This window comes from Streptomyces sp. NPDC007917, from assembly GCF_042959105.1.
GTDB lineage: Bacteria > Actinomycetota > Actinomycetes > Streptomycetales > Streptomycetaceae > Streptomyces.
The window spans coordinates 57,504-111,687 of sequence record NZ_JBIBKK010000013.1 but is presented as its reverse complement, the minus strand read 5'-3'; the positions used below and the strand labels follow the sequence as shown (position 1 = coordinate 111,687).

General features: G+C 71.7%; 58 protein-coding genes, 2 pseudogenes and 1 riboswitch (2 of these 61 only partly in view). Of the genes and pseudogenes, 33 read left to right on the top strand and 27 right to left on the bottom strand.

Going from position 1 to position 54,184, the window contains the following annotated elements:
• Window positions 1–527, bottom strand: the 5' portion of a protein-coding gene (locus tag ACFZDL_RS25815; protein ID WP_353592520.1) for a class I SAM-dependent methyltransferase. The gene continues 262 nt to the left of window position 1, outside the view; only the first 527 of its 789 coding nucleotides appear in the window; it begins with the start codon at window positions 525–527; its stop codon lies beyond the left edge, outside the window.
• Between the two features lie 88 nt (window positions 528–615).
• Between ACFZDL_RS25815 and ACFZDL_RS25810 the strand changes: the two genes are divergently transcribed.
• Window positions 616–1,290: a CGNR zinc finger domain-containing protein gene (locus ACFZDL_RS25810; RefSeq protein WP_353592519.1), complete on the top strand. Its 675-nt coding sequence runs from the start codon at window positions 616–618 to the stop codon at window positions 1,288–1,290.
• A gap of 50 nt (window positions 1,291–1,340) precedes the next feature.
• Here the strand turns inward: ACFZDL_RS25810 and sodX are convergent.
• A pseudogene (gene sodX, locus ACFZDL_RS25805) lies at window positions 1,341–1,652 on the bottom strand (nickel-type superoxide dismutase maturation protease); the annotation flags it as partial.
• A gap of 155 nt (window positions 1,653–1,807) precedes the next feature.
• Between sodX and sodN the strand changes: the two are divergent.
• A complete protein-coding gene (gene sodN, locus ACFZDL_RS25800) occupies window positions 1,808–2,203 on the top strand; it encodes a superoxide dismutase, Ni (protein WP_319687053.1) in 396 nt (131 codons plus the stop codon).
• 131 nt (window positions 2,204–2,334) lie between these two features.
• Here sodN and ACFZDL_RS25795 read toward each other — a convergent pair whose 3' ends face one another.
• Window positions 2,335–3,720, bottom strand: a complete 1,386-nt coding sequence (locus ACFZDL_RS25795; protein WP_353592518.1) for a pyridoxal-dependent decarboxylase — start codon at window positions 3,718–3,720, stop codon at window positions 2,335–2,337.
• A gap of 145 nt (window positions 3,721–3,865) precedes the next feature.
• Here ACFZDL_RS25795 and ACFZDL_RS25790 point away from each other — a divergent pair, with 145 nt between their 5' ends.
• Together ACFZDL_RS25790 and ACFZDL_RS25785 are read left to right on the top strand one after the other, a co-directional pair.
• Window positions 3,866–5,260 (top strand): PLP-dependent aminotransferase family protein, encoded by a 1,395-nt coding sequence (locus ACFZDL_RS25790; protein WP_353592517.1) that lies wholly within the window; start codon window positions 3,866–3,868, stop codon window positions 5,258–5,260.
• A 161-nt stretch (window positions 5,261–5,421) separates the two neighbouring features.
• On the top strand, window positions 5,422–7,941 hold the full coding sequence (locus tag ACFZDL_RS25785) for a SpoIIE family protein phosphatase (protein WP_353592516.1): 2,520 nt from the start codon (window positions 5,422–5,424) through the stop codon (window positions 7,939–7,941).
• A gap of 85 nt (window positions 7,942–8,026) precedes the next feature.
• Here the strand turns inward: ACFZDL_RS25785 and ACFZDL_RS25780 are convergent, their stop codons facing one another.
• Window positions 8,027–8,500, bottom strand: coding sequence for a MarR family transcriptional regulator (locus tag ACFZDL_RS25780; RefSeq protein WP_353592515.1), 474 nt, complete (start codon window positions 8,498–8,500; stop codon window positions 8,027–8,029).
• 102 nt (window positions 8,501–8,602) lie between these two features.
• Between ACFZDL_RS25780 and ACFZDL_RS25775 the strand changes: the two genes are divergently transcribed.
• A complete protein-coding gene (locus tag ACFZDL_RS25775; protein ID WP_353592514.1) occupies window positions 8,603–9,583 on the top strand; it encodes a zinc-binding dehydrogenase in 981 nt (326 codons plus the stop codon).
• A gap of 30 nt (window positions 9,584–9,613) precedes the next feature.
• On the opposite strand, the gene ACFZDL_RS25770 is transcribed toward ACFZDL_RS25775, so the two are convergent.
• Window positions 9,614–10,612 carry a LysR family transcriptional regulator gene (locus ACFZDL_RS25770; protein ID WP_353592513.1) on the bottom strand — a complete coding sequence of 333 codons (999 nt, stop codon included), beginning with the start codon at window positions 10,610–10,612 and terminating at the stop codon, window positions 9,614–9,616.
• A 274-nt stretch (window positions 10,613–10,886) separates the two neighbouring features.
• Here ACFZDL_RS25770 and snpA point away from each other — a divergent pair, with 274 nt between their 5' ends.
• Both snpA and ACFZDL_RS25760 read left to right on the top strand, forming a co-directional pair.
• Window positions 10,887–11,549, top strand: a complete 663-nt coding sequence (gene snpA / locus ACFZDL_RS25765; protein ID WP_353592512.1) for a snapalysin — start codon at window positions 10,887–10,889, stop codon at window positions 11,547–11,549.
• 155 nt (window positions 11,550–11,704) lie between these two features.
• Window positions 11,705–11,920: a hypothetical protein gene (locus tag ACFZDL_RS25760; RefSeq protein ID WP_353592511.1), complete on the top strand. Its 216-nt coding sequence runs from the start codon at window positions 11,705–11,707 to the stop codon at window positions 11,918–11,920.
• 123 nt (window positions 11,921–12,043) lie between these two features.
• Here ACFZDL_RS25760 and ACFZDL_RS25755 read toward each other — a convergent pair whose 3' ends face one another.
• From ACFZDL_RS25755 to ACFZDL_RS25745, 3 genes and pseudogenes are all read right to left on the bottom strand, one after another.
• Window positions 12,044–12,463, bottom strand: a complete 420-nt coding sequence (locus tag ACFZDL_RS25755; protein ID WP_353592510.1) for an anti-sigma factor antagonist — start codon at window positions 12,461–12,463, stop codon at window positions 12,044–12,046.
• 239 nt (window positions 12,464–12,702) lie between these two features.
• A complete protein-coding gene (locus tag ACFZDL_RS25750; RefSeq protein ID WP_353592509.1) occupies window positions 12,703–13,095 on the bottom strand; it encodes an STAS domain-containing protein in 393 nt (130 codons plus the stop codon).
• Window positions 13,096–13,159: 64 nt separating this feature from the next.
• Window positions 13,160–13,989, bottom strand: a pseudogene (locus ACFZDL_RS25745) (DUF2330 domain-containing protein); the annotation flags it as partial.
• 319 nt (window positions 13,990–14,308) lie between these two features.
• On the opposite strand from ACFZDL_RS25745, the gene ACFZDL_RS25740 reads away from it, so the two are divergent.
• Both ACFZDL_RS25740 and ACFZDL_RS25735 read left to right on the top strand, forming a co-directional pair.
• Complete coding sequence (locus ACFZDL_RS25740; RefSeq protein WP_353592670.1) at window positions 14,309–15,295, top strand: beta-ketoacyl-ACP synthase III; 987 nt, start codon at window positions 14,309–14,311, stop codon at window positions 15,293–15,295.
• A 65-nt stretch (window positions 15,296–15,360) separates the two neighbouring features.
• Window positions 15,361–15,762 (top strand): VOC family protein, encoded by a 402-nt coding sequence (locus tag ACFZDL_RS25735; protein WP_353592508.1) that lies wholly within the window; start codon window positions 15,361–15,363, stop codon window positions 15,760–15,762.
• 10 nt (window positions 15,763–15,772) lie between these two features.
• On the opposite strand, the gene ACFZDL_RS25730 is transcribed toward ACFZDL_RS25735, so the two are convergent.
• From ACFZDL_RS25730 to ACFZDL_RS25720, 3 genes are all read right to left on the bottom strand, one after another.
• Complete coding sequence (locus ACFZDL_RS25730; protein ID WP_391192441.1) at window positions 15,773–16,525, bottom strand: DUF6597 domain-containing transcriptional factor; 753 nt, start codon at window positions 16,523–16,525, stop codon at window positions 15,773–15,775.
• Between the two features lie 4 nt (window positions 16,526–16,529).
• A complete protein-coding gene (locus ACFZDL_RS25725) occupies window positions 16,530–16,754 on the bottom strand; it encodes a hypothetical protein (RefSeq protein WP_353592507.1) in 225 nt (74 codons plus the stop codon).
• A 74-nt stretch (window positions 16,755–16,828) separates the two neighbouring features.
• Window positions 16,829–17,740, bottom strand: coding sequence for a glutaminase (locus ACFZDL_RS25720; RefSeq protein WP_353592668.1), 912 nt, complete (start codon window positions 17,738–17,740; stop codon window positions 16,829–16,831).
• A gap of 167 nt (window positions 17,741–17,907) precedes the next feature.
• Here ACFZDL_RS25720 and ACFZDL_RS25715 point away from each other — a divergent pair, with 167 nt between their 5' ends.
• A complete protein-coding gene (locus ACFZDL_RS25715; protein ID WP_353592506.1) occupies window positions 17,908–18,498 on the top strand; it encodes an N-acetylmuramoyl-L-alanine amidase in 591 nt (196 codons plus the stop codon).
• Between the two features lie 40 nt (window positions 18,499–18,538).
• Here ACFZDL_RS25715 and ACFZDL_RS25710 read toward each other — a convergent pair whose 3' ends face one another.
• Complete coding sequence (locus ACFZDL_RS25710; protein WP_353592505.1) at window positions 18,539–20,143, bottom strand: Na+/H+ antiporter; 1,605 nt, start codon at window positions 20,141–20,143, stop codon at window positions 18,539–18,541.
• Between the two features lie 45 nt (window positions 20,144–20,188).
• Between ACFZDL_RS25710 and ACFZDL_RS25705 the strand changes: the two genes are divergently transcribed.
• From ACFZDL_RS25705 to ACFZDL_RS25695, 3 genes are all read left to right on the top strand, one after another.
• The gene (locus ACFZDL_RS25705) at window positions 20,189–20,449 is read left to right on the top strand and encodes a UBP-type zinc finger domain-containing protein (protein WP_353592504.1); all 261 of its coding nucleotides are present in this window, start codon (window positions 20,189–20,191) and stop codon (window positions 20,447–20,449) included.
• A gap of 381 nt (window positions 20,450–20,830) precedes the next feature.
• The gene (locus ACFZDL_RS25700; RefSeq protein WP_014176550.1) at window positions 20,831–21,244 is read left to right on the top strand and encodes an anti-sigma regulatory factor; all 414 of its coding nucleotides are present in this window, start codon (window positions 20,831–20,833) and stop codon (window positions 21,242–21,244) included.
• 40 nt (window positions 21,245–21,284) lie between these two features.
• Window positions 21,285–22,169 carry a SigB/SigF/SigG family RNA polymerase sigma factor gene (locus ACFZDL_RS25695; RefSeq protein WP_391192547.1) on the top strand — a complete coding sequence of 295 codons (885 nt, stop codon included), beginning with the start codon at window positions 21,285–21,287 and terminating at the stop codon, window positions 22,167–22,169.
• Window positions 22,170–22,241: 72 nt separating this feature from the next.
• On the opposite strand, the gene ACFZDL_RS25690 is transcribed toward ACFZDL_RS25695, so the two are convergent.
• Window positions 22,242–22,802 carry a hypothetical protein gene (locus ACFZDL_RS25690; protein ID WP_353592503.1) on the bottom strand — a complete coding sequence of 187 codons (561 nt, stop codon included), beginning with the start codon at window positions 22,800–22,802 and terminating at the stop codon, window positions 22,242–22,244.
• Window positions 22,803–22,886: 84 nt separating this feature from the next.
• Here ACFZDL_RS25690 and ACFZDL_RS25685 point away from each other — a divergent pair, with 84 nt between their 5' ends.
• Both ACFZDL_RS25685 and ACFZDL_RS25680 read left to right on the top strand, forming a co-directional pair.
• Window positions 22,887–23,855 (top strand): diacylglycerol kinase family protein, encoded by a 969-nt coding sequence (locus tag ACFZDL_RS25685; protein WP_353592502.1) that lies wholly within the window; start codon window positions 22,887–22,889, stop codon window positions 23,853–23,855.
• 314 nt (window positions 23,856–24,169) lie between these two features.
• Complete coding sequence (locus tag ACFZDL_RS25680; RefSeq protein ID WP_003953983.1) at window positions 24,170–24,427, top strand: WhiB family transcriptional regulator; 258 nt, start codon at window positions 24,170–24,172, stop codon at window positions 24,425–24,427.
• Window positions 24,428–24,676: 249 nt separating this feature from the next.
• Here the strand turns inward: ACFZDL_RS25680 and ACFZDL_RS25675 are convergent, their stop codons facing one another.
• The 6 genes from ACFZDL_RS25675 to ACFZDL_RS25650 all read right to left on the bottom strand — a co-directional run bounded on the left by ACFZDL_RS25675 (window position 24,677) and on the right by ACFZDL_RS25650 (window position 32,486).
• The gene (locus tag ACFZDL_RS25675) at window positions 24,677–26,146 is read right to left on the bottom strand and encodes a PAS domain-containing sensor histidine kinase (RefSeq protein WP_353592501.1); all 1,470 of its coding nucleotides are present in this window, start codon (window positions 26,144–26,146) and stop codon (window positions 24,677–24,679) included.
• A 511-nt stretch (window positions 26,147–26,657) separates the two neighbouring features.
• Entirely contained in the window at window positions 26,658–27,728 is a 1,071-nt protein-coding gene (locus ACFZDL_RS25670; protein ID WP_353592500.1) for an SIS domain-containing protein, read from the bottom strand.
• Between the two features lie 65 nt (window positions 27,729–27,793).
• Entirely contained in the window at window positions 27,794–29,359 is a 1,566-nt protein-coding gene (locus tag ACFZDL_RS25665) for a glycoside hydrolase family 3 protein (RefSeq protein ID WP_353592499.1), read from the bottom strand.
• A 9-nt stretch (window positions 29,360–29,368) separates the two neighbouring features.
• The gene (locus ACFZDL_RS25660; protein ID WP_353592498.1) at window positions 29,369–30,199 is read right to left on the bottom strand and encodes a carbohydrate ABC transporter permease; all 831 of its coding nucleotides are present in this window, start codon (window positions 30,197–30,199) and stop codon (window positions 29,369–29,371) included.
• Entirely contained in the window at window positions 30,196–31,209 is a 1,014-nt protein-coding gene (locus ACFZDL_RS25655; RefSeq protein ID WP_353592497.1) for a sugar ABC transporter permease, read from the bottom strand. The genes ACFZDL_RS25660 and ACFZDL_RS25655 overlap by 4 nt, the downstream gene beginning before the upstream one ends.
• Window positions 31,210–31,214: 5 nt before the next feature.
• Entirely contained in the window at window positions 31,215–32,486 is a 1,272-nt protein-coding gene (locus ACFZDL_RS25650; protein ID WP_353592496.1) for an extracellular solute-binding protein, read from the bottom strand.
• Window positions 32,487–32,726: 240 nt separating this feature from the next.
• On the opposite strand from ACFZDL_RS25650, the gene ACFZDL_RS25645 reads away from it, so the two are divergent.
• From ACFZDL_RS25645 to ACFZDL_RS25625, 5 genes are all read left to right on the top strand, one after another.
• Window positions 32,727–33,590, top strand: coding sequence for a GntR family transcriptional regulator (locus tag ACFZDL_RS25645; RefSeq protein WP_353592666.1), 864 nt, complete (start codon window positions 32,727–32,729; stop codon window positions 33,588–33,590).
• Between the two features lie 159 nt (window positions 33,591–33,749).
• Window positions 33,750–34,031: a DUF3311 domain-containing protein gene (locus ACFZDL_RS25640; protein WP_353592495.1), complete on the top strand. Its 282-nt coding sequence runs from the start codon at window positions 33,750–33,752 to the stop codon at window positions 34,029–34,031.
• Window positions 34,028–35,656 (top strand): monocarboxylate uptake permease MctP, encoded by a 1,629-nt coding sequence (gene mctP, locus ACFZDL_RS25635; RefSeq protein WP_353592494.1) that lies wholly within the window; start codon window positions 34,028–34,030, stop codon window positions 35,654–35,656. The genes ACFZDL_RS25640 and mctP overlap by 4 nt, the downstream gene beginning before the upstream one ends.
• A gap of 115 nt (window positions 35,657–35,771) precedes the next feature.
• Window positions 35,772–36,086: a hypothetical protein gene (locus tag ACFZDL_RS25630; RefSeq protein ID WP_353592493.1), complete on the top strand. Its 315-nt coding sequence runs from the start codon at window positions 35,772–35,774 to the stop codon at window positions 36,084–36,086.
• 135 nt (window positions 36,087–36,221) lie between these two features.
• Window positions 36,222–36,908 (top strand): VOC family protein, encoded by a 687-nt coding sequence (locus ACFZDL_RS25625; protein WP_353592492.1) that lies wholly within the window; start codon window positions 36,222–36,224, stop codon window positions 36,906–36,908.
• Between the two features lie 75 nt (window positions 36,909–36,983).
• On the opposite strand, the gene ACFZDL_RS25620 is transcribed toward ACFZDL_RS25625, so the two are convergent.
• Entirely contained in the window at window positions 36,984–37,799 is an 816-nt protein-coding gene (locus ACFZDL_RS25620) for an NAD(P)H-binding protein (RefSeq protein WP_353592491.1), read from the bottom strand.
• Between the two features lie 86 nt (window positions 37,800–37,885).
• On the opposite strand from ACFZDL_RS25620, the gene ACFZDL_RS25615 reads away from it, so the two are divergent.
• Window positions 37,886–38,308 carry a helix-turn-helix domain-containing protein gene (locus tag ACFZDL_RS25615; protein ID WP_353592490.1) on the top strand — a complete coding sequence of 141 codons (423 nt, stop codon included), beginning with the start codon at window positions 37,886–37,888 and terminating at the stop codon, window positions 38,306–38,308.
• A gap of 750 nt (window positions 38,309–39,058) precedes the next feature.
• Here ACFZDL_RS25615 and ACFZDL_RS25610 read toward each other — a convergent pair.
• Window positions 39,059–39,559 carry an ATP-binding protein gene (locus ACFZDL_RS25610; RefSeq protein WP_353592489.1) on the bottom strand — a complete coding sequence of 167 codons (501 nt, stop codon included), beginning with the start codon at window positions 39,557–39,559 and terminating at the stop codon, window positions 39,059–39,061.
• Window positions 39,560–39,711: 152 nt separating this feature from the next.
• On the opposite strand from ACFZDL_RS25610, the gene ACFZDL_RS25605 reads away from it, so the two are divergent.
• From ACFZDL_RS25605 to ACFZDL_RS25580, 6 genes are all read left to right on the top strand, one after another.
• Window positions 39,712–40,572 (top strand): helix-turn-helix transcriptional regulator, encoded by an 861-nt coding sequence (locus ACFZDL_RS25605; RefSeq protein WP_353592488.1) that lies wholly within the window; start codon window positions 39,712–39,714, stop codon window positions 40,570–40,572.
• 1 nt (window position 40,573) lies between these two features.
• Entirely contained in the window at window positions 40,574–40,774 is a 201-nt protein-coding gene (locus tag ACFZDL_RS25600) for a DUF397 domain-containing protein (RefSeq protein ID WP_353592487.1), read from the top strand.
• Between the two features lie 88 nt (window positions 40,775–40,862).
• Window positions 40,863–41,252, top strand: coding sequence for a sortase-dependent protein (locus ACFZDL_RS25595; protein WP_353592486.1), 390 nt, complete (start codon window positions 40,863–40,865; stop codon window positions 41,250–41,252).
• Window positions 41,249–41,878: a class F sortase gene (locus ACFZDL_RS25590; RefSeq protein WP_353592485.1), complete on the top strand. Its 630-nt coding sequence runs from the start codon at window positions 41,249–41,251 to the stop codon at window positions 41,876–41,878. Before ACFZDL_RS25595 ends, ACFZDL_RS25590 begins: the two co-directional genes overlap by 4 nt.
• A 103-nt stretch (window positions 41,879–41,981) precedes the next feature.
• On the top strand, window positions 41,982–42,473 hold the full coding sequence (locus tag ACFZDL_RS25585) for an RNA polymerase sigma factor (protein ID WP_353592484.1): 492 nt from the start codon (window positions 41,982–41,984) through the stop codon (window positions 42,471–42,473).
• Window positions 42,457–42,951, top strand: a complete 495-nt coding sequence (locus ACFZDL_RS25580; protein ID WP_353592483.1) for a hypothetical protein — start codon at window positions 42,457–42,459, stop codon at window positions 42,949–42,951. Before ACFZDL_RS25585 ends, ACFZDL_RS25580 begins: the two co-directional genes overlap by 17 nt.
• On the opposite strand, the gene ACFZDL_RS25575 is transcribed toward ACFZDL_RS25580, so the two are convergent.
• Complete coding sequence (locus tag ACFZDL_RS25575) at window positions 42,945–43,382, bottom strand: DUF6010 family protein (RefSeq protein ID WP_353592482.1); 438 nt, start codon at window positions 43,380–43,382, stop codon at window positions 42,945–42,947. The genes ACFZDL_RS25580 and ACFZDL_RS25575 overlap by 7 nt on opposite strands.
• A 90-nt stretch (window positions 43,383–43,472) precedes the next feature.
• Here ACFZDL_RS25575 and ACFZDL_RS25570 point away from each other — a divergent pair, with 90 nt between their 5' ends.
• Together ACFZDL_RS25570 and ACFZDL_RS25565 are read left to right on the top strand one after the other, a co-directional pair.
• On the top strand, window positions 43,473–44,411 hold the full coding sequence (locus ACFZDL_RS25570) for a helix-turn-helix domain-containing protein (RefSeq protein WP_353592481.1): 939 nt from the start codon (window positions 43,473–43,475) through the stop codon (window positions 44,409–44,411).
• Window positions 44,412–44,430: 19 nt separating this feature from the next.
• Window positions 44,431–44,952 (top strand): GNAT family N-acetyltransferase, encoded by a 522-nt coding sequence (locus ACFZDL_RS25565; protein WP_353592480.1) that lies wholly within the window; start codon window positions 44,431–44,433, stop codon window positions 44,950–44,952.
• Here the strand turns inward: ACFZDL_RS25565 and ACFZDL_RS25560 are convergent.
• A complete protein-coding gene (locus ACFZDL_RS25560) occupies window positions 44,949–45,344 on the bottom strand; it encodes a hypothetical protein (protein WP_353592479.1) in 396 nt (131 codons plus the stop codon). The genes ACFZDL_RS25565 and ACFZDL_RS25560 overlap by 4 nt on opposite strands.
• Window positions 45,345–45,453: 109 nt before the next feature.
• A complete protein-coding gene (locus tag ACFZDL_RS25555; protein ID WP_353592478.1) occupies window positions 45,454–46,689 on the bottom strand; it encodes an alginate lyase family protein in 1,236 nt (411 codons plus the stop codon).
• Window positions 46,690–46,785: 96 nt separating this feature from the next.
• On the opposite strand from ACFZDL_RS25555, the gene ACFZDL_RS25550 reads away from it, so the two are divergent.
• A complete protein-coding gene (locus ACFZDL_RS25550) occupies window positions 46,786–47,100 on the top strand; it encodes a hypothetical protein (protein WP_353592477.1) in 315 nt (104 codons plus the stop codon).
• Here ACFZDL_RS25550 and ACFZDL_RS25545 read toward each other — a convergent pair.
• The 3 genes from ACFZDL_RS25545 to ACFZDL_RS25535 all read right to left on the bottom strand — a co-directional run bounded on the left by ACFZDL_RS25545 (window position 47,048) and on the right by ACFZDL_RS25535 (window position 50,100).
• Window positions 47,048–48,526: an FGGY family carbohydrate kinase gene (locus tag ACFZDL_RS25545; RefSeq protein WP_353592476.1), complete on the bottom strand. Its 1,479-nt coding sequence runs from the start codon at window positions 48,524–48,526 to the stop codon at window positions 47,048–47,050. The genes ACFZDL_RS25550 and ACFZDL_RS25545 overlap by 53 nt on opposite strands.
• Window positions 48,527–48,640: 114 nt before the next feature.
• Window positions 48,641–49,459, bottom strand: a complete 819-nt coding sequence (locus ACFZDL_RS25540) for a DeoR/GlpR family DNA-binding transcription regulator (RefSeq protein WP_353592475.1) — start codon at window positions 49,457–49,459, stop codon at window positions 48,641–48,643.
• Complete coding sequence (locus ACFZDL_RS25535) at window positions 49,456–50,100, bottom strand: histidine phosphatase family protein (protein WP_353592474.1); 645 nt, start codon at window positions 50,098–50,100, stop codon at window positions 49,456–49,458. The genes ACFZDL_RS25540 and ACFZDL_RS25535 overlap by 4 nt, the downstream gene beginning before the upstream one ends.
• 111 nt (window positions 50,101–50,211) lie before the next feature.
• Here ACFZDL_RS25535 and ACFZDL_RS25530 point away from each other — a divergent pair, with 111 nt between their 5' ends.
• The 3 genes from ACFZDL_RS25530 to ACFZDL_RS25520 all read left to right on the top strand — a co-directional run.
• Window positions 50,212–51,243, top strand: a complete 1,032-nt coding sequence (locus tag ACFZDL_RS25530; RefSeq protein ID WP_353592473.1) for a 2-hydroxyacid dehydrogenase — start codon at window positions 50,212–50,214, stop codon at window positions 51,241–51,243.
• Between the two features lie 85 nt (window positions 51,244–51,328).
• Window positions 51,329–52,807 carry an FGGY-family carbohydrate kinase gene (locus tag ACFZDL_RS25525; RefSeq protein WP_353592472.1) on the top strand — a complete coding sequence of 493 codons (1,479 nt, stop codon included), beginning with the start codon at window positions 51,329–51,331 and terminating at the stop codon, window positions 52,805–52,807.
• Between the two features lie 317 nt (window positions 52,808–53,124).
• A riboswitch (cobalamin riboswitch) is annotated at window positions 53,125–53,256 on the top strand.
• Between the two features lie 131 nt (window positions 53,257–53,387).
• On the top strand, window positions 53,388–54,184 hold the beginning of the coding sequence (locus tag ACFZDL_RS25520) for a ribonucleoside-diphosphate reductase subunit alpha (protein ID WP_353592471.1). Its footprint extends 1,597 nt past the window's final position; 797 of the gene's 2,394 nt are visible here — the first part of the coding sequence; it begins with the start codon at window positions 53,388–53,390; its stop codon lies beyond the right edge, outside the window.

Genomic DNA, 54,184 nt, shown 5'->3' with positions numbered 1-54,184 from the left:
CGCCGGCCGTGCTCGAACGCGCGCACCGCGGCGTCGATCCGCGGCGTGTCCTGCCCCGGCATGTGGTCGGCGTTGAGGAACACCCCGCCGTCCCGCACCACCCCGGCCAGCCGCCCGTACAGCGCGCGCAGCGCGTCGCCGTCCAGCCAGTGCAGCGCGGTGGCGGTGAGCACCGCGTCGTACGAGCGGTGCGGCAGCTTCGCCGTCCACTCGGGGTCGCGCAGATCCGCCGTGATGAACCGGACCCGGTGGTCCGCCGCGAAGTGGCCGCGCGCGATGGTCAGCAGCGCCGGGTCCAGGTCCACGCCCGTACTGGTCGCGCCGGGGAACCGGCGCAGCGCCCGGTCCGTGATGCTGCCGGTGCCGCAGGCCAGGTCCAGGATTCGCGGCTCCGGGCCGACCAGCGCCTCCACCGCGTCCAGCATCACCCGGAACCGCTCCTCGCGGTCGGGGAGATACCACTCCTGCTGTCGGTCCCAGCTCTGCTGCCATGCGCGCCAGTTCGGCGCGGCGACGGTGTCCACCATCGAACGCTCTCCCCGCCTCTCGGTCGTAATACCCTCGTACCCAGATCAGCCATTACCGACCTTAGACCCGCCCTCGTAAGGACCACAAGTGGAACTGGCTTATTACTCGGATCTCGCCGTGCGCCTGGTCAACAGCGAGGAGCCCGCGCGCGGCACCGACACCCTCACCTCGGTCGAAGCCGTGCGCGAGCTCTTCGGGGCCGGCCAGCAGGCGGCGCGGCGCGCCACGGACGCCGATGTCACCCGGCTGAGGTCGGTGCGCGCCCGGCTGCGCGCCGTCTTCGAGGCGGCGGCGGGCGGGGACGAGGTGCTGGCCGTGGACCTGCTGAACGCGCTGCTGATCGAGTTCCCGGTCAGCCCGCAGATCTCCGGGCACGAGCAGCGGGACGAGGACGGCCGCCCCGCCTGGCACATGCACATCGCCGACTACGCGGCCAACGCGGGCGCCGGCTATGCCGCGACCGCCTCCATGGGGCTCGCCTTCCACCTCACCGAGCTGGGCGTCGACCGCCTCGGCATCTGCGAGGCGCCGCCCTGTCGCAACGCCTATCTCGACACATCGACAAATCGATCCCGGCGCTACTGCTCCGACCGCTGCGCCACCCGCGCCAACGTCGCCGCCTACCGCGCCCGCAAACGCCTGGACGCCGAGCGCTCCGACAGCGCCCCGCGCCAGCCGAACAGCGACCGCGCGGACCGCAGCGGCCTCACCGGCCGCACCGCGGACACCGCCCACGAGACCATCCCGGTCAGCGACCGCTGACCCGACCCCGCGGCCGGCAGCGGCCGCAGCCGCATCCAGACCCGGGCCACCAGCAGGTCGTCCGGCACCACGCCGAACTCCCGGCTGTCGTTCTCCACATACGGGTTGTCCCCCATGACCCACCAGCCGCCGTCACGCCGCTCCACCGCGCGCTTGACGATCAGCAGGTCCTGCCGGAACGGATGCCGCAGCACCACCACATCGCCCGCGCGGACGGCCGCGCCGTACCGGACGACCAACTGGTCACCGGGGTTCAGCGTCGGCACCATCGACGGGTTGTACACCTCGGCGAGCCCGATCCGCAGCAGCCCACCGCGCTCGCGGTCCTGCTCCTGCCCGCGATCGTGCAGCTGCTCTCGCATCACGGCTCCTCCGGTCACTCTCCACATTCAGCATCGCAGGCATCTCAGGCTGCCACCGGACTTTTGACCTAAGCCCCCCGGGGCACCCGAGAAAAGCCTTCCCCCACGGAGTAATCTCGCACCTGAGAAGACGATCACTAAGGAAGGACAGCTCTATGCTCTCCCGCCTGTTCGCCCCGAAGGTCAAGGTCAGCGCGCACTGCGACCTGCCCTGCGGCGTGTACGACCCGGCCCAGGCCCGTATCGAGGCCGAGTCCGTCAAGGCCATCCAGGAGAAGTACCAGGCCAACGAGGACCCGCACTTCCGGGCTCGCGCCACCGTCATCAAGGAGCAGCGCGCGGAGCTCGCCAAGCACCACATCTCGGTGCTGTGGAGCGACTACTTCAAGCCGCCGCACTTCGAGAAGTACCCGGACCTGCACCAGCTGGTCAACGACGCCCTCAAGGCCCTCAGCGCCGCCAAGGGCTCCACTGACCCGGCGACGGGCCAGAAGGCCCTGGACTACATCGCCCAGATCGACAAGATCTTCTGGGAGACCAAGAAGGCCTGATCCCGCATCGCGCCCTTCCTGGCCGCACTCGGTCCGCAGGCCGCCGAACCCGGCGACCGTCACGGGCCGGGTGCGGTTTTGGTTTGCGCCGGCCCGTCCCGTTCCAGCTGGGATCAGGACCGTCTTTGGGCCTACGACCCGGTCCGGGCCGCCTCCGCGAGGCGCCGGGCGACGCGGCGCACATCGGCCCCGCTGGTGCGCCAGTTGCTGAAGGCCGCGCGCAGCGCGGGGACGCCCGCGTAGACGGTCGGGGTGAGGAAGACCTCGTCGGTCAGCGACTCGGCGAAGGCGGCGAGCCGTTCGGCCGTCGGGGCCTCGGCCAGGGTGAAGCAGACGACGTTCAGCCGGACGGGCGCGAGGAGCCGCAGCCCCGGGGTGGCGTCGACGGCCTCGCCCAAGGCGTGGGCGCAGTCCGTGCAGCGCTCGACGATGTCGCGGTGCCCCTCCCGGCCGTAGGCCCGTAGCGCGAACCAGGCGGCGAGGGCGCGCAGGCGGCGGGAGTTCTCGGGGGTGAGGTGGACCAGGTCGGGGGTCGCGCCGAGCGGGCCGAGGTAGGCGGCCGCGTTCTGGAAGACGCGGGCCTGCAGGTCGCGGCGGCGGGTGAACTGGACGGCGCTGTCGTACGGCACGTTCAGCCACTTGTGCAGGTCCACGCAGACCGAGTCGGCCGCGTCCAGGCCGGCCACGAGGTGGGCGTGGCGCGGGGAGAGCGCGGCGAAGGCGCCGAAGGCGGCGTCCACGTGGAGCCAGAAGTCGTGGCGCTCCTTCAGGGCGGCGACGGCCCGCAGGTCGTCGAAGTCGACGGTGTTGACGGTGCCCGCGTTCGCGACGACCACGCACGGGCCGTCGGCCCGCTCCAGCGCCTCCTCCAGCGCGGCCGGGTCGACCGCCTCCCGCCCGGGCAGGGTCGCCACCGGGACCAGCGCGCCACGGCCGAGGCCGAGCATGGACAGGGCCTTGGCGACGCTGGAGTGCGGGCTGCCGGACAGCACGCGCACCGGCCCCAGCGCCGCCGCCCCGTCCTCGGCGGCCGAGACGCCCCGGCGCTCCCCCAGCCACTCGCGGGCGATCGCCAGACCGACCGTGTTGGACATCGTGGCGCCGCTGACGAACGCGCCCTCGTGGGCCGGGCCGAGGCCGAACAGCTCACGCAGCCAGCCGACCGTCTGACGCTCCAGGTGCTGCCCGGTGCCGTCCAGTGAGTGGGTGGCGTTCTGGTCCAGGGCCGCGGTCAGCCAGTCCCCGGCCAGCGCGGCCGGGGTGGTGCCACCGGTGACGTACCCGAGGTAGCGCGGCCCGGGGCTCGCTCCGAAGGCCGGCTCCCAGCGTTCGGCGAACTCCGCCAGCGCGGCCCGCAGTCCGGCCCCCTCGGCGGGCAGCGGTACGGGCTCGGGCGGCTGTACGGAGGAGACGGCCGGCCGCTCCTCCAGTCCGTCGAGCACACCCGTGGCGAGCAGCCGGGTGGCTTCCAGGGCGTCGGGCAGATCGGCCAGGTCCTGGGCGAGTCGAGGGTGCATATCGGCTCCGTTCTCCGTCTCGATGGAAGTTCGAAGGGGCTTGATGGGGGGCTCGATGGGGCTGGTGGGGGCTCGATGGGGCTCGGGCCGACCCTAGGCGGGCGGGAGATCGGGAAGCCTGGTCCAATCATGGAAAACTGGACCAGTGAGCGACGTCCGTATGACCGATCCGCGTATCAGCGCCGAGCAGCTGGTCAGGGTGGTGGGCGAGTGGCGCAGGCCCGGCACCCCGCTGGTCGCCGCGCTGGCCGAGGCCGTACGGGAGGCCGTGCTCGACGGCCGGCTGCGCACCGGCGGCAGGCTGCCCGCCGAGCGCCGCCTGGCCGCCGCGCTCGGCGTCAGCCGCGGCACCCTGACCGCGGCGCTGACGACGCTGCGGGACGGCGGGTGGGTCCACACCCGGCACGGCAGCGCCAGCACCGTACGGCTGCCTCCCGCGGCCGCCGCGCGCATCGCGCCCCTCTCCGCGACCGGGGAGGCCGGCGCCATGGACCTGCGCCAGGCCGTGCCCGCCGCGCCCCGAGCGGCCTTTCAGGCGGCCATGCTCCGGGCCGCCGAACGGGCGGAGCCGGTGCTGGCCCAGGACGGGGAGCCGGGGCCGGGGCTGCCCGAGCTGCGGTCGCTGATCGCCCGGCGTCACACGGACGAGGGGCTGCCCACCCGGCCCGAGCAGATCCTGGTCACCGCGGGCGCCCGCGCCGCCCTGGCGCTGCTCGTCGCGCATCTGCGCCCGCGCGTCGCGGCCGTCGAGATCCCCACCTATGTCGGCGCCCTCCCCTTGCTGCGCGGGGCCGGAGCCCGCCTGGCCGGCTGCCGGGTCACCGGCGACGGCTGGGACCTCGACCAGCTCGACGACGCGTTCCGCGCGGCGCGCGGCGGACTGGCCTACCTGGTGCCCGACTTCCAGAATCCGACCGGCGCGCTCATGGACCCCCGCACCCGGCGGGCCGTCGCCGAGTCCGCCGCACGCCACCGGGTCACGGTCGTGGCGGACGAGACGATGCGCGACCTCGACCTGCGCGAGGGCGCCGAGAGCCGGGCGGCGCCGCCCCGCATCCCCCGTGCCCTGCTGATCGGCTCGGCCGCCAAGACCGTATGGAGCGGTCTGCGCATCGGCTGGATCCGGGGGCCGGCCGGCCTGATCGGCGAGCTGTGCGGCACCCCGCTGTGCCCGCCGCTGGCCGCGTCGCCGATGCAGCAGCTCGTGGCAGCCGAGCTGCTGGGCGACCCGATGCCCGTGCTGCTGCGGCGCCGGACGGAGCTGCGGCGGCAGCGCGACCACCTGGCCGGGCTGCTGGCCGGGGACGAGCGCTGGAGCTTCACCGTCCCGCCCGGAGGGCTGGCCCTGTGGCTGCGGCTGACCGGCGCGCGGGCCGACGCGGTGGCGGAGCGGGCCCGTGCGCTGGGGGTGGAGGTGTCCCCCGGCCCGGGCTTCGCGGCCGACCGCACCCTCACCCACTACCTGCGGCTGCCCTACACGCCGCCGCCCTCCGCCCTCGATCGCGTCGCGGCCGTCCTGGACGCGGCGTGCGGGCCTTGACAAGGCGCGTACGCCGCGACAAAGGCGCGTACGCCGCGTCCTGACGAGCGGGGCCGCCCCGGTTGATGTGGGGGCGGATGTGCACGACGCTGGATCTGCGCGCCCTAGTGACCTCCCCTCGGAGGCCGGGGCCAGGCGTGCTGAAGGTGGACAGATCGACGATGACGGGCCACGAGACCTCCCCTCCCTTTGGCGACGGGCTCGGCGACCGGTGGAACGACCCGTTCGACGGGGCGGCCACGGCCAGGGCCACGATCAGCGCTGACGCCGTCGTGACCAGCTGGAACGAGGGGGCCCGGCGGCTGCTCGGCCACCTTCCCTCGGAGGTGGTGGGGCGGCGGGCCGCCTCGCTGCTCGCCGAGGAGGTCTCCCCCACCGACGTACGGGCCGTCGCGGCCCTCCCCCGCTGGAGCGGAACGCTGACCCTGCGCCACCGCGACGGCCGCCCCGTACGGGTCAGGCTGCTGGCCCACCGCGGGGAGGCGGCCGACGACGGGCCGGGCGACTGGCTGCTGGTCGCCCCGCTCCCGGACGCCGGGGTCGCCGGGGAGGCCGGGGCGCTCGAGGAGGTGGAGGACTACACCCTGCTGGTACTGGCCTCCCAGCAGGCCCCCTGCGCCGTGGCGATCTACGACAGGAAGCTGCGGCTGCGCAAGATCAACGATCAGATGACCCAGGTCATCGGCCTGCCCGAGGACGACATCCGCGGCCTGCGGCTGTCGGAGATCGGCGGGATGCCGGAGAGCGAGGAGCTCGAACGGCACATGGCCGAGGTGCTGCGCACCGGCGAGCGGCACGAGGTGGAGACGCACCGCCGCGTCGGCGCCGAGGCCCACGCACACGCCTGGTCCGCCCGCCTCGCCCCGGTCAGGACACCGGACGGCGAGGTGCGGGGCGTCTGCCTGGCCGCCCATGACATCACCGAGCAGTACCTCGCCCGGCAGCGGCTGCTGCTGCTCAGCGAGTCCAGCGTGCGCATCGGCACCACGCTCGACGTCACCCGGACCGCGCAGGAGCTGGCCGACGTGGGCGTCTTGGGCCTGGCCGACTTCGTCAGCGTCGATCTGCTGGAGCGGCTGGGCCAGGACGAGGGGGCCGAGGAGTTCGCCGAGCCCCCGCCCGGCCCGCTCTCCGGCCCGGTGGTGCTGCGCCGGATCGCCCACCGGTCCGTCCTCCCCGGCGCCCCGGAGTCCGTGGTGAAGCTGGGGCAGGTGGGCACCTATCCGCGGTTCTCCCCGCAGGCCGAGTCCCTGGCGTCGGGCCGTCCCGGCCTCAGCCGCTCGACCGACCCCGCCTTCGGGCGCTGGGTGGCCGAGAGCCCCGCCCTCGCCGCCATGCTGCGCGTCCACCCCCTCCACTCGATGATGTCGGTGCCGATCCGGGCCCGCGGGGTCACCCTCGGAGTGGCCACCTTCTCCCGGCACACCCGGCCCGATCCGTTCACCCAGGACGACGCGCTGCTCGCCGAGGAGATCACCGCCCGGGCCGCCGTCTGCCTGGACAACGCGCGCCGCTTCACCCGGGAGCGCGACACCGCCCTGGCGCTGCAGCGCAGCCTGCTGCCGCAGACGCTGCCCAGGCCCACGGCGCTGGACATCGCCTTCCGCTACCAGCCCGCCGGGCCGTACGCCGGGGTGGGCGGCGACTGGTTCGATGTGATCCCGCTGTCCGGGGCGCGGGTCGCGCTGGTCGTCGGCGACGTGGTCGGCCACGGCATCCAGGCCTCGGCCACGATGGGCCGGCTGCGCACGGCGGTGCGCACCCTGGCCGACGTGGACCTGCCGCCCGACGAACTGCTCACCCACCTCGACGACCTCGTGATCCACCTGTCCGCCGGGGGCGCCGCGCCCAGCCCCGCCGGGGACGTCGCGCCCACCGAGGACTTCACCCCCACCGGGGACGTCGGGGCCACCTGTCTGTACGCGGTGTACGACCCGGTCGCCCGCCGCTGCTCGCTGGCCCGCGCGGGCCATCCGCCACCGGTCCTGGTGGCCCCCGACGGCACGGCGCGCCCCGTCCCGGTGCCGGCCGCGCCGCCGCTGGGCGTCGGCGGGCTGCCCTTCGAAGCGGTCGAGCTCGAGATGCCCGAGGACGCGGTGCTCGCCCTCTACACCGACGGCCTGATCGGCGGCCGGGGCCGTGACCTCGACGAAGGGCTCACCGCCCTCACCGAGGCCCTGACCCGCCCGTCCCCCTCCCTGGACGCCGGGTGCGACAGCGTGCTGCGCACGCTGCTCCCCGAGCACGGCGCCTCCGACGACGTCGCCCTCCTGCTGGCCCGCACCCGCGGCCTGGACGCGTCGCGGGTGGCGACCTGGGACGTGCCCGACGACCCGGCCCTCGTGGCCCGGGCCCGCCGGCACGTGACGGACCAGCTGATGGCCTGGGGCCTGGAGGAGACCGTCTTCACCACCGAACTGGTCGTCAGCGAGCTGGTCACCAACGCCATGCGGCACGCCACCTCGCCCATCCAGCTGCGCCTCATCTACGACCACACCCTGATCTGCGAGGTCTCCGACGGCAGCAACACCGCCCCGCACCTGCGCCGCGCCCGCGTCTTCGACGAGGGCGGGCGCGGGCTGCTGCTGGTCGCCCAGCTCAGCCTGCGCTGGGGCAGCCGGCACTCGGCGACCGGGAAGACGATCTGGGCGGAGCAGGCGCTGCCGTCGCCCGAGTCATGACGGTGGAGCCGCGCCATGGCGGTGGAGCCGTGTCATGGCGGTGGAGCCGTGTCATGGCGGTGGTGCTGCATCGTGCGAAGCCGTATCAGCCGCCCGGGCGCGTGGCGCGGGCTTCGGCCTGAGGGGTCTGCTGGACGAGCACCGTGGTGGCGCGCTCCAGGAGGTCGCACAACATGGCGTGCTCGTCCGGGGTGAAGGCGTCGGTGAGGGCGCGTTCGAGCACGATCACCTCGCCGTAGGCGCCCTCGAGCACTTCATTGCCCTGATCGGTCAAGGAGGCGAGCAGCACCTTGGCGTGCACGGATGACGGCCGGCGGGCGATGAGCTGCTTTCTTTGCAGACCGGTCAGGACGGAGGCCATGGTCTGCTGGGTGACCCCGGCGGCGCGGGCGAGTTGCGCGCCGGACATGTCCTCCTGGCGCGACAGCGCGAGCAGGACCGTGTACTGCGTCATGGTGAGGCCGTAGCCGCGCAGGACCGCCTCATGGTGGGCCATCAGGGCCTGTTCGGTACGGCGGATGCGCGTGCACAGGTACTCCTCGGCCGGGATCTCGGTCACGTCGCCCTCCATCTTTCACAGAACCCTTGGTTGACTCAGGTAGCTGACACTCATTAGCGTCTTCTGTATCAGGATACTGATTCACCTCAGGGAGCAGTGACCATGAAGGCTGTCGTCCTGGACACCGACGACCGATTCCACCTCACCGACATCGACCAGCCCGCCCCTGGCCCCGGCGAGGTCGCGATCCGCGTTCAGTACGCGGGCATCCAGTGGGGCGATGTCCTCCTGCGCGACGGCCACTTTCCCGTGCCGCGACCGTTCGTGCCCGGCTTCGAGGCGGCCGGGCACATCGTCGCCGTCGGCGAGGGCGTCGCCGAAGACCGCCTCGGGCAGCAGGTGGCGGCGCTGACCAGCGGCGGGGCCTACGCCGAGGTGGTGGTGGCGCCCGCCGCGCTCAGCTTCGACACCTTCGGCACGGACCTGCGGACCGCCGCCGGGTGCGGCTGGGCCGCCCTCACCGCCTACGACCTGATCCACAGCGTTGGCCGGGTGCGTCCCGGCGAGAGCGTCCTCATCCATGCGGCGGCCGGCGGCGTCGGCAGCCTCGCCGCCCAGGTCGCCAGAACCGCCGGCGCCGGCCGTATCGTCGGCGTCGTCAAAGACGCCCAACGCGCCGCTTACGCCGCCCGATTCGGCTACGACCAGCTGATCACGCGTGAGGAGTTCACCCAGGAGTTCACCGACGCTCCCGACGCCCCCGACGCTCCCGACCAGGAGCTGTTCGACGTGATCCTGGATCCCGTCGGCGGGCCGGTACGCGAGACCAACCTGCGGCGCCTCGCACCGCACGGCCGACTGGCGATCTACGGCAACCTCGCCACCTTCGAGCCCGTCGCGCTCAGCGCCAACGATCTGCTGATGAGCGGCAAGTCCGCGCTGACGTACAACAGCAACCTGCTCAGCCAGACCCACCCCGACCGCCTGGCCGAAAGCGCCCGGGAGGCACTTCAGTCGGTGGCCGCCGGGCGAATCCGTCCGGATGTCACCGCCGAGTACGAGATGGCCGACCTCGCCGAGGCCGTACAGCGCCTGGCCGATGGAGCCACCCGCGGCAAGAGCGTCCTCCGCATCGCCGCCTGAGCGCCCGAGTCGGACAACGAATTCCATGCCTCACGCCGAGGCCTCACGGGCCGGGGACGGGACGGGGCGCATGCCGTCGTGGCTGCGCAGCAGGGGGTTGCCGTTGCGCAGCAGCCACTGCCGGTACGCCGCGCTCGCCCAGGCCGCCTCCAGATAGGAGTCCCTGAGGTCGTGGAAGAGCGCGTCCACCTCGGGCGGGTCGGCGGCGTGGGAGAGCAGGGACAGGCGGAGGGTGAGGGGGTCGTCGCGGAGGGGGCGGATGGTGAGGCCGGGGCGGGGGGTGGCGGTGGGGCGGCAGGGGGTGATGAGTTCGCCGGAGGCGACCAGGTCGGCGGCGGTGGGGTAGTCGCCGTAGACGACGCGGGGTCTTCGGCCCGTCGTGGCGAAGGCGCGGCGGAGGGTGGCTTCCTGGCCGTCCAGGGCGGGGTCGACCATCCACTGGTCGGCGGCGAGGTCGGCGAGGGGGACGACGGGGCGGGCGGCGGCCGGGTGGGTGGCGGGGAGGGCGACGAACTGGGGCTCGCGGGCGACGAGGACGCGTCGCCGTACGCCGTCGGGGACGCGCGGCGGGGCGCCCTCGGCCTCGTGGACGAAGGCGACGTCCAGCTGGCTCTCGGCGACCATCCGCAGCAGCGAGTCGGCCCAGACGTCTATGTGGATCGTGGTGTCCGCGTCGGGGAAGCGGGCCCTAAGGCGGCGCAGCCATCCCGCCACGGCCTGGCTGCCCGTGCTGCCGACGCGCAGCCGGGTGCCGGTGGCCCGGCCGGCCTCCTGCCTGGCCTCGGTGACCAGGGCGTTCATTTCGGCCACGATGGGCCGGGCCCGGCACAGCACGGAACGCCCGAGCGGGGTCGGTCGGCTGCCGGTGAGCTCGCGCGAGAACAGCGGGCCGCCGATGGCGTTCTCGATGCGCCTGAGCTGAGTCGTCAACGAGGGCTGGCTCATGCCCAGCTGCCGGGCGGCCTTCCGTAAGCTGCCGGCGTCGGCGATGGCGCACAGTGCGCGAAGGTGCCTGACCTCGAGCTCCACGGCGTGAGCATAACGGCGGGTCAGGACGTCACACCAGACACTCAATGCCCATGAACACCACATCCCGGGCGCCCAATTGGGGCCGGCGCGGACGACCGAAAACGCCGCGGCACACGGGGGGCTATGTGATGGTGCTATCGCCTGTTGATATCTCCGCGTAGCGCCGGATCTCACCAAGACTTCGGGGCACCAAGCGTTCATCCCACGGCCTCGGCCCGCCGCCCCACACCGCGGCGGCCGGCCGGGTCCTGACGGACGATGAGGAGCCCCCCACATGAGATTCTCCACGTCTGCGCTCGTGGCCACGCTGGGCCTCGGCCTGGCCTCGACCCTGTCCGCCGTACCCGCTTCCGCCGCCACCCCCGACGGTGGCGCCGTCAGCCACACCACCAAGTCCGCGTACATCGCGAGCGGCGAGAGCCGCGGCGACACCGACGCCTTCCTCCAGGCCGTGATCAAGTCGGTGCTGGCCAAGCGGGGCGTGGTGCCCGGCACGCAGGCCGTCACCGTCACCTACAGCACCAGCAAGGCCCCGAGCTTCAGGTCCGTGATAGCGCGCTCCACCCAGATCTGGAACTCCGCGGTGAGCAATGTGCAGCTGAGGGAGGGCAGCAACGCCGACTTCGAGTACCGCGAGGGCAACGACCCGAGCGGCTCGTACGCGAGCACGGACGGCCACGGCCGCGGCTACATCTTCCTGGACTTCGCGCAGAACCAGCAGTACGACTCCACCCGTGTCACCGCGCACGAGACCGGCCATGTGCTCGGACTGCCGGACCACTACTCGGGTCCGTGCAGCGAGCTGATGTCGGGCGGCGGGCCGGGCACGTCCTGCAAGAACTCGCAGCCCAACGCGGCCGAGAGGAGCAGGGTCAACCAGCTGTGGGCGAACGGCCTGGCCGGCATCGGCAAGACGCTCGAGGTGAGCGCCCGATAGGGCCACCGCCACCAGCACCTCGCACCGCACCCGGCACCCGTTCCACGCCGGGTGCGGTCCGGTGTCCGCCGGGAGTACGGTAAAGGCACCGAGAGCATTTCGCACATACCGGCCGGATTCCCGCAGACCGGGTCCGGCCGCGGAGAGTGAGCACCATGGAGACCGTCGTCACCGTGGCCGTGATCGCCGCGCTGATCGCCATCGGCGTGGTGGTGATCCACCGGCTCAACGCCCAGCACGGCAGCCGGGTCTCCGCGCTCCGCTACGGCGACACCCCGCCCGGACAACGCCCCCTGCGGCGCCATCGCGCCCTCGGCCGCCGGCGACCGGGCCACCACATCGGCCCCGGCGGCCGGAACCGGCGGGCCTGAGCGATCCGGGCCCCGGTCGGCCAGGGCCCGGTCCCGGTCCCGGACCCGGCGAGGCCTCCGTCAGCCCCGGCCAGGCCCCCGTCAGCCCCGGTCACGGCTGGTCATGGCCCCGCCCCGCCCTCGTCAGTCCTTCCGCAGGGCGTCGGCCAGCGTCGGCACCGGGCACACCACGTCGAGCAGCCCGCCCACCCGCAGGGTGCGCAGGATCAGGGGGCTGTCGCAGACCACCCGCAGCCGGCCGCCGCGGTCCCGCACCCGGCGGTAGGCGCGGCACAGCAGCTCCAGCCCCGAGCAGTCGAAGAAGCACGTCGGGGTCAGGTCGATGACGACGGCGGGCGCGGGCGGGGAGGTGGCCCGGTCCAGCTCCAGGCCGACGCACTCCCGGCCGACGATGTCGATCTCGCCGTGGAGCTCCACGACCGTGTACCCGCCGACCCCGTACGCGCAGGCGTGGGGCGCCGCGCTCAGGTCCGTGCGGAAGCGCTCGGGGGTGATGGCGGCAGGCGGCGGCGCCTCCCGGCGGGGAGCGCCCTGCTGCGTCATCGCGAAATCACCTCGGAACGGCACATTGCCCCCTTTCACCATAGACAGGGTCCCGGAAGCGGACAGAGTCTGCATCGGGGCTGATACCACCGGGTCCTGGGTGACGTGCCCGCGAGCGTAGAGGGGTGACCGCCGGTTACGGAGGTAGGCACCCCATATTTCCCAGAGTAAATGCGCTCGTACGAGTGAATTTCTGTTCTTAATATTGACAGTTTGGCCGGGCGATACGTGGCGACGGTTCAGGCGATGGCGCCGTTGTTCCCTCCGGCGCTCACCTCCCCCGAGCGCGCGACCGCCAGCGCCAGGTCGTCCACGACCTCGAAGGCGTCCTCGAGCCGGACCATCCGCAGCAGCCGGGTGAACCGCGGATCGACGATCACCAGCCGCAGCCGCCCGCCGCGCTCCAGCACACGATTGCGCAGGCGGCACAGCAAGGACACCCCGGCGCAGTCCAGGAAGGTCACCATCCGCAGGTCAAGCACCAGGTTCGGACGCGCCTCACGGGCGAGGGAATCGAGCCGCGCGGAGATCCTGGCCGCGGCGAAGATGTCCAGCTCACCGGTGATCTCGGCCACCGTGACGCCGCCGAGCGCACGCACACGGACACCGAATGCGGGCCGATCGTCAAACATGAAAGCCCCCTTGGGGTGATGGAGGCGACGACCCCGTCAGTACATGACATACCCATCTATCCGCTCACCAGTCAACGAACGCACGGGCAAGTGTCGTTGGACTATGTGCGCCGACCCCGTGAACAACACCCCTCAGAAGCGCGCCGCCCACGGCCAGCAGCCACGCGGGGACGCCCCCGATGGTCAGCAGTTGGTGGTCGTATGTGACGCTGATAGGCGTCGTCCTTCTCCGCGCGCCGGAACTCATGGTCCCCGTCGATGAGTTCAGGCCGCGGAAACGACTGCTGGAAGCCGGTCAGGAACATCGCGCGGCTCCATGCGGTGCGGCGCCAGGACGTACAGCTCGAGGTTCTGCGCCGTCTTCGCCAGCCGCGACAGCCGCATCGGATAGACCAGACGGGTCGAGTCGAAGGTGAGCCGCAGCGGGTCGAGCGTCCCGCCCAGCACCTCCTTGGCCCCGTCGCCCCTGTCGGAGATCACCGCGGGCGCCAGGCGTACCGCCACATACTCCCACTTGGCGCGCACATACGGCTCGAGCCCCTCCGCGAGCCGGTCCGGCAGCTGGAAGCCGTGCTCCTCCAGCCACTCGCGCAGCGCGCCCGGGTCGGTCGCGGTGAGCCGGGCGACGTCGAACGGGCCCAGCCGCTCGCGGCCGACGACGCCCACGCGCGGCGGCGCGCCCGACGAGACGCCGTTCCGGGCCCCGCCCACATACTCGACCTTGCGGTCGTCGAAGGGCCAGTCGCCCGGCCTGGGCCAGAAGTAGTGGCGCGTCCGGTGCACCGGCGCGGTGAGCTCGCGCACCTCGTCGAACAGGGCGCGGTCCCCGAGCCGGACCGTCGCCCGGTTGGGCACCGGCATGATCCACCCCGGCCACGACATCCGTCCCCCGACGTACCGCACTCCGGACCTGCCCGCTCGCGGCTCCGGCTCCGCCGTACCGCGCGTCCCCGTGGTGTTCACCGTGCCCGTATCCCGCCTGACCGGCGGACACGACCTCAGACGGTGGCGACGAGGGATCCGGTTCCTTGGCTGGAAAGGTGGAAAGCTCCAGATCTCGGGGCGCAATGTTGGTACGTAACGGCGCGCGCGGTGCCCGTGCGCCCCACAAGACTGGACCGCACAGCCCGACCGGGCGCCGCCCAGCCCGCGCACCCGGGCGGCGGCCGGATGGACGACACCCGCGCGAAGGGGCGAAACGATGACGCTGACCGTGACGGGTTCACGCATAGCCGCCGTCGGCCACTACCAGCCCGCCAGGGTGCTCACCAACGACGACCTGGCGGCCATGGTCGACACCAGCGACGAATGGATCCGCACCCGGGTCGGCATCCGCACCCGGCACATCGCCCGCGCGGACGAGACGGTGGACGAGATGGCCGCCGCCGCGGCCAGCAAGGCCCTCGCCTCGAGCGGGCTCACGCCCGCCGACATCGACCTCGTGGTCGTCGCCACGTCCACGGCGATCGACCGCAGCCCCAACATGGCGGCCCGCGTCGCCGCCCGGCTCGGCCTCGGCTCCCCCGCCACCTTGGACATCAATGTGGTGTGCGCCGGCTTCACCCACGCCCTGGCCACCGCCGACCACACCATCCGGGCCGGGGCGGCCACCGCCGCCCTGGTCATCGGCGCCGACAAGTTCACCGAGGCGGCCGACTGGACCGACCGCTCCAGCTGTGTGCTGCTCGGCGACGGCGCCGGCGCGGCGGTCGTGGTGGCCGACGACCGGACGGAGAAGACAGAGAAGACGGAGAAGGGGGACGGGGCCGACGGAATCCCGGGGATCGGTCCCGTGGTCTGGGGCTCGGTGCCCGAGATGGGCCACGCCGTACGCATCGAGGGCACCCCGCCCCGCTTCTCCCAGGAGGGCCAGGCCGTCTACCGCTGGGCCACCACCCAGCTGCCGCCCATCGCGCGCGAGGTGTGCGCGCGGGCCGGGGTCGCCCCCGAGGACCTGGCCGGGGTGGTGCTGCACCAGGCGAACCTGCGGATCATCGAGCCGGTCGCGCGCAAGCTCGGCGCCACCAACGCGGTCATCGCGCGCGATGTCGTCGACTCCGGCAACACCTCGGCGGCCAGCGTGCCGCTCGCGCTCTCCAAGCTGGTCGAGCGGCGGGAGATCGCCCCGGGCGGACCGGTGCTGCTCTTCGGCTTCGGCGGCAATCTGTCGTACGCGGGTCAGGTCATCCGCTGCCCCTGAGCGCGCGGCACGCCGCGTCCGATTCGTTCAAGACCGGCGGTCTCCCGCGTGCCTACGCTGCCCGCATGACAGCACGATTCGACGCGATCGGCCTGGTCGTGACCGACCTGGCCGCATCTCTCGCCTTCTACCGACGCCTCGGTCTGGACATCCCCGCCGACGCCGACACCCAGCCGCATGTCGAGGCGGTCCTGCCGGGCGGGCTGCGCCTGATGTGGGACCCCGTCGAGACGGTCCGCTCCTTCGACCCGGACTGGACGCCGTCGTCGGGCGGGTCCAGCCGCATCGGTCTGGCCTTCGCGTGTGACAGCCCGGCGGATGTGGACAAGACGTACGCCGAACTCGTCCAGTCGGGCGTGCGCGGCTACAAGCAGCCGTGGGACGCGTTCTGGGGGCACCGCTACGCCACCGTCCTCGACCCGGACGGCAATGGCGTCGACCTGTTCGCGCCCCTGGCCGCCGACTGAGCGGGCGCGGCTACGAGAGCGGCCGTGGCGGCGCCAGCAGCCGGCCAAGCGGCACCCCGGTCAGCGCCCTGACCTCGCGTGCGAGATGGGCCTGGTCGGCGTATCCGGTGACGGCCGCGACCTCGGCGAAGGCCGTCCCCGCCCGCGCCGCGTCCAGCGCGCGGTTCAGCCGCAGGACCCGGGCCAGCGTCTTGGGGCCGTAGCCGAACGCCGCGAGGGACCGCCGGTGCAGCTGCCGCTCCCCGAGGCCCACCGCCGCGGCGACCTCGGCGACGCTCCGGCCGCCTGAGAGCCCCGCCACGACCGCGCCGGCCACCGGATCGGGCGGCTCCGCCCGGCGCAGCCGGTCCAGCGCGACGGCTTCCAGGAGGCGGCCGGGGCTGCGAGCGCCCGCGCCGCCGCCGTCCGCCGCCTCCGCCAGCCGCTCCGCGAGCCGCCGCACCTCGGCGTCCGGCCACAGCGCCGCCAGCGGCACCCGCTGGTCGCGCAGTTCATGCGCCGGCACCCCGAGCACGGCCGGGCCGGTGCCGGGGGCGAACCGCAGCCCGACCCAGCGGGTGCCCGGTGCGCCCTGGGCGAGATGGGCCCGGGTGTCGGGACCGGCCACGAACAGCTCCCCGTCCGGGGCGGCCGGATCGCCGTGGCTCCAGATCACATCAGTGCAGCCGTCCGGCAGCACCCGCTGCGGCCCGGCCCCGGCGGTACGGGACCACACCACCGCCCGGCCGCCCAGCGGCCCTGATCCCCACTCCTGGTACGGCACCTCGTCAGGGAACCTCGCGCAGATACATCGCGCCACAGGAATGGCAGAAGGGCACCGAGTCGTCCGTGGCCCAGATCTCCGCCGACTGCGTCTCCGCGTCCGGGGCCAGCTCGCGCCCGCACATCGCGGTCGTGCCGTTGCCGCGGACCATGTGCCAGATCTTGACCGGCGCCCCGGCCACCCGCCCCGAGCTGCCCTCCTCGTATTCGGCGCGCATCTCGTGCTGCATGCGTACACCTCCTGCTCTCTCCATGGTCCCGCCCGCCCCGACCGTACGCCAGCGGGCACCCGGAGTCCGTGCGGCTAGAAGACGGACCAGCCGGTCAGCGTCGTGAAGTGGTCGAGCGCCGCGGTCCCGGCCAGCGAGTTGCCCCGGGCGTCGAGCCCCGGGCTCCAGACGCACAGCGTGCACCGGCCGGGTATCACGGCGACGATGCCGCCGCCGACACCGCTCTTGCCGGGCAGGCCGACGCGGTAGGCGAAGTCGCCCGCCGCGTCGTACGTACCGCAGGTGAGCATGACCGCGTTGATCCGCTTCGCCTGGCGGGGCGACAGCAGCCGGGAGCCGTCCGCGCGCAGCCCGTGCCGGGCCAGGAAGCCGCCCGCGACGGCCAGGTCGCGGCAGCTCATCTCGATCGAGCACTGCCAGAAATAGTGCTCGAGGACGGTGGGGACCGGATTGTCGAGGTTGCCGTAGCTCGCCATGAAGTGCGCGAGGGCGGCGTTGCGGTCGCCGTGCTCGGACTCGGAGGCGGCGACGACGCGGTCGAAGGCAAGGTCGGGGTTGCCGCTCTCGGCACGCAGGAACTCCAGCATGGTGGTGCTGGCGTCGCCGGTCAGGGTCTGCAGCCGGTCGGTGACGACCAGGGCGCCGGCGTTGATGAACGGATTGCGCGGGATGCCGTTCTCGTACTCCAGCTGCACCAGGGAGTTGAAGGGGTTGCCGGAAGGCTCCCGGCCGACCCGCCGCCAGATCCGCTCGCCGTCCTGTTCGAGGACGAGCGCGAGGCTGAACGCCTTGGAGATGCTCTGTACGGAGAAGGGGACCTCCCAGTCGCCGATCCCGGTCACCATGCCGTCCACGTCCGCGACGGCGATGCCGAACCGGTGCGGGTCCACCGACGCGAGGGCGGGGATGTACTGGGCCACCTCGCCCCGGCCGATCTGTGGTGCGACGTGGGCCGCGACCTCCTCAAGAACTGCCTGGTAGTCCATGGTGCCGTGGTTCTCCTGCGCCTCGTCGAGCGGATCGGATCGCACGATAACCGGAGCACCCCGCATCGCTTGCACCAGGGATTCATCACCGAGCGTCTTCGTGGGTATGCAGGGGGTGACAGTCGGGCCGCGGTGGGCGGCCCCGCACGACGTGAACGGAGGCGGTCATGGCATCACCCATGTCCGCGGGGGACTTTCTGGCGGCGCTGGAGCGAGAGGGCCTGCGTGTGGTGCAGGTCGGCGACTGGCGGCACCACAACAGAAACCACAAGGGGCCCTGGGGCGAGGTGCACGGCGTAATGATCCACCACACGGTCACCTCGGGCACCGACCTGACCGTCCGGATCTGCCGGGACGGCTTCGAATCGCTGCCCGGCCCGCTGTGCCACGGCGTGATCGCCAAGGACGGCGGGGTGCACCTGGTCGGCTACGGCCGCGCCAACCACGCGGGGCTCGGCGACGACGAGGTGCTGCGCGCCGTGATCGCCGAGAAGGCCCTGCCTCCGGACAACGAGGCGAACACGGACGGCAATCGCTGTTTCTACGGCTTCGAGTGCGAAAACCTCGGCGACGGGAAAGACCCCTGGCCGGAGGCGCAACTGGAGGCCATCGAGCGGGCCGCGGCGGCGATCTGCCGCCATCACGGCTGGACCGAGCGCTCGGTGATCGGCCATCTCGAATGGCAGCCGGGCAAGACGGACCCGCGCGGCTTCACCATGGCCTCGATGCGGGCGCGCATCCGCGACCGGCTGAAGTGACCGGCCGAGGCGACCGGCCGAGGCGACCGGCCGAGAGGGCCTAGCCGTCCGCGGCCTCCTCCCGGTAGGCCGCCGCCTCCTCCAGGTCCAGTCTGCGCAGCAGCGTCCGCAGCATCTCGTCGTCGATCCGCCGGGCGTCGCGGAGTTCCACGAACACCGCGCGCTCGGCGCCGATCACCTCGCGGGCCAGCCTGCGGTAGGTGTCGTCGGCCGACTCCCCCGTCACCTCGTTCACCGCCCCCAGCCGCTCCCACACCGCGTTGCGGCGCCGCTCGAGCACCGCGCGGAGCCGGTCGGCGAGCGGCTCCGGCAGGGCGTTGCGTTCGTCGGCGAGGAGTTCGTCGAGGCGGCGCTCGGCGGCCCGGGACGCCTCGTTCTGCGCCTGCGCCTCCGCCAGGGTCTCGGCCTGGAGGTCACGGCCGGGCAGGGGCAGCAGGCGGATCAGCGTGGGCAGGGTGAGCCCTTGGATGACGAGGGTGCCGATGACGGTCGTGAAGGTCAGGAAGAGGATGAGGTTACGAGCCGGGAAGGGGTCTCCGCCGTGCACGGTCAGCGGGATCGAGAAGGCGATGGCCAGCGAGACCACCCCGCGCATCCCGGCCCAGCCGACGACGACCGGCGCGGTCCAGTCGGTCTCCGGCTCCCGCTCGCGGATCCGGCGGGACAGCGTCCGGGGCAGGAAGGTCGCCGGGAAGACCCAGACGAAGCGTGCGCAGACGACAGCGAGGAAGAGCATGGCCGCGTACCAGGCCGCCTCGCCGGCCCCGTACTCGCCCAGGCCCCGCACCACGACCCGCAGCTGCAGCCCGATCAGCGCGAACACCGCGGACTCCAGCACGAAGGCGATCATCTTCCACACCGCCGACTCCTGGAGCCTGGTGGCGAAGTCGACCTGCCAGGAGTGGTGCCCGAGGTAGAGGGCGACCACGACGACCGCGAGCACGCCCGAGGCATGGACCTGTTCGGCCGCCAGGTACGCGACGAAGGGGATGAGCAGCGAGAGGGTGTTCTGCAGCAGCGGATCGCGCAGCCGGGTGCGCAGCCAGTGCAGCGGCACCATCAGGATCAGACCGACCCCGACCCCGCCGACGGCCGCGAGGGCGAATTCCTTGAGGCCCCCCTCCCAGGTGGCGCCCTCGCCCACCGCCGCGGCCAGCGCCACCTTGTAGGCGGTGATGGCGGTGGCGTCGTTGACCAGGGACTCGCCCTGGAGGACGGTGGTCAGCCGGGAGGGCAGGCCGACCCGCCGGGCGATGGCCGTCGCCGCCACCGCGTCCGGCGGGGCGATGACCGCGCCCAGGACGAGCGCGGCGGTCAGCGGCAGGTCCGGCACCACCAGATAGGCGATCCAGCCGACCACGAGGGTCGCGAAGAGCACATATCCGATCGACAGCAGGGCGACGGGACGGATGTTGGCGCGCAGGTCCAGGTACGAACTCTCGAGCGCCGCCGTGTGCAGCAGGGGCGGCAGTACGAGGGGCAGCACGACGTGCGGATCGAGCGTGTACTCGGGCACGCCGGGCACATACGAGGCGATGAGCCCGGCGGCGACCAGCAGCAGCGGGGCGGGCACCGGTGTCCGGCGGGCCGCGCCCGCGACGGCCGCGCTGCCCGCGACCAGCACCAGCAGTGGCAATACGTCCATGAACCAGCCCGTCCGGATGGTGGTAGTCGGTTTAGTCTGGCAATCATGAACGAGTGTCCGCATGTTCCCGACCTGCCGGTGCCCGAGCCGGAGCCGAGGCATGACACCTGCCGGGAGTGCCTGACCGTGGACAGCCATCCGGTGCAGTTGCGGCTGTGCCTGTCCTGCGGGCATGTGGGCTGCTGCGACTCATCGCCGTTCCAGCACGCCACCGAGCACTACAAGGAGACCGGACACCCCGTGATGCGCAGCTTCGAGCCCGGCCAGAGCTGGCGGTGGTGCTATGTGGACCACATGATCCTCTAATGGACTGCCGCATCGGCGGTGCGGCCCGCTAGCCTTCACTCATGATCCGAACAGCGATGCCTTCAGCGGGGAGAGGGACGGAAAGGAGCCTGTCACCAGCGGTTCCTTCAACCAGGCGACATCTCTTTCGAATTGAGACCGCAGACCTCTAGCCACTGTGCGTACTCATGTGCTTACTATGAGTGATATCGAGGACCTTCGGGTCGGCGTTCACCCATGACGGGGGCCGTGCTTCGTCCGGGCGACACCGAGCCGCAGATCGCGATAGCGTCGCAGCCGAACCACGTGCCGCGTCGGTCCGTACCCCCTCCACCATAAGGGCTCACGACCGGCGCTCCAATCAGCTCAGCTCAATCAGCTTGTGTCACCTTGGAGGTGAGGGTGTCCCAGATCGCAGGCGAGCCCGGGACCCAGGACTTCGTAGAAGTCCGGCTGCCCGCTGAGGGTGCCTACCTGTCGGTGCTGCGGACGGCCACGGCCGGCCTCGCAGCCCGCTTGGACTTCACCCTCGACGAGATCGAGGATCTGCGTATCGCCGTCGACGAGGCGTGCGCGATCCTGCTGCAGCAAGCCGTGCCCGGCAGTGTGCTGAGCTGCGTCTTCCGCCTGATCGACGACGCACTGCAGGTGACCGTCTCGGCTCCGACCACGGACGGGCGCGCTCCCGAGCGCGACACCTTCGCCTGGACAGTGCTCTCCGCGCTCGCCGGCAAGGTCGACTCGACCGTCGCCGAGGACCGCGCGGTCAGTATCAGCCTGTACAAGGAGCGCGGCGCCGGCCCCGGACAGCCGTGACGGAAAGGGGGGCTCCGTGAGCACCGCATCATCGCGGGGAGTGCGTACCCCGGCCATCCCGCACCCGCCGGCCCAGCCGCATCCCGCGGATCCGGAGGCGGCAGGAGACCGACCAGAGCGGGCGGACCACATGGATCAGCATCAGCACGAGCGGCACGAGCGGCCCGATCCGCATGACCGCAGCGGAGCGCGGGCGATGTTCGTCGAGCTGCGCCGGCTTCCGGAGGGCTCCACGGCCCGCGCCGAGCTGCGCAACCACCTCGTGCGGATGCATCTGCCGCTGGTGGAGCATCTGGCGCGGCGCTTCCGCAACCGCGGCGAGCCGCTGGACGACCTCACCCAGGTCGCCACCATCGGGCTGATCAAGTCCGTGGACCGGTTCGACCCGGACCGCGGTGTGGAGTTCTCGACGTATGCGACCCCCACGGTCGTCGGCGAGATCAAGCGGCACTTCCGCGACAAGGGCTGGGCGGTGCGGGTGCCGCGTCGGCTGCAGGAGCTGCGGCTCTCGCTGACCACGGCCACCGCCGAGCTCTCCCAGCGGCACGGCCGCGCCCCCACGGTCCATGAGCTGGCCGAGCATCTGAGCATCTCCGAGGAGGAGGTGCTGGAGGGCCTGGAGTCGGCCAACGCGTACAGCACGCTGTCCCTGGACGTGCCGGACACGGACGACGAGTCCCCGGCGGTCGCGGACACGCTCGGCGCGGAGGACGAGGCGCTGGAGGGCGTCGAGTACCGCGAGTCGCTGAAGCCGCTGCTGGAGGATCTGCCGCCGCGCGAGAAGAAGATCCTGCTGCTGCGCTTCTTCGGCAATATGACCCAGTCGCAGATCGCGCAGGAGGTCGGCATCTCGCAGATGCATGTCTCGCGGCTGCTGGCCCGCACCCTCGCGCAGCTGCGGGAGCGGTTGCTCGTGGAGGAGTAACGGCCGTGGAGGAGTAAAGGCCATCAGGAGGGCCTTCAGGAGCAAAGGCGGCCAGAGGGCCGGGGAGAGGGGTCAGGCGTCGCGCGGGCCGATGCCCAGGGCCTCCGTCGCCGTCGGGTTGATCAGCAGTGCCAGCACGGCGAAGGCCGCGAGGGCGGTGACCACCCCGACGGCGATCAGCCCGCCGCCGTTCTGTACCAGCGTCCAGGCCACGGGCAGCGCCATGAGCTGAGTGATCATCGCGGGTCCGCGGCTCCACCGCCGGCGCCGCCACAGCCCGCGCGCCGCGGCCAGCGGCAGCGCGGCCAGCGCCAGCACGGTCACGCCGAGCATCTCGGCCTGCTGCGGGCTGTCCGGATCCCCGGTCAGCCCCATGATCAGTACGTACACCCCGAGGCCGACCAGCACCACGGCCTCGGCGGCGGCCAGCACCGCGGCCGCCGTGATCCGGGTCGGCCGCGGGCCGGACGGGGCCGCGTCGGCGGCCTTGGTCCCCTCGGCCCCCTTGGCCCCCTTGGCCCGGGCGGCCGGCTTGGCCGTCGTCGCCCGAGGATTCCGAGGAGCCGTCGGCGCCGGCTTCGCCGTCTTCGCGGCCCCGGCCTTCTTGGCGGTGGCGGACTTCTTACTGCTCACCCCAGCAGCGTAGCGGCCACCGGTCCGGGCCGGGGCCGGGCCACGGTTGTGGCCTGTTCGTGGTCAATGGGTAGGCTGCTGAGCATGCGCGCGCTCATCGTGGTCAATCCGGCAGCAACCACCACCAGTGCCCGCACCCGCGACGTCCTGATCCATGCGCTCGCCAGCGATCTGAAGCTGGACGTGGCGACCACGGAGTACCGGGGGCACGCCCGCGATCTGGCCCGGCAGGCCGCGGAGGGGGGCACACACGAGCTGGTCGTCGCCCTCGGCGGTGACGGCACGGTCAACGAGGTGGTCAACGGGCTGCTGCACCACGGCCCCGATCCGGACGCACTGCCCCGCCTGGCCGTCGTCCCCGGCGGCTCCACCAATGTCTTCGCCCGCGCCCTCGGCCTGCCCAACGATGTCGTGGAGGCCACCGGCGCCCTGCTGGACGCGCTGCGGGACGGCACCGAGCGCACCGTGGGCCTCGGGCTCGCGGCGGGCACCCCTGGCACCCCGGACGAGTCGGTGCCGGCGCGCTGGTTCACCTTCTGCGCGGGCTTCGGCTTCGACGCGGGCGTGATCGGCCGGGTCGAACAACAGCGCGAACGCGGCAAGCGTTCGACACACGCGCTCTATATACGCCAGGTGGCCCGGCAGTTCCTCGGGGACCCGCACCGGCGCGAGGGGACCATCACCCTCAAGCGGCCGGACGAGGACCCCGTCGAGGGGCTCGTGGTGTCCATAGTCTGCAATACCGTCCCGTGGACGTATCTGGGCAACCGCCCGATCTACGCGCTGCCCGACGCGTCCTTCGACACCGCCCTTGACGTGCTCGGACTCTCCAAACTGTCCACCCCGGCAGCCACCCGCTACGTGACCCAGCTGCTGACCTCCAGCCCCGAGCGGGGGCCCCGCGGCAAGCACGCGATCTCCTTGCACGATCTGACGGACTTCACCTTGCAATCGCAGGCGCCACTGCCGTTTCAGATGGACGGTGACCACCTCGGACTGCGTACGAGCGTGACGTTCACAGGCGTACGCCGTGCACTGCGTGTGATTGTGTGAGTGAGACCGCAAAAAGTCCTTCCAGTCGAACGTTTAGCCTGGCTTCCACCCCCCGGAAGTAGGGCTGTGACAGAGCCGACACCAAGGAATCAAAAAAAACTTTCCGGAAGGGGTTGTATCCGCCGCCGAGGTTTGCGAATCTCTTCTTGGCGATCGGGACGGCCTCCAGAAGGCCCCCTTGAGAGCCCGAATCCCCTTCCTCAATCCCATGGGACCGCACCAGCCCCAACTGGTTGACGTCCCTACCCTTGTCGAGGGGTTCGTGAAAGCGTTCACATTCACAAGCATCCGCAACACGAGGAGATGGAGCAGCCATGGACTGGCGTCACAACGCCGTTTGCCGCGAGGAAGACCCCGAGCTGTTCTTCCCCATCGGCAACACCGGTCCTGCGCTGCTGCAGATCGAGGAAGCCAAGGCCGTCTGCCGCCGCTGCCCCGTCATGGAGCAGTGCCTGCAGTGGGCGCTTGAGTCCGGCCAGGACTCCGGCGTCTGGGGTGGACTCAGCGAGGACGAGCGCCGCGCCATGAAGCGCCGTGCCGCCCGCAACCGGGCACGCAACGCCAGCGCCTGACGCCCACACCCCATGGCCCCCGAGCCGCAGCGCGCAGTAACCCCGATGCGCACAGCAACGTGAGCCTTGAGCCCCGGACCACTCCCGGTCCGGGGCTCAGTGCTGTGTTCACCCATTGAGACGGCATGCTCATCATGTGAGTGGTGTGCTCAAGGTCTCACGCCGGCTCACGCGGTGTCCTACGCGGTCTCCCGCGGCCTCGTCCGGGGATCGGCCCGGCCGGGTCGGGGATCGGCCCGGCCGGCCGGGTCAGTGCTTCTCCGCCCGTACCGGGATGTCCAGGACGACTCGGGTGCCGCGCTCGGGCGCGGGCACCATGTCGAACGTCCCGCCCAGCTCCCCCTCCACCAGCGTGCGCACGATCTGCAGGCCGAGGTTGCCCGCCCGCTGGGGGTCGAACCCCTCCGGCAGCCCGCGCCCGTCGTCCTCGACGGTGACCAGCAGCCGCCCGTCCGCGCCGGTGCCGCCGCGCACCGCCGCCACCTCGACCGTGCCCTGCTCCCCCGCTCCGAAGCCGTGTTCCAGCGCGTTCTGCAGCACCTCGGTCAGCACCATGGACAGCGGGGTGGCGACCTCGGCCTCGAGGATGCCGAACCGGCCGGTGCGCCGGCCGGTGACCTTGCCCGGGGATATCTCGGCCACCATGGCCAGGACCCGGTCGGCTATCTCGTCGAACTCGACCCGCTCGTCCAGGTTCTGGGACAGCGTCTCGTGCACGATCGCGATCGAGCCGACCCTGCGCACCGCCTCGTTGAGCGCCTCCCTCCCCTGGTCGGAGTCCATCCGGCGGGCCTGGAGGCGCAGCAGGGCGGCCACGGTCTGGAGGTTGTTCTTCACCCGGTGGTGGATCTCCCGGATGGTGGCGTCCTTGGTGATCAGCTCGCGCTCGCGGCGGCGCAGCTCGGTGACGTCCCGGAGCAGGACGAGCGAACCGATGTGGGTGCCCTTGGGCTTGAGCGGGATGGCCCGCAGCTGGATGACCCCGTCGTCGCCCTCCACCTCGAACTCGCGCGGCGCCCAGCCGCTGGCCAGCTTGACCAGCGCCTCGTCCACCGGTCCGCGTACGGGGGCGAGTTCGGCGGTGGTCCGGCCGAGGTGGTGGCCGACCAGGTCGGCGGCCAGGCCGAGGCGGTGGTAGGCGGACAGGGCGTTGGGGCTGGCGTACTGGACGATGCCCTCCGCGTCGAGCCGGATCAGGCCGTCGCCCACGCGGGGTGAGGCGTCCATGTCGACCTGCTGCTCGGAGAAGGGAAACGATCCTGCGGCGATCATCTGGGCGAGGTCGGAGGCGCTCTGGAGGTAGGTGAGCTCGAGCCGGCTGGGCGTCCGTACGGTCAGCAGATTGGTGTTACGGGCGATCACCCCGAGCACCCGGCCCTCGCGGCGGACCGGGATGGACTCGACCCGGACCGGGACCTCCTCCCGCCACTCGGGGTCGCCCTCCCGGACGATACGGCCCTCGTCGAGGGCGGCGTCGAGCATCGGGCGGCGGCCGCGCGGAGCCAGATGGCCGACCATGTCGTCCTGGTAGGAGGTGGGCCCGGTGTTGGGCCGCATCTGCGCCACCGAGACGTAGCGGGTGCCGTCGCGGGTGGGGACCCACAGGACGAGATCGGCGAAGGAGAGGTCGGAGAGCAGCTGCCACTCCGATACCAGCAGGTGAAGCCACTCGAGGTCGGAGTCGCTGAGTGCGGTGTGCTGGCGTACGAGGTCGTTCATGGAGGGCACGTTGTGAGCCTACCCGGACGTACGTTTCAGCCTTTCCGCGCAGAGCCGTGGACAGGCGAGAGTGGTCTAGTCCAGAATGGGCGCACTGCGATCTTCCGCCCTCCCCGCACAGGAGGGTGGATCGAGGCACACGGGGTGCTCTGCCCTGACCGCTCCGGGAGCCTCAGGTCGGCCGGCTGCGGCCGATGCAACTCCGGGCTGCGGTGCCGGGTGGGTTGAGGGTCCCGCCCTGGCGCCGCGGCCCGCGGGTGTTTTCCCCTCTTTCTCGCCGCCCTCGCACTGCTCGGCCTCCCCGACAGAAGGCTCCCGCGCTTCGCGGGGAAGCGCGGGAGCCGGTGGGGGTGGCGGCCTCAGGGCCTCACCTGGTCTCGGTCACCTGGTCTCAGTCACCTTCGCCAGCGCGCGCGGCGCAACCAAGTTCTGATGGCCGCCCTCGCATTGCTCGGCCCCGGGGGCCTCCCAAGCTTCGGCCAGCCGGCCGGCCTCCGACCGGCACCGTCGCTCACCTGGTCTCGGTCACCTTTGCCAGCGCGCGCGGCGCATCGGGGTCCTGGCCTCGGGCGATGGTCACCTCGTAGGCGAGCAGCTGCAGCGGAAGGATCTCCAGGATCGGCTGGACCTCCTCGGCCACTCCCTCCGTCGGCAGCGCGAAGCCCGCCGAGGCCTGGTCGACCTCGGACTGGGCGCCGATGACGACCAGGTCCGCGCCGCGGCCGCGCAGCCGCTCGAGGACCGGCCGCAGCGCCTGGCCGCCCTTGCCCTCGGTGACGATCGCGATCACCGGCGAGATGTTGTCGACCATGGCGAGCGGGCCGTGCAGCAGATCGGCGCCCGAGTAGGACAGCGCCGGGATGTAGCTGGTCTCCATCAGCTTCAGCGCCGCCTCCTTGGCCGTGGGGTAGCCGTAGCCGCGGGAGGTGATGACCATGCGCTCGGCGAAGCGGTAGCGGCCGGCGAGCTGCTTGACCTCGTCCCCCCGGTCCAGGATCTGCTGGGCCAGCTCGGGGAGGACCTTGGCGGCCGCGCCGTCGCCGCCGCGCAGGCCCTCGACGAAGAGGTAGAGGGCGAGCAGTTCGGCGGTGTAGGTCTTGGTCGCGGGGAGCGCGTTCTCCGGGCCGGCCAGGACGTCGATGTGGAACTCGGAGACGGCGGCCAGCGGGGAGTCGGGGTTGTTGGTGACCGCGAGGGTGATCGCGCCGGCCTGGCGGGCGGCCTCGGTGGAGGCGACCAGGTCCGGGGAGCCGCCGGACTGGCTGACCGTGATCACCAGTACGTCGGTCAGGTCCTGCTCGGCCCCGTAGGCGGTGGTGGTGGACATGGAGGTGAGGCCGCACGGCTTGCCCAGCAGGACCTCGATCAGATACTTCGCGTACAGCGCCGCGTTGTCGGAGGTGCCCCGCGCGGTGAGGAGTACGAAGCGCGGGTTGCGCGCGGCGATGTGTTCGGCGATCTCGCGGATGCGGGGCGCGCCCTCGTCGAGGATCCGGCGCAGCACGGCGGGCTGCTCGGCCATCTCCCCGGACATGATCCGGCCCGGCTGGTCGCTGTGCTGGGCCGGAGTCGTGGCGGACATGCTGGGTGCCTCCAGTTGGCTGTGCTGTGCTGTGCCCGCGGTGCGGGCCGAGCCGGGTGGTGGCGTCATCCCCCGGCCACACCGCCGGTGATGACCTCCGCGGCGGCCAGCCCACAGACCCGGGCGGCGCCGTGAGTCGCGATGTGCAGCGCCCCGGTCGGCGGCGCCTGGGGCACGCCCATCTCGACGACGACCGTGTCCGGCCGGGCGGCGAGCAGGGAGGCCAGGGCATCGGCCATCCAGGGGTGGCGGTGGACATCGCGTACCACTGCGACGATCCTACGGTCCGCCGCCTCCCCGAGTACATTTGCGATCAAGGCGGGCACACCACCGGTCGTACCCACTGCAGCTTCCTCGACGTCTCGCTGGCCGTAGGTGGCGGTGCCGGTGCCGGGGAGCAGCCGGGCCAGTTCGGCGGCGACGCCCCAGGGGGTCTCGTCGCCGACGGCGATGTTGGCCACGGGGGTGAAGGCGGCGACGAACGCGGGCCCGGTGGGCGGTTCGTAGGGCTGTGCGCCCGGGGTGACGCGCAGCGCCCGGCGGGCGGCGCGCAGCCCCGCGTCGGGGGCGGCCGCGATCCCCTCCGCCGCGCCCGGCCCTCCGGCCTGCCGCGCCCAGTCGCCGAGGGCGCGCACCCGGGCAGCGGCGTCGGCGAGCCGCGCCTCGGGCAGTTCCCCCGCCCGTACCGCGGCCACCAGCGCGTCGCGCAGCCGCACCACGGTGTCCTCGTCGCTGAGCCCGCCGCCGACACAGATCGCGTCGGCGCCCGCGGCGATGGCGAGCACGCTGCCGCGCTCGATGCCGTACGCGGCGGAGATGGCCCGCATCTCCATGCCGTCGGTGACGATGAGCCCGTCGAAGCCGAGGCCGCCCTTGCTGACGGGGGCGCGCAGCAGGCCGTGCAGCGCGGCCGGGCTGAGGGTGGCGGGCAGGGCCGGGTCGAGGGCGGGGACCAGGATGTGGGCGCTCATCACGGCCTTGGTGCCGGCGGCCACGGCGGCCCGGAAGGGGATCAGTTCGCGGTCGGTGAGGGTGTCGAGGTCGGCGTCGATGCGCGGCATGGCGTGGTGGGAGTCGACGGCGGTGTCGCCGTGCCCGGGGAAGTGCTTGGTGCAGGCGGCGACCCCGGCGCCCTGCAGGCCCCGGATGTACGCGGCGGTGTGGCGGGCCACGAGCTGCGGATCGGCGCCGAAGGCGCGTACGCCGATGACCGGGTTGTCGGGGTTGGAGTTGACGTCGGCGGAGGGGGCCCAGTCGAGGTTGACCCCGCACGCGGCGAGCCGGCGGCCCATCTCGCGGGCCACGGCCTGGGTCAGGGCGGTGTCGTCGACGGCGCCGAGCGCCAGGTTGCCGGGGAAGGAGGAGCCGGTCCGCACCTCCAGCCGGGTGACGTCGCCGCCCTCCTCGTCGATGGCGACGAGCAGGTCTTCGCGCTCCGCCCGCAGCTGGGCGGTGAGGGCGGAAAGCTGCTCGGACGAGATGATGTTGCGGCCGAAGATGCCGACGGAGCCGAGGCCTTCACCGAGCCGCCGCAGCACCCAGTCGGGCGCGGTGGTGCCGGAGAAGCCGGGTTGCAGAACCGCCAGGGCGTCCCTGGTGAGGGTGTCCAAGCCGCGTGCGAGGGTCGTCATGGAGAAGGATCATCCCTTCACAGCGCCGGAAGTGAGACCACCGACCGCCTTGCGTTGCAGAAACAGGAACAGAAGCAGGATGGGGATGGCGAAGAGCGAGGCGGCCGCCATGGTGGCGCCCCAGTCGTCGCCGAAGTTCGTCTGGAAGCTGGACAGCCACAGCGGCAGCGTCTTGGCCTCGGGGTCCTTGTTCAGGATGAGGACGAGCGGGAACTCGTTCCAGGCCGTGATGAAGCCGAACAGCGAGGTGGCCATCAGCCCGGGCGCCAGCAGCGGGAAGATCACCCGGATGAACGCCTGCGGCCGGGTGCAGCCGTCGACCATCGCCGACTCCTCCAGCTCCTTGGGCACGGCGGCGACATAGGAGCGCAGGGTGAGAACGGTGAAGGGCAGCACCATGACCATGTAGAAGAGGGTCAGCGGGACCAGGCTGTTCAGCATCTCGCCATCGCGGACGATCATGTAGATCGCGATCACCATGACCTCCCAGGGTGCCATCTGGGCGATCATGAAGGTCACCAGGAAGCCGCGGCGGCCCTTGAAGCGCATCCGGGCGAGGGCGAAGGACGCGAGGAGCGCGATCACCAGCGAGAGCGCCACCGCCGAGACGGTGACGGTCAGGGAGTTCCCCACCAGGGTCCAGAAGTGCTCCGCGTCCGTCGCCGTCTTGAAATGCTCGAAGGTCGCGTCGGTCGGGAACCACACCGGGTCCTCGGAGATGATGTCCGAGGTCGGCTTGAGGGCCGTGGAGAACATCCAGTAGACGGGGAACGCGAAGGCGACGAAGAGGACGACCGCCGTCGCGTTGGGCCACAGCCGCCCGGCCGTCGAGCGCTTCACTGCTCCTCCTCCTGCTTGAGCACGATCCGAAGGTAGTAGGAGGTCAGGGCCAGCAGGATCAGGATGGTCAGCAGCGAGATCGCCGCGCCCATGCCGTAGTGCTGATTGCCCACGCCCTCGATGAACGCGTAGACGGGAAGGGTCTCGGTGAGCCGGTCAGGGCCGCCCTCGTTGATCGCGAAGACCTGCGGAAACGCTTTGAAGACCCAGATCACCTCGAGGAAGAGGGTCGCGAGGAGGAACGGCTTGAGGAAGGGCAGGGTCACGGAGGTGAAGGAGCGCCAGGCCCCGGCGCCGTCCAGCGCCGCCGCCTCGTACAGCTCCTTGGGGATCGTCGTGGTCGCCGCGTAGAGGTTGATCGCCACGAAGGGGATCGACTGCCAGACGATGAGCACGGTGATGACGAAGTAGGTCGAGAACTGGCTGCCGGTCCAGTTGTAGTCGGCCATCGAGTGCCAGCCGAGCTTGTCCAGCACCCAGTTGACCACCCCGAAGCGGGAGGCGAACAGCCACTGGAAGACGGTGGTCGCCGCGATGACCGGCATCGCCCAGGCCAGCACGAGACCGGTCGACAGCAGCAGCCGCATCTTCGTCCCGAGCCGGGCCAGCAGCAGCCCGACCAGCGTCCCGATCACCATGATCAGCACGACGTTGACGGAGGTGAACAGGACCGACCTGACTGTGACCCGCCAGAAGTCCTCGCTGGTCAGCGCCTCGCGGTAGTTGTCGACGCCGTTCCACTCGGTGAGGTGCTGGATCAGCTGCCGCATGTTGAGGTTCTGGAACGACAGCATGCCGTTCTTGACCAGCGGCCAGCCCAGCAGCACCACGGTGGCGGCCAGCGCGGGCAGAAGCAGCAGATAGGGCGCGGTGCCGGTGAGCCGGCCGCGCCCCGGGGACGCCCCGCGGCCCGTACGCGTACGGCCCGGCGGCGCCCCGCGCCCGGGGGCCCCGGCCGCCGCGGGGCGGCCGGGGTCCTTGCGAGTGGTGCGTGTGGTCGCTACAGCCATCGCCGTTACTGCTCCTGGCTGAGGCGCTTGTTCATCTCTTCCTCGACCGACTTGGCCGCGTCCGCCGGGGACTTGCCCTTCAGCACGGCGGTCATATAGGCCTTGATCGGGTTCGGGGCGTTCTCCACCGGGGCCCATTCGGGGATCAGCGGGGTGGTGCCGCCGCCCGCGACGGCGGGGGCCGCAGCCTCGGCCGCGGCGTTGCCCTTGAGCTGGGACTGCAGCGACTCCTTGTTGGGGAGCACGCCGCCTTCCTTGGCCAGCTGCCCCTCATGGGTGTCCGACAGCGCGATCTTCAGGAACTCCTTGGCCAGCTCCTGCTTCTTGCTGCCCGCCGCGACGGCGAGGTTGGAGCCGCCGAGGAAGACGCCCTCCGGCTTGCCGGCGGTCTCCCCCGGGATGGTGAAGTAGCCGATGTCCTGCTCGATCTTCGGGTTGGCCTTGATCGCGGTCGCCGCCTCCCAGCCCATCCCGATGAAGGCGCCGGTCTTGCCCTTGGCGAAGACCTCGGCCTGCTGCGGGGTGGCCTCGTCCTTGTCCTTGGGGGCCTCGCTGAAGGACTGGTACTGCTTGTAGATGTCCATGGCCTTGGCGACCTTGGGGTCGGCGAGGTTGGAGACCCACTTGTCGCCTTCCTTCTTGACGAGGTCGGCACCGGTGCCGATGGTCAGCCCGTCGAAGAAGTACCAGTTCTGGCCCGGCAGATAGATCGGCTCGGCGTCCGTCTTCTTCTTGATCGTCTCAAGGTCCCGGAAGAACTCGGTCCGGGTCTTGGGGGTGTCCTTGATCCCGGCCTGCGCCCAGACCTTCTTGTTGTAGATCACCACGCGGTTGGCCGCGAACCACGGGGCGGCGTACTGCTTGCCGTCGTAGACCGCGGACTTGTTGAGGGAGTCGGCCCAGTCAGCGCCGATCGACTCCTTCAGGTCGGTCAGCTCGGCGAGGCCGCCGGTCTGGGCGTACGCCGGGGTCTGGGTATTGCCGATCTCGATCACATCCGGCGGGTCCGACTCCGAGAGCGCGGTGGTCACCTTCTGCTGAATGCCATTCCACTCCTGGGTCTCCAGCTTCAGCTTGGCACCCGTCTTCTTCTCGAACGCCGCCTTGACGTCCTTCGTCCAGCCGTCGGGGGTGGATCCGTCCATCGCCCATACGGTCAGCGTCTCGCCCTTGAAGCCGTCCGCCCCGGCCTTCTTGTCGTCGTCGCCGGACCCGCAGGCCGCGACGGTCACCAGCATCGCCGCGACACCCGTCGCCGCTATCAGCCCACGCTTCACAGCACACTCCTCAAAGGACCGGAAGGGAGGTTTAATGGTTTAGACCAGTGCCCGCAGCTTGGCCTAGACCTGTAGGGGTGTCAAGGGTGTCCAAGAGCCGCCATCGGCTCCGTTACCGGACCGACACCTCACGACATCCGGGCCGAGCAGCCGCTTACGGCCGAGGCCGTGCCACGATGTGAGCCGCTGAAAACGGAGGAGCCGGTGACGGCAGCAGACCAGGGGTCGGAAAGGCGCGCGATGGAGACCGAGGGGGCGACAGCGGCGGCCGCGACGGGTACGACAGCCACCAAAGCCGCGGCAGCCACAGCCGAGGGCGGCACCAGCTCCGCCCATGGCTCCGGCAACAGCGCCGGGAACAGCACGGGAAACAGCTCCAGCGGGACGCGCACCGCGCGCGTGCCCAAGTACTACCGCCTCAAGCGGCACTTGCTGGAGATCACCGAGACCCTGCCGCCCGGCACCCCGGTCCCTCCCGAGCGCACCCTCGCCTCCGAGTTCGACACCTCCCGGACCACCGTGCGGCAGGCGCTGCAGGAACTGGTGGTCGAGGGGCGGCTCGAGCGGATCCAGGGCAAGGGCACCTTCGTCGCCAAGCCCAAGGTCTCCCAGGCCCTCCAGTTGACCTCGTACACCGAGGACATGAAGGCCCAGGGCCTGGAACCCACCTCCCAACTCCTGGACATCGGCTATGTGACGGCCGACGACCGGCTCGCCGGACTCCTGGACATAGCGGCCGGCGGCCGGGTGCTGCGCATCGAGCGGCTGCGGCTGGCCAGCGGCGAGCCCATGGCCATCGAGACCACCCATCTGTCGGCGAAGCGCTTCCCCGCGCTGCGCCGCAGCCTGGTCAAGTACTCCTCGCTGTACACGGCCCTGGCCGAGGTGTACGACGTCCACCTCGCGGAGGCCGAGGAGACCATCGAGACCTCGCTGGCCACCCCGCGCGAGGCGGGGCTGCTGGGCACGGACGTCGGGCTGCCGATGCTGATGCTCTCGCGCCACTCGCTGGACGCGGCGGGCGAACCGGTGGAGTGGGTGCGGTCGGTGTACCGGGGGGACCGCTACAAGTTCGTGGCCCGGCTGCAGCGGCCGAACGGCTGAACCCGCACCACCCGAGCAAGCCTGACGTCCTTATCTTTCCCATACCGATATGCGGACGGGTAGTGACGTCAACCGGGCCTCTGGCTTAGATTTCCTGCGCATTAAGCAAACGATCAGTCTCTTACGCAGGTGCTCAGCCGCGGGACGGAGCAGCCGCCAATGTCAGCAACATCCGGTACACAAGGCAGGAGACCGGTCGTCACGCCCTCGCGCGTCGTGGCCGGTCTGTGCCTGATCGCCCCCTTCGTGGCGATGCTGTGGGTCGGCTCGTACGCCAAGATCGAGCCCACCTTGATCGGCATCCCGTTCTTCTACTGGTACCAGATGCTCTGGGTGCCCGTCTCGGCCCTGCTGACGACGGTCGCGTACATCCTGGTCCGCCGTGAGAACCGGGCGCTGCGCGCGGCGGAGCAGGCACAGAAGGGAGGTGCGGCGGAATGAAGGACGTCAACGGCGTCGCACTCGCCGTCTTCATCTTCTTCTTCGTGGCCGTCACGGTCATGGGCTTCATGGCCGCCCGCTGGCGGGCGGCCGAGAACGCCAACAACCTCGACGAGTGGGGCCTGGGCGGCCGCAGCTTCGGCACCTGGATCACCTGGTTCCTGCTCGGCGGCGACCTTTACACCGCGTACACCTTCGTCGCCGTCCCGGCGGCCATCTACGCGGCGGGTGCGTCCGGCTTCTTCGCCGTCCCGTACACCATCCTGGTCTACCCGCTGATCTTCCTCTTCCTGCCCAAGCTCTGGTCGGTGTCCCACAAGCACGGGTACGTCACCACCTCGGACTTCGTCCGCGGCCGCTTCGGCTCCAAGGGCCTGTCGCTGGCCGTCGCGGTCACCGGCATCCTCGCCACCATGCCGTACATCGCCCTCCAGCTCGTCGGCATCCAGGCGGTGCTGGACGTGATGGGCGTGGGCGGCGGCGAGAACACCAACTGGTTCATCAAGGACCTGCCGCTGCTGATCGCCTTCGGCGTGCTCGCCGCGTACACCTACTCCTCGGGTCTGCGCGCCCCCGCGCTCATCGCGTTCGTCAAGGACACGCTGATCTACATCGTCATCGTGGTGGCGATCATCTACATCCCGATCAAGCTGGGCGGCTTCGACGACATCTTCGCCAAGGCGGGCCACTGGTTCTCCGAGCCGAACCCGAAGACCGGGGCGCCACGCGGCGCCCTGGCCAGCGGCGAGAAGGCGCAGTGGGCCTATGCCACCTTGGCCGTCGGCTCGGCGCTCGCGCTGTTCATGTATCCGCACTCGATCACCGCGACGCTCTCCAGCCGCAGCCGCGAGGTGATCCGCCGCAACAGCACGATCCTGCCGCTGTACTCCCTGATGCTGGGTCTGCTGGCGCTGCTTGGCTTCATGGCGATCGCGGCGGACGTGAAGGTGGACAACAACCAGCTCGCCATCCCGCAGCTGTTCGAGGACATGTTCCCGGACTGGTTCGCCGGCGTGGCCTTCGCCGCCATCGGCATCGGCGCCCTGGTGCCCGCGGCCATCATGTCCATCGCCGCGGCGAACCTGTTCACCCGCAACATCTACAAGGACTTCATCCGGCCGAACGCCACGCCCGCGGAGGAGACCAAGGTCTCCAAGCTGGTCTCGCTGCTGGTCAAGGTCGGCGCGCTGATCTTCGTCCTCGGCATGGACAAGACGGTCGCGATCAACTTCCAGCTGCTGGGCGGCGTCTGGATCCTCCAGACCTTCCCGGCCCTGGTCGGCGGCCTGTTCACCCGCTGGTTCCACCGCTGGGCGCTGCTGGGCGGCTGGGCGGTCGGCATGATCTACGGCACCTGGAAGGCGTACGACACGCCGAGCGCCACCCAGAAGCACTTCGGCAACACCGCCGAGATCCCGGGCATCGGCGAGATCGGCTACATCGGCTTCACCGCCTTCGTGCTCAACGTCGTCGTGGTGGTCGTCCTCACGCTCGTCCTGCGCGCCGTCAAGGCCCCGGACGGCATCGACGAGACCTCCCCCGCCGACTACCGGGCCGACGCGGGCGACCCGGGCGTCCAGACCGAGCTCCCCCCGGCCACGGCGGGCGCCCCCGGCGGCCACTGACGCCCCGGCTCCCTCGTATCGACGGGCCGCCGCCCTCCCCCACCGGGAGGCGGCGGCCCGTTCGCATGCGCCCCGACCAGGCAACCTCGATCGTCCGGCGGACATCCCTAACGGTATGGAAAAGCGTGCGGAATCCACGGGTGTCTTCGGCTGCGTGGTGGCGGTGGTCGGCGGGGCCGTGGGGTTCGGGGCGTGGCTGCGGGGCTCCCGCCCCGGCATTCGGGGGCCCTTCGAGGGGGAGCGCGACTTCAGTCTGCTGTATGTGGAACTGCCGCTCATGATGTTCGGGGTTCCGCTGCTCACGTATGCCGTCTGGGCGTTGGCGCGGACCGCGCTGCGGCACCGGATGGGGCGGGCCGCGTGGGTGGTGGCGTCGGGTGTGGTGGTGGCGGCCACGCTGGCCGGACTGGCGTGGGGGTGTTCGGAGTAGCTGGCGGTGCGGGTGCGGGACTTCGGGTATGTCGGCTTGTAGCCGTCAGCCGGGCAGGGTGGCGGGCTCGCCGGTGGTGGGCGGCACTTGGCGTTTCCAGTGCTGTGTGGTCCCATGACTGGCAGCATCTGGATCATGGACACGATCAGCAACGCCGAGATCCTCGCAGAGATCACCGGCGGCCTTGACGACTGGCGCAAGCTCGCTCAGCCTCTCGCCGCTCGCTACCGCGCCCCGGACGCCGTAGTCGGGGCCGCGTTTGTGGCAGCGGTCGCGCGGGCGGCAGCCGCCGCCCGCTACGACGTACCGGAGATCAGGCTGGGGCAGGGAGTCATCGACGTGACCCTGTTCAGCGTCGACGAGACCGGTGGCCGGTGGGTTACCGCCAAGGACCTCGAACTGGCCGGCGTCATCACCGGGCTTGCCCGCGAGTTCGGCCTCACTGCCGTCCCCGGCGAGGTGACACAGCTTGAGCTTGCCCTCGACACCGCTGACGATTCGGCGGCGGGCCCGTTCTGGGCGGCGTTGCTGACAGGAAACGCCGCCCACACGGTGTCCGACTCGGTCTTCGACCCGACGAACCGTGTCCCCAGTGTGTGGTTTCAGCAGACCGACAGGCACCCGACCCCGCGCCAACGCTGGCACATGGATCTGTGGCTGGCCCCGGAGGTGGCGGACGAGCGCATCGCGGCTGCCGTCGCCGCGGGTGGCACTTTGGTCGACGATTCCCAGGCCCCGGCGTTCACCGTGCTCGCCGATCCAGAGGGCAATAAGGTCTGTGTCTGCACCGCTCTCGAACGCGACCAGACCAAGGCGGGCTGAGCGCTGAGCAGCGGCGAGGGCGGCGAGCATCCCGTCGGCCGCGTCGAAGGCGATCGCGGCGGCGAAGCGTGCCGCTCAGCTCGGGCCCGGGCGCGAGGCGGCCGCGGCGGCGACGGCAACGGCGAGTGGGTCGCGCGAAGGGCGGTCGAGGATGTCCTGAAGATCCGTACCGGTGTTGTCCAGGAAGCCGTGGCGGACGCTGGTGGCGATTGAGGAGAGCATCGGCGGCTGGAACGGCAACAGCCCTGGTGTGTCCAGGAGCCTGCGCCGGTATTCCCCCAATCCGATGGTGCGGTGGGCCACGCCGAGGCGTTCGGCGACAGCGGGGGCCGTGATCGGCGCGCCGACGAGGTCGTAGACGCGCTCGCTGTGCCGCTTCGGATCGCCTGCCACGACCGCCGCCACGTCGGCCAGGTCCTCACGGGCCACGGCGGACAGCGCGCCCTCACCGAACGCGGACTCCACCGCGTCGCCGTTCCACATCAACAGGGCGCCGAAGAGTTCGGCGTACAGGCCGTTGCGCAGGATCGTCCACCTGAGGCCACTGTCTTTGACCAGCCGCTCCGTCGCGCGGTGCGCCAGCGCGAAGCCGAGGTGGTCACCGGCGCCGGTCAGGCTCGTGTAGACGACGTGCTGGACGCCGTCGCGGGCGGCGGCGTCCAGCACGGCCGCATGCCGGCGGACCACCTGATCGTCCTCCGCGTAGCCCGCGGAGACCAGCACGAGCGTCGAGACACCGGTCAGATCGATGCCGGACGGCTGGTCGAAGTCGAGCGGCCGGATCCCTTCGCCGGGCGTACGGCTGCCGCCGATCGCCTCCACACCGCGGGCCCGCAGCGCCGCGAGGGTCAGTGAGCCCAGGTTTCCGTTCACGCCGGTCACCAAGATCATGGGGTCGAAGTCTCCTTCGTGGTTCTCTTCAGTAACTACGATCGGATCCTGACCCGCCCGCCTATCAGCCACAAGAAGGCACTTTGATGTCACCCACGCACACCGGTGTAACCCCTGGCCCCGCCGAACTCAGCCCCTGCGGCCAGAAACACCACCCCGACTGCGGCATCCGGGACGTGCTGGACCGGGTCGGTGACAAGTGGTCGGTCCTCGTGATCGTCGAACTCGCGGGCGGGCCGCGGCGCTTCCGGGAGCTGCAACGCGCGATCGACGGCATCTCCCAGCGCATGCTGACCCTCACGGTGCGCAGGCTGGAGCGCGACGGGCTCGTCCTCCGCACCGTGTACCCCACGGTCCCGGCCCAGGTCGACTACCGCCTCACCGAAACCGGCGCGAGCCTCACCCACCTGGTCAAGGCGCTCGCCGAATGGTCCCTGGCCCACCGGCCCGTCATCACCGAGGCCCGCAGCGAGTACGACCGGAAGCACCCCGACAACGACATGCGGTGACTGGTGAGTGGGCTGCGCTTCGCTTCGCCTGTGCCTGTGCGCCGTCTCGCGGCATTCGGCTCGGGCGGGTGCGGGTTTCGTCTCGGACCCTCCGGGTCCAAAGCGCCGGCGAGAAGGGGGAAGGGGGCGGCTGCCGGTTGTTCCGGTTCCTCGGCCCCGCGGGCGGCTGAGCCCAAAGAAGCTCCGCTGCGCTCCGCCGCGACTGCTGCCGCGCGGTGGTTGGCCGGTCGGTCCAGCGGTGCGCTGGTCCGGGGCCCGGGAGCGTGACGTACGGGCCAGCATCGTTGGACGACATGGTCCGATTGCCGCGTGCGGGCATCGTCTCGCGCCTTCGGCGCACAGCGGCCAGCAACGGGAAAGGGGAGGGGGCGCTGAAGGCATCGTCGCCGTCCAGCCCAACGGGTCCTCACCGGCCGACGGGCGGCGGACGGTCGCCCGAAGCGGTGGACGCCGGTCCGGTTGGGCCCTCCCCCCATTGCCCGCCCATCCGTCGCGCTCGCGCGCCCCGGTCCAGCGCACCGCTGGACTCCTCGCTCAACCACCGCGCGGCAGCAGTCGCGGCGGAGCGCAGCGGAGCCTCTTTGAGCCCAGCCACCCGCCGAGCCGAGGAATCGGGGCACCGGGCCGGCCGTCCCCCTCCCCCCTCCTCGCCGGCGCTTTGGACCCGGAGGGTCCGAGACGAAACCCGCACCCGCCCGAGCCGAATGCCGCGAGACGGCGCACAGGCGCAGGCGCAGCGAAGCGGAGCGCTCAAGCCGCGATGCCGAAGGCATCGCAGGGCGTCGGCGCGAGCTCGAACCAGAGCAGTTTGCCGCTGGTCCCGAAGAGTTCGTCGGCGAGGGCGTAGCCGCCCCAGTTGTCCGCGCAGATCCGCACGATGAGCAGCCCGCGCCCGTACGTGGCCTCGGTGTTCGCGGCGGCTTCGGCGAGCGCGGCCGATCGGTCGAAGAGGGCCGGGGGCTTGTCGAAGGGCGGTGGGATGTCGGGGTTGCTGTCCCAGATGCTGACGCAGAGGCGGCCTTCCTCGATGGCACGGATGCGCATCTGTGCGGGACCGGTGGTGTGGCGGTAGGCGTTGGTGACCATTTCCGACGTCACCAGCTCTGCGGGGTCTGTCATTTCTCGCATGCCGTGCCAGGAGAGGACGGCCCGCAGGGTGGTCCTGGCGATGGCGGCGGCGCGGGGGTCGTGGGGCAGGCGGAGGGAGTACGACCAGGGGTTTTCCAGATTCTCCGGGGATACGGTGGGCACGGAAGTCTCCTGTCTGAAGGTGGAGTTGGCTGTGTCCCGGGTCACACCGTAGCCCCAAGCCCTTAATATATTTACCGCTGCCGGAAAAAGGGCTTCATTTACCACTCGTGTGAGTGACGCGCCTGTTGCATGTGAGCAGAGAGAATCGGTAGATGCCCATGAGAAGTCTTCCGACCGCGCGTCAACTGCGTCTCGGCACTGAGCTGCGCAGGCTGCGGGAACGCGCCGGAATGTCGTCGACCGAGGCCGGGCGCCTGCTCGGCACGAACCAGACGACGATCAGCAACATTGAAGCGAGCCGGTTGGGTGTGAGCGCGGATCGGCTGCGAGCACTGGCACGTAATTACTCGTGCGCCGACGAGGCGCTGATCACGGCGCTCATCGGCATGGCGGTGCAGCGGAGAAGAGGCTGGTGGGAGGAGTACCGGGAAATCCTCCCCACCGGGTTGCTCGACCTGGCCGAACTGGAGCACCACGCCGTTTCCTTGCGCACGGCTTACATCGCGCACATCCCTGGCCTCCTGCAGACCCCCGAGCATGCTCGGGAGATCTTCCGGCAGGCTGTGCCGCCGCTGCCTCCTCCCGACGTGGAACACCGTGTCTCGCACCGCATCAAACGCCAGGCGATTCTGTATCGCGACGACCCCACGCCGTATACAACCATCGTCCACGAAGCTGCCCTGCGCATGCGTTTCGGTGGCTCGGACACAGCACGGTCCCAGCTGCAGCACATCCTCGACATGGGCGAGCGCAAGCACATCAGGGTGTTGGTGATCCCCTTCGACGCCGGGTCGATCCCAGGCTCGGGACAGTCCGTCTGCTACGCCGCCGGGCCTGTCCCACAGCTGGACACGGTGCAGCTCGATGCCGAATATGGCTCCGAACTGCTCGATGCTCCAGCACAGCTGGAGAAGTACCGCGTCGTGCTGGATCGCATGGAAGCGGTTGCTCTGCCAGAGAACGCATCCCGTGACCTCGTCCGGAACATCATCCGCACCCTGGAAGGTGAATGACTTGTCCGCTCGTGATTGGCAGAAGTCCTCGTACAGCTCCGAAGGCAACGCCTGCCTCTACGTCTCGTCGACCGACGACGCCACCATCCGCCTGCGCGAGAGCGACCAACCCGACACCGTCCTCACCACCACCCCCACCGCCCTGCGCGCCCTCATACGCAGTGCCAAGGCAGGTCACCTCGACCACATCGGCAGCGCCTGACGGCTTTACCTTCTCTTTACAACCCGCTCCGCCGCTCCCTCGTCTCTCCGCTCGATCCATAACTCACCTGACGAGAGAGAGCGATCCCATGCGCCGAACCGTCCTCAGTGCCGTGGCACTCGCGGCCACCGCCGTGCTGGCCAGCACGGTGCCCGCGTTCGCCGACGAGGCGACCCCGGTTCCGAGCAAGACCCCGGCCACCAGCGTCCCGTCCCCCCGCGAGGAGCCGTCCCAGGCCCCGGCCACCCCCGCGCCTGCCACCGCCGTCCCGACCCCTCGTGACGAAAAGGCCCACAAGCGGCCGTCCGAGCCCCAGGTCCGCGAGGTGCCGAGGGGCGCGCCGAACACCGGGGTGGCGGAGGAGTCCTCGGATTCCGGGGTCGGCGCCGGGCTGATCGGCGGGGGCGCCGCCGGGGTGCTCGTCGCGGGTGGCGCGGCGGTGTTCGTCGTACGTCGCCGGCGGGCGACCGGGGCATGACCCCGGTCTCCAGGCGCGCGTTCGCCACCGCGGCGATGGGCTCGCTGCTCGTGGGGTGCGGCGGCGGCCACCAGGCCGAACAGGACGCGCAGGACGCACGGACCACCGGGCGTTCCGGGAGCACGCCGCCGCCTTCCTCGACCCCCGTGAAGGCGGCGCGTGCCCTGGCGCGTTCGGTCCCGGTCAGGCTGCTGGTCCCGGCCATCGGGGTGGACACCCCGGTCATGCGGCTGGGGCTGGCGGCGGACGGCACCGTGCAGGTGCCGCCGGTCGCGGCACACGACCGGGCCGGCTGGTACCGGCACTCGCCGACGCCGGGGCAGAACGGCCCGTCGGTCATCCTCGGTCATGTCACGGTCGGCGGCTACGGGGACGGGGTCTTCCGTCACCTGGGGCGGCTGCGCCAGGGCGACCGGATCGAGGCGCGCCTGGAGAACGGCAAGGCGGCGGTGTTCACCGTCAGCTCCGTACGGACGGTCGCCAAGGCGGACTTCCCGGCGGACGACGTCTACGGGAACGTGGACCACCCGGAGCTGCGGCTGATCACCTGTGGCGGCCCCCGCAGCGGCGGCCAGTACCGCGACAACGTGATCGTCTTCGCCACGCTGAGCTCCACCCGCCCCTGACCCACCCCCCACCGGATCCCGGGCCGACGGATCGTACGCGACGGACCGTACGCCAACGGCCCGGGATCCTGCCCGACACATGCCACCACGGCCATGGAGAGTGTTGAAACGGTCCCGTGACAGGGCGGCGTCCGAGCTGTTCGCCGCCCTCTACCCGCGCCTCGCCGGCTGGTGCCGCCGGCTCGTCGACGACGACGAGACGGCCCACGAGATCGCCTCGGAGGCGTTCACCCGGCTCTGGGCCCGCTGGACCTCCGTGGACGAGCCCCGCGGCTTCCTCTACGTCACCGCGGCCAATCTCGTCCGGGACCACTGGCGCAAGCTGGAGCGCGAACGCAGAGCCCTGCGCCGCGCCACCACCGAAGCCGCCACCCGCCCGCACATCGAACAGGCCGACCCGTCGGTGCGCCTGCTCGTCCAGTCCCTGCCGGAACGGCTGCGCGTCCCGATCCTGCTGCACTACTACGCTGACATGCCGGTCCGGGAGGTGTCCGTACTGACCGGGCGCAAGGAAGGAACCGTCAAGGCCGACCTCCACGCAGCCCGGGAACTGCTCCGTGCCCACCTGAGGAGAAGTCTTGACCACACGCCTTGACGACGGCCCGGAGTACGAACCCGACGACCCCCTCGCGGTGATCCTGCGCCCCACCACCGACCACCTCAGCCCGCCCCCCGGCCGGTACGAGGCCATCCGCCGCACCGCCGCCCGCCGCCGCCTGCTGCGCACCGCGGCCGGAGTCGGCCTTGCCTGTGCCGCCGCGGCCCTGGTCGCGCTGCCGCTCAACCTGGTGACGCGCGAGACACACAAGTCGCCCGCGCCTCCGACGGTCCCTCTCGTACCGCCGGCCACGAACGGTCGTACCGCACCCGCGACCCCGAAGCCGAAGCAGCCGACTCCGACGGCCACCTCCACCCCATCGGAGTCGCCCGGGCGTGTCATCCCCCGCCCGAACCAGCGGCCCGGGCCCGCCAAGTCCGCCCGCGGACCGTCGGCGACACCGCTCTCACCGCGGGACATGCCGTCGCCGCAGCGGACCGGCGCCGTCGGCGAACCCGAGAAGAGATCTCAGTGATCCACGGTGTGGGGGCGTGCCGTCCCGCGTGCCGCCCCCCGGACCGTCCTGCCGCGGATGAGGCCGATCAGTGAGGGACCGCCTCGTAGACACCACAGGGCGATGACGGGGTCGCAGATGGCGCAGGCCATGGAGGACTCGTGGTAGAAGGGCATGATCGGGTTGCCCTTGATGTGGTGGAGCAGGTCCCAGGCGGTGTGCATCAGCCACGCGACGCCGATGAAGGTCCAGGATTCCAGCCCGCGGTAGGCGACGTACGTGATGGCGGCAGTGGCGGGGAACTCCCAGACGCCGAAGCCGCCCCCGCTCAGATAGGCGGCTCCCGCCCCCGCCACCATGACCGCGTTGAAGCGGCGTCGGTGCGGTTCACGGATCAGCGACATCAACAGGGCGTAGAGAACGCCGACCAGAATCGGCGAGACGTAGTTCATGTCTGCGAAAGCTAATCGGCCGCCACCTCACCCCCCAGTGGCGTGAGTGACACCTTTCAACGGGATATTGCCACGTCGCAGAATCTGGCCATGCACACCGTCGCCGTACTCTCACTGGACCAGGTGATCCCGTTCGACCTGTCCACCCCGATCGAGGTCTTCACCCGCACCCGGCTCCCGGACGGGCGCCCCGGCTACCAGATCCGCGTATGCGCCGAACAGCCGGAGATCGACGCGGGAGCCTTCACCCTGCGTGCGCCCTGGGGGCTGGAAGGGCTCAAGGGCGCGGACACGATCATCGTGCCCGGCACCGCCGCCCCCACGGCCCCGCTCCCGCCCGCCGTCCGCGGCGCACTGCGCGCGGCCGCCGAGGCGGGCACGCGCATCGCCTCCATCTGCTCCGGGACCTTCCCCCTGGCCGCCACCGGGCTCCTCGACGGCCTGCGAGCCACCACCCACTGGGCCGCGGCCGAACTCCTGGCCACCGCCCACCCGGACATCGAGGTCGACCCGGACGTCCTGTACGTCGACAACGGGCAGATCCTCACCTCGGCCGGCGCCGCCGCGGGTCTGGACCTGTGCCTGCACATGATCCGCCGCGACTACGGCTCGGCCGTCGCCGCGGACGCCGCCCGCCTGTCCGTCATGCCCCTGGAACGCGAGGGCGGACAAGCGCAGTTCATCGTCCACGACCGCGCGCCCACCCCGCAGGGGTCCGCCCTCGAACCCCTGCTCACCTGGCTGCAGAACAATCTGGCCCGCGATCTCACCCTTGCCGACATCGCCGCCCACGCCGGCACCAGCACCCGGACCCTGATCCGCCACTTCCGCGACCAGACCGGCACCACCCCGCTCCAGTGGCTCCACCGCGCCCGGGTCCGCCAGGCCCAACACCTCCTGGAGACCACACACCACTCCGTCGAGCGCATCGCCGCCCAGGTCGGCTTCGGCTCGCCCACCGCCTTTCGCGACCGCTTCAAACGCACCACTGGTGTCAGCCCTCACACCTACCGCCGCACCTTCAGCTGACATGCGGGAGACTGCCAGCATGGACATCACGATCAGGCAGGCTCGGGACGAGGAGCTGGACGGCGTCGGCGAGCTCACCGCGCAGGCGTACCTCGGGGACGGACTGCTGGAGTTCGGCGAGAGCGACGGGTATCTGGCCGAGCTGCGCGACGCGCGGCGGCGGGCCGAGCTGGCGGAGGTGCTGGTCGCGGCCGACGCGGAGAGCGATGAGGTGCTGGGCGCGGTGGCCTTCGCGGTGTACGGCGGGGCTTACGCGGAGCTGGCGCGGCCGGGCGAGGGGGAGTTCCGGATGCTGGCCGTACGGCCCGAGGCGCGGCGGCGCGGGGCGGCGGAAGCGCTGGTGCGGGCGTGTCTGGAGCGGGCGCGGGAGCTGGGTCTTGAGCGGATCGTGATCTCCAGCCAGCAGAAGATGGCCGCCGCGCACCGGCTGTACGGGCGGCTGGGGTTCGTACGGGCCCCGGAGCGGGACTGGGACCCGCTACCGGGGATCACCCTGTGGGCGTTCACCGTGGAGCTGGGCGAGGCGGCCGCCCTCCCTTAGTCCTCCTCGCACTTCTTGGTGTCCTTGTTGACGTCCATGATCTCGTTGATGTGCCCGAACTTGTACTTTCCCTGGGTCATTCCCTGAAAGGTGACGCACTTGTAGAACGGCTTCGAGCCGTCGTTGTAGAACTTGAAGGCTGCGGTGATGCGCGTGCCTCCGAGGCAGTGGTTGTTGTAGTACACCGTGGTGGTCGCCCAGCCGGTCTTCCAGGAGAAGTTGACCCGCGCGTTGGACTCATTGCACTTGATGCTGTCCTTCCCCGACTTGGGCGGGGCGGCCTGTGCTGCCGATGTGGTCGGGGCGGGAGCGGCGAATGCCGGTGCGGACATCAGGCCGAGGGTGAGTCCGGCGGCGGCGAGGGTGGCTCCGGCCGATATGAGAGTGCGCATCAATTCCCCCAAGTGCGGTCGCGCATCGCTGCACGAGTGATCGTTCCAGGGCGGTCGCGATCACTAAAGGCTCCCGCCCCGGCAGGCGTCAAGCCCGCGGACGGCCGGTTCAGTTGGTGTTGTCGGCGTGGGTCAGGGTCTCCCAGGCCACGAAGAGGTTGTTCGTGCTGGCGGGGCGCTGTTGTTCGGTGAGCTTCTGGGTGTTGTCCATGGGATAGCCGAGGCGGTTGTGCAGGGCGTTGAACCCGACCTCGGTGATCGGGCCCAGCTTGTCCTTGAGCGTCCCGCCGCACAGCCAGGACGGCACCGACGCGCTCAGCTGGTACTTGGACTGGAAGCCCAGCGCCTGGCGCAGGCGTTCGCCCACCTTCGGGTAGAGGTCCTCGCCCTGGATCCGGGAGGTCTCCGCCACGTGGGAGATCGCGGAGATGCCGTATCCGGTGTGGGTGAGGTCCCGGCAGGTCTCCTGGGTCAGTCCGGTCACGAACGTGGACTGGCCCTGCCAGTACTTGACGATCTTGTCCTTGGTGTCCAGGCCGCTGCCCGGCACGGTCTTGGGCAGCGCGCCGTCGGACTCGAGGTAGACGTACGCCTGGGTGCGGTTCAGATAGCGGGCGACCGCCTTGTCGTAGCTGGTGCGGTCGTCGAGGAAGACCGAGATGCCGACGGCGGCCTCCATCATGGACAGCTCCCAGTTGCCGTTGCTGTTGGAGCCGTTGATGACCTTGGGGAGGTAGACGTTGCGCAGCATCGTCGCGAAGCGGTTGACGTTCGGCCAGCTGGTGTAGGTGTAGCGGATGATCTCCGCCGCGCGCGGCCATACGGATCCGGCCCAGCCGGTCTGCAGGGGCGCGTTGCTGTTGGTGTGGTCTTTGATCGTGGCCGACCATGCGTCCATGATCTCGATCGCCTTCTTCGCGTGGCGGTCGTCGCGGGTGACGTACCAGGCGAGCGCGTGGGTGTACGCGGCGATGGCGTCCTGCCGCTCGTCGGTGCAGCCGTAGTTGGGGTCGGAGTACGGGCCGCACTCGACCACTGCCCGCGGCTTGGGCGTGTACGACAGCGAGCCGTACTTGCTCGCCATCATCTGGTCGTAGGCGCCTTTCCACGGCGCGGCGCCCGCCTGCACCTTGCCTCGGATGAAGTCGAGTTGGGAGCTGCTGACCAGGACGCCGGGGTGGGTGAACGCGGCCCGGGTCTGGGTCCGCACCTGGGTCTGGGCCTGGGCCGGGCCGACGAGGGCCCCGGCCAGGCAGGCGGCTGACAGGGCGGCGGCGGTGAGCGTGAGGGCCTTACGGCTGTGGGGGGTTCGCGGGTGGGTCGATCGGTCAGGAGCTGCAGGCATGGGGCGTTCCCTTCCGGCGGCAGATGCCTGGACATCTGTTTGTGGACCCGAATTCCGATCACATATGTGATGAGTGGGTGCGGGGAGAAGATAGGTATGGACCAAGCCGCCGTCAAGAGACCTGACACCCGCTGCCGGTGGCCCGACTACGACGACAAGAAGTGGCTCGATGGCTGGCTGCGCGATCCGGAGAACCCCGACCGCGCCGAGTTCTTCGCCGGTCTGATCCCCTTCGCGGACGCCACCGGCAGTGGTTCGGTCTACGCGCTGTGGCGGTGCGACGACCGGGCCGACCTCACCGATCTCCCCGTCGTGTTCCTCGGCGACGAGGGCGACGTCTGCTCAACTGCTCAGAGCGTCAAAGAGACGCGTGTCGGCCGAGCCAGCCGCGCTCGCGCAGGGCGGCGGTGAAGGCGGCGTACGACTCGTCGAGCGCCGCGCGTTCCGTCTCGTCCGGCTCGACGTCCCGGCCGGTGCGGACCATCGCGGCGGCGCTCGCCGCGAGGTCGGGGTGGAGGGTGCCGGAGGCGGCGAGCAGCGCGGCGCCGAAGGCGGTTTCGGCGTGGTCGGCGACGCGCAGGGGCATGCCGAGGACGGTGGCGCGGATACGGGTCCACAGGGCGCTGCGGCTGCCGCCTCCCGCGGCCCACAGCGGCCCTTCGACCGGTACGCCCAGCTCCCGTACGCGCTCGATGGCGAGGCGTTCCAGGAAGGCGACGCCCTCCAGCTCGGCGCGGTGGCGGTCGGCGTCGTCGGCCGGGGTGCCGAGGAGGAAACCGCGGGCCTCGCCGCTGACGAAGGGGAAGCGCTCGCCCTCGCGGCGCAGCGGGTAGGCGACCACGGACGCGGGCCCGCGGGCGGCCGCGGCGCGGTCGAGGGCGGGGAGCCTGTCGGCGGGGACGTGTGCGAGGGCTTCGCCGCCGGTGTTGGAGGCGCCGCCCGGCAGCCACCAGCCGTCGGGGTGGCGATGGCTGTAGAGCGCGCCGGTCGGATCGGTGACCAGCTCGCGGGTGACGCCCTTGAGGACGTACGTGGTGCCGAGGACGCCCACGAACTGGCCCGGCCGGACGGCCCCGGTGGCGATCTGCCCGGCGCAGCCGTCCGTCATCGCGAGGCGGACCGAGCAGCCGGCCGGCAGCCCCGTCTCCTCCGCGGCCACCGCGCTCACCGTGCCCGCCTCGGTGGCGGGCGCCTGCACGGGCGGCAGCCACTCGGGCGGTACGCCCAGCGCCTCGAAGACCTCGGCGGGCCATTCGCCGACGCGCGCGTCGTAGCCGCTCTTGAGGGCGTGGCTCCAGTCGGTGGCGACCGGGCCTCCGGTGAGCCGCCGGGCGATGAGGTCGGGGGTGTGGAGGAGGTGGCGGGCCCGGGCGCGGTCGGGGGTGTCCTCCCCCGCCAGCCACGCGATGCGGCCCAGGGCCGCCGTGGGGCCGACCGAGAGGCCGAGGGCTTGCCAGCGTGGGGCGCCGACGCGCTGGGCGCGGGCGTTGAGTTCGGCGGCGCGGCGGTCGTCGTACATCAGGGCCGGGCCGAGCGGTTCCCCCGCGCCGTCGGCCAGGACGACCGTGCCGGAGGTCGCGGACGTGGCGACGGCCACGACCTCCCGGCCGCCCGCCGGGAGCGCCGCGGTCGCCCGGCGCAGCGCGGCCGCGACGGCGGGCCACCAGGCGTGTGCGTCCTGTTCGCTGTGGCCGCCCGCGCCGCGGCGCGGCGGGGGCAGTGGCTCCCGGGCCTCCGCGCGGACCTGGCCGCGCGCGTCCACGCACACCACGCGGACCGCCGCCGTGGCGATGTCGATGCCCGCCACGACCTTTGGGGAGGACGGCGTTGTGTTCATAGCGGACGGCTCCTTCGATGCGCAGCGCGGCCGTACAACGGTGGGCCCTGGGGCTCCCCGGCGCGCCCAAGGCCCACCAGCCCCACGTGCGAAGTGAAGTTAACATGCGAGACGTTAAAAGCGCGCCCCCGCCGCCCCCGCCACCTTCGCCACCCTCACATCCGTACGCTCCCGCAGCTCCGCCAGCAGCCGCGCGTCCACGGCGGCGTCGACCACCAGGTGGTCGAACTCCTCGACCGGGCACAGCCGGTGCAGGGCCGTGCGCCGGGTCTTCGACGCGTCCATGAGGAGCACCCTGCGGCTGCCGGCCGCGAGCATGGCGCGCTTGACGAGCACCACGTCCTGCTCCTGGTGGTAGGTGGTGTGCGCGTCCACCGCCGAAGTGGAGACCAGCACCATGTCGACCGACAGCGCCTCGATCGCCGCCACACAGGGCACGCCGAGGAAGGAGTCATGGGTGTGCGAGTACTCCCCGCCCAGGCCGATCAGCCGGGTCTGCGGCACCCCGGCGAAGACCTCCTCCACCCGCCGGGCGTTGGTGACCACGGTCAGCGGGGCGGCGTCGACCAGGATCCGGGCCAGCGCGAGGGCGGTCGTGGAATCGTCCAGCATGATCGACATGCCGGGCTCGACCAGCTCCGCGGCGGCCGCGGCCACCGCCTCCTTCTCGGCCCGGTTGACGCCCATCCGGTAGTCCAGGCTGGACTCGAAGACCGACGACGGCAGCGCCGAGACCCCGCCCCGGAACTTGCGCACCACGCCGAGCCTGGCCAGCTCGTCCAGGTCCCGGTGCACGGTCATGAGGCTGACGCCGGTCAGCTCGGCGAGCTCGGCCGCGGTGGCGGTGGAGTGCTCGAGCACGTACTCGGTGATGGTCTGCCTGCGTGCCGCCTGGGAGCGGGGCGGGACGTCGGACGCGCCGGTCGTGGTCATGAGCCGGATTCTCCCCCACGGGCCGCGGCTCCATCCCCCGTCGGCACGTTCAGCGACCGCAGCGCCGTCCGCTCCCCCGCCACCTCGATCTCGCTCACCGCCGCGTTGTCCAGCCGCGGGAACACCTGCCGGTAGCGGCCCACGGGGATGCCCAGCAGCGCGCACAGCGCCATCCGCAGCAGGGAGTTGTGCGCCACGACGAGCACCGTACGGCCCGGGTGCGCGGCGGCGAGGCCGCGCAGGGCGGCCGCGGCGCGGGCCGCCGCGGCGGTGGGCGGCTCCGAGCCGGGGAAGGCGCCCGTCACCGCGTCCGCCCTGAAGGCCCGTACGACCGCCGGGTCCTCCGCCTCCATCTCGGCGATGGTGCGGCCCTCACCCCAGCCGAAGTCGACCTCGCGCAGGTCCTCGACGACCTCGGGGACGAGACCGAGCGCGTCGGCGGCCGGGCGCGCGGTCAGCCGGGCCCGGCTCAGCGGGGAGCAGGCGACCGCGTGGACCTCGCGTCCGCTCACCCAATGGGCGAGCGCTTCCGCCTGCCGGAATCCCCGTTCCGTCAGGGCCACGTCCGAGATCCCCGCGTACCGGTTCTCCGCGTGCCACACCGTCTCGCCATGGCGAACGAGCAGTAGACGAGCCGTCACAGGACGCTTCCTCTCCTCGGGCCGCATGACGCGCGGACCATTGCTTTGTCACGTCAACAATGTTAAATCTAGCGTCGCCTCTGTGATGGAACGCCCGGAGAAAGGCCACCCATGCGCGTCCTCGCCGCCGGAGACCACTTCGTACGTCCCGACCTCATCATCGCCGCGCTCCGCGACGAGCCGGGGCTCGGCGACCTCGACGTCGCCGAGCTGACGCTGCCGTGGCCGCACGAGCCGTTCGGCCCGGTGGGCGGCCCGGAGAGCCGGGTGATCGAGGCCAGCGGCACCGAGGAGCAGCTGATCGAGGCGCTGGCCGGGGCCGAGGTGTGTGTGACGCAGATGGCGCCGTTCACCGCCGGGGTCTTCGCCGCCCGCCCCGAGCTGCGCATGGTCGCGGTCTCCCGCGGCGGCCCGGTCAACGTCGACCTGGCCGCGGCCACCCGCGCGGGCGTCGCCGTCAGCTTCGCGCCCGGCCGTAACGCCACCGCGGCCGCCGAGTTCGCGATCGGCATGATGCTCGCCGCGATGCGCCGCATCCCGACCGCCGACGCCGAGCTGCGCGCCGGCCGCTGGCGCGGGGACTTCTACGCGTACGAGGAGGGCGGCATCGAGCTGGACGGCGCGACCGTCGGGCTGGTCGGCTACGGGGCCATCGGCCGGATCGTCGCCCGGGTACTGCGCGCGTTCGGCGCCCGGGTACTGATCGCCGACCCGTACACCGACCCGGAGACCGCCCGCGCGGACGGCGTGGAACCGGTCGATCTCGACGAACTCCTCGCCCGCAGCTCCGTGGTGAGCCTGCACGCCCGGCTCACCCCCGAGACCAAGGGGCTCATCGACGCCGACCGGATCGCCCGGATGCGGCCCGGCGCGGTCCTGGTGAACACCGCGCGCGGCGGCCTGCTGGACTACGCGCCGCTTCCGGAGGCGCTGCGCACCGGCCGCCTCGGGGCCCTCGCCCTCGATGTGTACGACCTCGAACCGCCGCCCGCGGACTGGCCGCTGCACTCCGCGCCCAATGTCGTCACCACCCCGCACCTCGCCGGCGCCACCCGGCAGACCGCTCACCGCGCGGCCTCCATCACCGCCGCCGAGGTCGGCCGCTACGCGCGCGGCGAAAAGCTCGCCCACCCCGCGAACTAGCGCCCCCACCGGCCTCGCACCCACCAGTCCCGCACCGACCAGCCCCCGCACCCCCCAGTCGACGCCCCCAAGGAGGGCCGTACGCATGAGCATCGTCCTCGGAGTCGACGTCGGCACCTCCGTCACCAAGGCCGTCGCCTTCGGTCGCGACGGCCGGTCCCTGGCCGCCGCGAGCCGCCCCAGCCGGCTCAACCGCCTGCCCGGCGGGCGGGTCGAGCAGGACCTGGAGGACGTGCTGCGCACGGTCGCCGAGGTGGTCCGCGAGGTGACCGCCGCCTTGGCCGCCCAGGGCCTTGCGGCCCCGGTCGCGCTCGCGCTCACCGGGCAGGGCGACGGGCTGTGGCTGCGCGACGCGGCGGGCCGGGCGGTGCGCCCGCCGATCTCGTGGATGGACGGCCGGGCGAACGACACCGTGGCCCGCTGGGGCGAGGACGGCACCATCCGCGAGCTCTACCGGCTCACCGGCTCCGGGGTGTTCCCCGGCTGCCACGCGCCGCTGCTGCGCTGGCTGGCCGACCACGAGCCGGAGGCGCTGGCGCGCGCGGAGGTCGCGGGCTACTGCGTGGACGCGGTGGCGCAGCGGCTCACCGGCGTCATCGGCGTGGACGCCTCGGACGCGTCCATGCCCTTCCTGGACGTGACCACGCGCGAGTATGTCCCCAAGGCCCTGGAAGCGTGCGGAATCGCCGAACATGCCCGGCTGTTGCCGCCGCCCGCCGCGCCCGACACCGTACGGCGGCTGGACGGGGCGGGCGCGAAGCTGCTCGGGCTGCCGGCCGGACTGCCCGTCACCGCGGGCCCGTACGACCTGCCGGCCTGCGCGATCGGCAGCGGGGTCGAGGAGGTGGGCGACGGCCTGCTGATCGTCGGCACGACGCTGGCCAGCCAGGTCCTCACCGACAGCGCGCGGATCGACCCGGCCGCCGACCCGGCGGGCATGTGGCTGTGCGTACCCGACCGGGACCGCTGGCTGCGCGGTATGCCCGCCATGGTGGGCACGGCGGCCCTGGAGTGGGTCCTGGAGTTCACCGGGGCCACCACCGCCGACCTGGACGCGCTGCTCGCCGAGAGCCCGCCGGGGGCGCGCGGGGTGACCGCGCTGCCCTTCCTGTCCGACGCGGGCGAGCGCGCCCCGTTCGTGGAGCCCGCCGCGCGGGGCCGGCTGGACGGGCTGACCCTCGCGACGAGCCGCGCGGACGCCGTACGGGCCGTCTGCGAGGCAGTGGCGTACGCCGCCCGCCACTGCCTGGAGGCCGCGGGGCTGACCGCGAGCCTCGCGGCGTGCGGGGGCGGCACCCGGTCCGCCGCCTGGACCCAGCTGTTCGCGGACGTCCTCGGGCGGCCGGTGCGCATCCCCGACGAGCCCGAGGTGGGGGCGCGCGGCGCGGTCGCGGTCGCCTGGCGTGCGCTCGGTGACCCGGTGGACGCGGCACAATGGCGAGCCGATTCGCGTACTGTCGTACCGGACGCGGACCGCGCCGAGGCATACGAGCGCGGCTACGCGGACTACCGGGCCAGGCTGGCCCGTACCCTCGCGGAGTGGCGGGCAACGACGCCCGCCTGACGGCGGCCCGGCGCCGCGCCGGACCCGATCGCGGATCCGATCGCGGGCCCGCGCCGGACCCGTACCGGGCCCGTGCCAGGCTCGTGCCCGACCGCCCGCGCCGGGGCCGCGTCAGGGCCCTGACGGACCCGTGCCGGACCCGCCCCAGGGCCCGCGCCAGGCCTGCCCCAGGCCCGCCGCGGGCCCGTGCCAGGCCCGCCGCGGGCCCGTGCCAAGCGCACGCCGAGACCGCGCCAAGTCCGGCACTGACTAGCACATTTGTACGAAACACTCCACCTCGCGACACAACATGTGGGGGTGCGTGCGCCCGCCACCACAAGATGTATGCTCATGCTCGCTGTCGCCGCAGGGGAATCCGGTGGGAATCCGGAACTGTCCCGCAACGGTGTTACGCGTACGCTTTTGCGTACCCGCGAGTCCGAGGACCTGCCGACGGCCGTCTCATACGTCCGGGCCTCGCGGGTTGGGCCGGTGGACGCTGCGCGGTGTGCCGACCCAACTCGTGGGGCCCGGCATGCCCGTACGCGCCCATCGCCCACCACCCCGTGAGGCCCCAAGCCGAGCGAGGGAGAGCACTTCAGTGACCATCGCGCCAGCCGATCCGGTTTCAGAGGCAGCGGCTACTCAGGCAGCGGACGACGCGCCCGGTACCGCCCTGCTGCGGACCCTGACGGAGCTCACCGCCGACCTGCCCGCCACCGACCCCGGCAAGGTCGCGGCCGCCGCCCTGCGCGGCCGCCATCCCGGCTCGGACGAGGCGGAGTTGCGCACCCTCGCGACCGAGGCGGCGGCCGGGCTGATCGCCGAGGAGCCCGAGTACTCGAAGCTCGCCGCGCGGCTGCTGACCCTCGCCATCGCCGAGGAGGCGGCCGGGCAGGGCGCGGTCTCCTTCTCGGCCTCGGTGGCCGTGGGGCACCGCGAGGGCCTGATCGCGGACGGCACGGCCGAGTTCGTGACCACCCACGCCGCCCGCCTCGACGCGCTGGTCGAGCGGGCGCTGGCCGACGGCGCCGACGACCGCTTCGGCTACTTCGGGCTGCGCACGCTGCACAGCCGCTATCTGCTCCGCCACCCGATCACCCGCCAGGTGATCGAGACGCCGCAGCACTTCCTGCTGCGGGTGGCCTGCGGGCTGGCCGAGGACCACTCGCAGCGGGCGCTGGACGACGTCGCCGAGCTCTACCGGCTCACCAGCACGCTGTCCTACCTGCCCAGCTCCCCCACCCTGTTCAACTCCGGCACCCGGCACCCGCAGATGTCGTCCTGCTATCTGCTGGACTCGCCGCTGGACGAGCTGGACTCGATCTACAACCGCTACCACCAGGTCGCGCGGCTCTCCAAGCACGCGGGCGGCATCGGGCTGTCGTACTCGCGCAT

Coding starts and splice junctions, on each gene's coding strand:
- sodN (WP_319687053.1), top strand. CDS start 1,808: ATGCTCTCCCGCCTGTTCGCCCCGAAGGTCAAGGTCAGCGCGCACTGC.
- ACFZDL_RS25795 (WP_353592518.1), bottom strand. CDS start 3,720: ATGCACCCTCGACTCGCCCAGGACCTGGCCGATCTGCCCGACGCCCTG.
- ACFZDL_RS25785 (WP_353592516.1), top strand. CDS start 5,422: ATGACGGGCCACGAGACCTCCCCTCCCTTTGGCGACGGGCTCGGCGAC.
- ACFZDL_RS25775 (WP_353592514.1), top strand. CDS start 8,603: ATGAAGGCTGTCGTCCTGGACACCGACGACCGATTCCACCTCACCGAC.
- snpA (WP_353592512.1), top strand. CDS start 10,887: ATGAGATTCTCCACGTCTGCGCTCGTGGCCACGCTGGGCCTCGGCCTG.
- ACFZDL_RS25760 (WP_353592511.1), top strand. CDS start 11,705: ATGGAGACCGTCGTCACCGTGGCCGTGATCGCCGCGCTGATCGCCATC.
- ACFZDL_RS25755 (WP_353592510.1), bottom strand. CDS start 12,463: ATGACGCAGCAGGGCGCTCCCCGCCGGGAGGCGCCGCCGCCTGCCGCC.
- ACFZDL_RS25750 (WP_353592509.1), bottom strand. CDS start 13,095: ATGTTTGACGATCGGCCCGCATTCGGTGTCCGTGTGCGTGCGCTCGGC.
- ACFZDL_RS25735 (WP_353592508.1), top strand. CDS start 15,361: ATGACAGCACGATTCGACGCGATCGGCCTGGTCGTGACCGACCTGGCC.
- ACFZDL_RS25725 (WP_353592507.1), bottom strand. CDS start 16,754: ATGCAGCACGAGATGCGCGCCGAATACGAGGAGGGCAGCTCGGGGCGG.
- ACFZDL_RS25720 (WP_353592668.1), bottom strand. CDS start 17,740: ATGGACTACCAGGCAGTTCTTGAGGAGGTCGCGGCCCACGTCGCACCA.
- ACFZDL_RS25715 (WP_353592506.1), top strand. CDS start 17,908: ATGGCATCACCCATGTCCGCGGGGGACTTTCTGGCGGCGCTGGAGCGA.
- ACFZDL_RS25710 (WP_353592505.1), bottom strand. CDS start 20,143: ATGGACGTATTGCCACTGCTGGTGCTGGTCGCGGGCAGCGCGGCCGTC.
- ACFZDL_RS25705 (WP_353592504.1), top strand. CDS start 20,189: ATGAACGAGTGTCCGCATGTTCCCGACCTGCCGGTGCCCGAGCCGGAG.
- ACFZDL_RS25685 (WP_353592502.1), top strand. CDS start 22,887: ATGCGCGCGCTCATCGTGGTCAATCCGGCAGCAACCACCACCAGTGCC.
- ACFZDL_RS25680 (WP_003953983.1), top strand. CDS start 24,170: ATGGACTGGCGTCACAACGCCGTTTGCCGCGAGGAAGACCCCGAGCTG.
- ACFZDL_RS25675 (WP_353592501.1), bottom strand. CDS start 26,146: ATGAACGACCTCGTACGCCAGCACACCGCACTCAGCGACTCCGACCTC.
- ACFZDL_RS25670 (WP_353592500.1), bottom strand. CDS start 27,728: ATGTCCGCCACGACTCCGGCCCAGCACAGCGACCAGCCGGGCCGGATC.
- ACFZDL_RS25665 (WP_353592499.1), bottom strand. CDS start 29,359: ATGACGACCCTCGCACGCGGCTTGGACACCCTCACCAGGGACGCCCTG.
- ACFZDL_RS25655 (WP_353592497.1), bottom strand. CDS start 31,209: ATGGCTGTAGCGACCACACGCACCACTCGCAAGGACCCCGGCCGCCCC.
- ACFZDL_RS25645 (WP_353592666.1), top strand. CDS start 32,727: ATGGAGACCGAGGGGGCGACAGCGGCGGCCGCGACGGGTACGACAGCC.
- ACFZDL_RS25640 (WP_353592495.1), top strand. CDS start 33,750: ATGTCAGCAACATCCGGTACACAAGGCAGGAGACCGGTCGTCACGCCC.
- mctP (WP_353592494.1), top strand. CDS start 34,028: ATGAAGGACGTCAACGGCGTCGCACTCGCCGTCTTCATCTTCTTCTTC.
- ACFZDL_RS25630 (WP_353592493.1), top strand. CDS start 35,772: ATGGAAAAGCGTGCGGAATCCACGGGTGTCTTCGGCTGCGTGGTGGCG.
- ACFZDL_RS25625 (WP_353592492.1), top strand. CDS start 36,222: ATGGACACGATCAGCAACGCCGAGATCCTCGCAGAGATCACCGGCGGC.
- ACFZDL_RS25620 (WP_353592491.1), bottom strand. CDS start 37,799: ATGATCTTGGTGACCGGCGTGAACGGAAACCTGGGCTCACTGACCCTC.
- ACFZDL_RS25615 (WP_353592490.1), top strand. CDS start 37,886: ATGTCACCCACGCACACCGGTGTAACCCCTGGCCCCGCCGAACTCAGC.
- ACFZDL_RS25605 (WP_353592488.1), top strand. CDS start 39,712: ATGCCCATGAGAAGTCTTCCGACCGCGCGTCAACTGCGTCTCGGCACT.
- ACFZDL_RS25595 (WP_353592486.1), top strand. CDS start 40,863: ATGCGCCGAACCGTCCTCAGTGCCGTGGCACTCGCGGCCACCGCCGTG.
- ACFZDL_RS25590 (WP_353592485.1), top strand. CDS start 41,249: ATGACCCCGGTCTCCAGGCGCGCGTTCGCCACCGCGGCGATGGGCTCG.
- ACFZDL_RS25575 (WP_353592482.1), bottom strand. CDS start 43,382: ATGAACTACGTCTCGCCGATTCTGGTCGGCGTTCTCTACGCCCTGTTG.
- ACFZDL_RS25570 (WP_353592481.1), top strand. CDS start 43,473: ATGCACACCGTCGCCGTACTCTCACTGGACCAGGTGATCCCGTTCGAC.
- ACFZDL_RS25565 (WP_353592480.1), top strand. CDS start 44,431: ATGGACATCACGATCAGGCAGGCTCGGGACGAGGAGCTGGACGGCGTC.
- ACFZDL_RS25560 (WP_353592479.1), bottom strand. CDS start 45,344: ATGCGCACTCTCATATCGGCCGGAGCCACCCTCGCCGCCGCCGGACTC.
- ACFZDL_RS25555 (WP_353592478.1), bottom strand. CDS start 46,689: ATGCCTGCAGCTCCTGACCGATCGACCCACCCGCGAACCCCCCACAGC.
- ACFZDL_RS25550 (WP_353592477.1), top strand. CDS start 46,786: ATGGACCAAGCCGCCGTCAAGAGACCTGACACCCGCTGCCGGTGGCCC.
- ACFZDL_RS25545 (WP_353592476.1), bottom strand. CDS start 48,526: ATGAACACAACGCCGTCCTCCCCAAAGGTCGTGGCGGGCATCGACATC.
- ACFZDL_RS25540 (WP_353592475.1), bottom strand. CDS start 49,459: ATGACCACGACCGGCGCGTCCGACGTCCCGCCCCGCTCCCAGGCGGCA.
- ACFZDL_RS25530 (WP_353592473.1), top strand. CDS start 50,212: ATGCGCGTCCTCGCCGCCGGAGACCACTTCGTACGTCCCGACCTCATC.
- ACFZDL_RS25525 (WP_353592472.1), top strand. CDS start 51,329: ATGAGCATCGTCCTCGGAGTCGACGTCGGCACCTCCGTCACCAAGGCC.